The sequence below is a fragment of the Streptomyces sp. NPDC048565 genome (genome assembly GCF_040650935.1).
Taxonomy (GTDB): Bacteria; Actinomycetota; Actinomycetes; order Streptomycetales; family Streptomycetaceae; genus Streptomyces.
In genome coordinates, this window is sequence record NZ_JBEZIH010000003.1 from 114186 (window position 1) to 171856 (window position 57671).

Annotated in this window: 52 protein-coding genes (2 of these 52 cut by a window edge); 34 read left to right on the plus strand and 18 right to left on the minus strand. The window is 72.1% G+C overall.

Annotation, left to right across the window (positions count from 1 at the left end; genetic code table 11):
• The 3 genes in view from AB0C75_RS04900 to AB0C75_RS04910 are tightly spaced (at most 53 nt apart) and all read right to left on the minus strand, a layout consistent with a single transcriptional unit that may run on beyond the window.
• Nucleotides 1–523 carry the 5' portion of a thioredoxin domain-containing protein gene (locus AB0C75_RS04900; protein WP_362887130.1) on the minus strand. The gene continues 293 nt to the left of window position 1, outside the view, so only the first 523 of its 816 coding nucleotides appear in the window; it begins with the start codon at nt 521–523; its stop codon lies beyond the left edge, outside the window.
• A 53-nt stretch (nt 524–576) separates the two neighbouring features.
• Nucleotides 577–1302, minus strand: coding sequence for a hypothetical protein (locus AB0C75_RS04905; protein WP_362887132.1), 726 nt, complete (start codon nt 1300–1302; stop codon nt 577–579).
• Nucleotides 1303–1339: 37 nt separating this feature from the next.
• On the minus strand, nt 1340–2665 hold the full coding sequence (locus tag AB0C75_RS04910) for a DUF2252 domain-containing protein (protein ID WP_362887134.1): 1326 nt from the start codon (nt 2663–2665) through the stop codon (nt 1340–1342).
• Nucleotides 2666–2844: 179 nt separating this feature from the next.
• On the opposite strand from AB0C75_RS04910, the gene dnaE reads away from it, so the two are divergent.
• Nucleotides 2845–6390: a DNA polymerase III subunit alpha gene (gene dnaE, locus AB0C75_RS04915; protein ID WP_362887136.1), complete on the plus strand. Its 3546-nt coding sequence runs from the start codon at nt 2845–2847 to the stop codon at nt 6388–6390.
• Between the two features lie 75 nt (nt 6391–6465).
• Here the strand turns inward: dnaE and AB0C75_RS04920 are convergent, their stop codons facing one another.
• Entirely contained in the window at nt 6466–6645 is a 180-nt protein-coding gene (locus AB0C75_RS04920; protein ID WP_362887137.1) for a hypothetical protein, read from the minus strand.
• A 264-nt stretch (nt 6646–6909) separates the two neighbouring features.
• Here AB0C75_RS04920 and AB0C75_RS04925 point away from each other — a divergent pair, with 264 nt between their 5' ends.
• The 4 genes from AB0C75_RS04925 (at nt 6910) to AB0C75_RS04940 (ending at nt 11041) form a co-directional block, all read left to right on the plus strand.
• A complete protein-coding gene (locus AB0C75_RS04925; RefSeq protein WP_362887138.1) occupies nt 6910–8175 on the plus strand; it encodes an NYN domain-containing protein in 1266 nt (421 codons plus the stop codon).
• 118 nt (nt 8176–8293) lie between these two features.
• Complete coding sequence (locus tag AB0C75_RS04930) at nt 8294–9274, plus strand: ABC transporter ATP-binding protein (RefSeq protein WP_362887595.1); 981 nt, start codon at nt 8294–8296, stop codon at nt 9272–9274.
• Nucleotides 9275–9374: 100 nt separating this feature from the next.
• A complete protein-coding gene (locus AB0C75_RS04935; RefSeq protein WP_362887139.1) occupies nt 9375–10223 on the plus strand; it encodes an ABC transporter permease in 849 nt (282 codons plus the stop codon).
• Between the two features lie 47 nt (nt 10224–10270).
• Nucleotides 10271–11041, plus strand: coding sequence for an ABC transporter permease (locus tag AB0C75_RS04940; RefSeq protein WP_362887140.1), 771 nt, complete (start codon nt 10271–10273; stop codon nt 11039–11041).
• A gap of 151 nt (nt 11042–11192) precedes the next feature.
• Here the strand turns inward: AB0C75_RS04940 and ybaK are convergent, their stop codons facing one another.
• The 4 genes from ybaK to AB0C75_RS04960 form a co-directional block, all read right to left on the minus strand.
• On the minus strand, nt 11193–11693 hold the full coding sequence (gene ybaK / locus AB0C75_RS04945; RefSeq protein ID WP_362887141.1) for a Cys-tRNA(Pro) deacylase: 501 nt from the start codon (nt 11691–11693) through the stop codon (nt 11193–11195).
• Nucleotides 11694–11709: 16 nt separating this feature from the next.
• Nucleotides 11710–12486: an LON peptidase substrate-binding domain-containing protein gene (locus AB0C75_RS04950; protein ID WP_362887142.1), complete on the minus strand. Its 777-nt coding sequence runs from the start codon at nt 12484–12486 to the stop codon at nt 11710–11712.
• 11 nt (nt 12487–12497) lie between these two features.
• Complete coding sequence (locus tag AB0C75_RS04955; protein WP_362887144.1) at nt 12498–13535, minus strand: hypothetical protein; 1038 nt, start codon at nt 13533–13535, stop codon at nt 12498–12500.
• A gap of 222 nt (nt 13536–13757) precedes the next feature.
• Nucleotides 13758–15359, minus strand: coding sequence for an oxidoreductase (locus AB0C75_RS04960; RefSeq protein WP_362887146.1), 1602 nt, complete (start codon nt 15357–15359; stop codon nt 13758–13760).
• 160 nt (nt 15360–15519) lie between these two features.
• On the opposite strand from AB0C75_RS04960, the gene hisD reads away from it, so the two are divergent.
• The 12 genes from hisD to AB0C75_RS05020 all read left to right on the plus strand — a co-directional run bounded on the left by hisD (nt 15520) and on the right by AB0C75_RS05020 (nt 27453).
• Entirely contained in the window at nt 15520–16842 is a 1323-nt protein-coding gene (gene hisD / locus AB0C75_RS04965) for a histidinol dehydrogenase (protein ID WP_362887148.1), read from the plus strand.
• On the plus strand, nt 16839–17957 hold the full coding sequence (locus tag AB0C75_RS04970) for a histidinol-phosphate transaminase (RefSeq protein ID WP_362887150.1): 1119 nt from the start codon (nt 16839–16841) through the stop codon (nt 17955–17957). Before hisD ends, AB0C75_RS04970 begins: the two co-directional genes overlap by 4 nt.
• Nucleotides 17954–18547 carry an imidazoleglycerol-phosphate dehydratase HisB gene (hisB, locus tag AB0C75_RS04975; protein ID WP_073747726.1) on the plus strand — a complete coding sequence of 198 codons (594 nt, stop codon included), beginning with the start codon at nt 17954–17956 and terminating at the stop codon, nt 18545–18547. The genes AB0C75_RS04970 and hisB overlap by 4 nt, the downstream gene beginning before the upstream one ends.
• Nucleotides 18544–18711, plus strand: a complete 168-nt coding sequence (locus AB0C75_RS04980; protein WP_362887152.1) for a hypothetical protein — start codon at nt 18544–18546, stop codon at nt 18709–18711. The genes hisB and AB0C75_RS04980 overlap by 4 nt, the downstream gene beginning before the upstream one ends.
• Before the next feature lie 9 nt (nt 18712–18720).
• Nucleotides 18721–19362 carry an imidazole glycerol phosphate synthase subunit HisH gene (gene hisH / locus AB0C75_RS04985; RefSeq protein ID WP_362887154.1) on the plus strand — a complete coding sequence of 214 codons (642 nt, stop codon included), beginning with the start codon at nt 18721–18723 and terminating at the stop codon, nt 19360–19362.
• Complete coding sequence (gene priA / locus AB0C75_RS04990) at nt 19362–20087, plus strand: bifunctional 1-(5-phosphoribosyl)-5-((5-phosphoribosylamino)methylideneamino)imidazole-4-carboxamide isomerase/phosphoribosylanthranilate isomerase PriA (protein WP_362887156.1); 726 nt, start codon at nt 19362–19364, stop codon at nt 20085–20087. The genes hisH and priA overlap by 1 nt, the downstream gene beginning before the upstream one ends.
• The gene (locus AB0C75_RS04995) at nt 20084–20482 is read left to right on the plus strand and encodes a RidA family protein (RefSeq protein WP_362887158.1); all 399 of its coding nucleotides are present in this window, start codon (nt 20084–20086) and stop codon (nt 20480–20482) included. The genes priA and AB0C75_RS04995 overlap by 4 nt, the downstream gene beginning before the upstream one ends.
• The gene (gene hisF / locus AB0C75_RS05000; protein WP_362887160.1) at nt 20479–21234 is read left to right on the plus strand and encodes an imidazole glycerol phosphate synthase subunit HisF; all 756 of its coding nucleotides are present in this window, start codon (nt 20479–20481) and stop codon (nt 21232–21234) included. Before AB0C75_RS04995 ends, hisF begins: the two co-directional genes overlap by 4 nt.
• Nucleotides 21235–21470: 236 nt before the next feature.
• Entirely contained in the window at nt 21471–22355 is an 885-nt protein-coding gene (locus AB0C75_RS05005) for a dienelactone hydrolase family protein (protein ID WP_362887597.1), read from the plus strand.
• A gap of 190 nt (nt 22356–22545) precedes the next feature.
• Complete coding sequence (locus tag AB0C75_RS05010; RefSeq protein WP_362887162.1) at nt 22546–25311, plus strand: LuxR family transcriptional regulator; 2766 nt, start codon at nt 22546–22548, stop codon at nt 25309–25311.
• A gap of 151 nt (nt 25312–25462) precedes the next feature.
• Nucleotides 25463–26812: a helix-turn-helix domain-containing protein gene (locus AB0C75_RS05015; RefSeq protein WP_362887164.1), complete on the plus strand. Its 1350-nt coding sequence runs from the start codon at nt 25463–25465 to the stop codon at nt 26810–26812.
• A gap of 365 nt (nt 26813–27177) precedes the next feature.
• A complete protein-coding gene (locus AB0C75_RS05020; protein ID WP_362887166.1) occupies nt 27178–27453 on the plus strand; it encodes a hypothetical protein in 276 nt (91 codons plus the stop codon).
• Between the two features lie 38 nt (nt 27454–27491).
• Here the strand turns inward: AB0C75_RS05020 and AB0C75_RS05025 are convergent, their stop codons facing one another.
• Nucleotides 27492–28124, minus strand: coding sequence for a TIGR03085 family metal-binding protein (locus AB0C75_RS05025; RefSeq protein ID WP_362887168.1), 633 nt, complete (start codon nt 28122–28124; stop codon nt 27492–27494).
• Nucleotides 28125–28209: 85 nt separating this feature from the next.
• Between AB0C75_RS05025 and hisI the strand changes: the two genes are divergently transcribed.
• The 11 genes from hisI (at nt 28210) to lgt (ending at nt 37234) form a co-directional block, all read left to right on the plus strand.
• Entirely contained in the window at nt 28210–28590 is a 381-nt protein-coding gene (gene hisI, locus AB0C75_RS05030) for a phosphoribosyl-AMP cyclohydrolase (protein ID WP_362887170.1), read from the plus strand.
• 11 nt (nt 28591–28601) lie between these two features.
• Nucleotides 28602–30095, plus strand: coding sequence for an anthranilate synthase component I (locus AB0C75_RS05035; RefSeq protein ID WP_362887172.1), 1494 nt, complete (start codon nt 28602–28604; stop codon nt 30093–30095).
• A gap of 179 nt (nt 30096–30274) precedes the next feature.
• Nucleotides 30275–30934, plus strand: a complete 660-nt coding sequence (locus tag AB0C75_RS05040) for a TIGR02234 family membrane protein (RefSeq protein ID WP_362887174.1) — start codon at nt 30275–30277, stop codon at nt 30932–30934.
• A gap of 94 nt (nt 30935–31028) precedes the next feature.
• Nucleotides 31029–31280 carry an HGxxPAAW family protein gene (locus AB0C75_RS05045; protein ID WP_362887176.1) on the plus strand — a complete coding sequence of 84 codons (252 nt, stop codon included), beginning with the start codon at nt 31029–31031 and terminating at the stop codon, nt 31278–31280.
• A 111-nt stretch (nt 31281–31391) separates the two neighbouring features.
• Nucleotides 31392–31856: a DUF2752 domain-containing protein gene (locus tag AB0C75_RS05050; protein ID WP_362887178.1), complete on the plus strand. Its 465-nt coding sequence runs from the start codon at nt 31392–31394 to the stop codon at nt 31854–31856.
• 114 nt (nt 31857–31970) lie between these two features.
• Nucleotides 31971–32780 carry an indole-3-glycerol phosphate synthase TrpC gene (gene trpC, locus AB0C75_RS05055; protein WP_362887180.1) on the plus strand — a complete coding sequence of 270 codons (810 nt, stop codon included), beginning with the start codon at nt 31971–31973 and terminating at the stop codon, nt 32778–32780.
• Nucleotides 32781–32788: 8 nt separating this feature from the next.
• Complete coding sequence (locus AB0C75_RS05060; RefSeq protein ID WP_362887182.1) at nt 32789–33007, plus strand: tryptophan synthase subunit(beta); 219 nt, start codon at nt 32789–32791, stop codon at nt 33005–33007.
• A gap of 142 nt (nt 33008–33149) precedes the next feature.
• Entirely contained in the window at nt 33150–34430 is a 1281-nt protein-coding gene (trpB, locus tag AB0C75_RS05065) for a tryptophan synthase subunit beta (RefSeq protein ID WP_362887184.1), read from the plus strand.
• Nucleotides 34427–35239 carry a tryptophan synthase subunit alpha gene (trpA, locus tag AB0C75_RS05070; protein WP_362887186.1) on the plus strand — a complete coding sequence of 271 codons (813 nt, stop codon included), beginning with the start codon at nt 34427–34429 and terminating at the stop codon, nt 35237–35239. The genes trpB and trpA overlap by 4 nt, the downstream gene beginning before the upstream one ends.
• 75 nt (nt 35240–35314) lie before the next feature.
• Nucleotides 35315–36118 (plus strand): thioredoxin domain-containing protein, encoded by an 804-nt coding sequence (locus tag AB0C75_RS05075; RefSeq protein ID WP_362887188.1) that lies wholly within the window; start codon nt 35315–35317, stop codon nt 36116–36118.
• Between the two features lie 117 nt (nt 36119–36235).
• Nucleotides 36236–37234, plus strand: a complete 999-nt coding sequence (gene lgt, locus AB0C75_RS05080) for a prolipoprotein diacylglyceryl transferase (RefSeq protein WP_362887190.1) — start codon at nt 36236–36238, stop codon at nt 37232–37234.
• An 81-nt stretch (nt 37235–37315) separates the two neighbouring features.
• Here the strand turns inward: lgt and AB0C75_RS05085 are convergent, their stop codons facing one another.
• From AB0C75_RS05085 to AB0C75_RS05110, 6 genes are read right to left on the minus strand one after another with little or no spacing between them, the layout of a single operon-like run.
• Nucleotides 37316–38137, minus strand: a complete 822-nt coding sequence (locus AB0C75_RS05085; RefSeq protein WP_362887192.1) for a CoA ester lyase — start codon at nt 38135–38137, stop codon at nt 37316–37318.
• Nucleotides 38134–39318: a CoA transferase gene (locus AB0C75_RS05090; protein WP_362887194.1), complete on the minus strand. Its 1185-nt coding sequence runs from the start codon at nt 39316–39318 to the stop codon at nt 38134–38136. Before AB0C75_RS05090 ends, AB0C75_RS05085 begins: the two co-directional genes overlap by 4 nt.
• Nucleotides 39315–40691: an ADP-ribosylglycohydrolase family protein gene (locus AB0C75_RS05095; protein WP_362887196.1), complete on the minus strand. Its 1377-nt coding sequence runs from the start codon at nt 40689–40691 to the stop codon at nt 39315–39317. Before AB0C75_RS05095 ends, AB0C75_RS05090 begins: the two co-directional genes overlap by 4 nt.
• Complete coding sequence (locus AB0C75_RS05100; protein ID WP_362887197.1) at nt 40688–41884, minus strand: ADP-ribosylglycohydrolase family protein; 1197 nt, start codon at nt 41882–41884, stop codon at nt 40688–40690. The genes AB0C75_RS05095 and AB0C75_RS05100 overlap by 4 nt, the downstream gene beginning before the upstream one ends.
• Nucleotides 41820–43034 carry an ADP-ribosylglycohydrolase family protein gene (locus AB0C75_RS05105; protein ID WP_362887199.1) on the minus strand — a complete coding sequence of 405 codons (1215 nt, stop codon included), beginning with the start codon at nt 43032–43034 and terminating at the stop codon, nt 41820–41822. The genes AB0C75_RS05100 and AB0C75_RS05105 overlap by 65 nt, the downstream gene beginning before the upstream one ends.
• Nucleotides 43031–44170 carry an ADP-ribosylglycohydrolase family protein gene (locus tag AB0C75_RS05110; protein ID WP_362887201.1) on the minus strand — a complete coding sequence of 380 codons (1140 nt, stop codon included), beginning with the start codon at nt 44168–44170 and terminating at the stop codon, nt 43031–43033. Before AB0C75_RS05110 ends, AB0C75_RS05105 begins: the two co-directional genes overlap by 4 nt.
• A gap of 215 nt (nt 44171–44385) precedes the next feature.
• Here AB0C75_RS05110 and AB0C75_RS05115 point away from each other — a divergent pair, with 215 nt between their 5' ends.
• From AB0C75_RS05115 to AB0C75_RS05125, 3 genes are all read left to right on the plus strand, one after another.
• Entirely contained in the window at nt 44386–45117 is a 732-nt protein-coding gene (locus tag AB0C75_RS05115) for a VIT1/CCC1 transporter family protein (RefSeq protein ID WP_362887203.1), read from the plus strand.
• Nucleotides 45118–45514: 397 nt separating this feature from the next.
• A complete protein-coding gene (gltB, locus tag AB0C75_RS05120; protein ID WP_362887205.1) occupies nt 45515–50074 on the plus strand; it encodes a glutamate synthase large subunit in 4560 nt (1519 codons plus the stop codon).
• Nucleotides 50067–51527, plus strand: coding sequence for a glutamate synthase subunit beta (locus AB0C75_RS05125; protein ID WP_362887207.1), 1461 nt, complete (start codon nt 50067–50069; stop codon nt 51525–51527). Before gltB ends, AB0C75_RS05125 begins: the two co-directional genes overlap by 8 nt.
• 202 nt (nt 51528–51729) lie before the next feature.
• On the opposite strand, the gene AB0C75_RS05130 is transcribed toward AB0C75_RS05125, so the two are convergent.
• Both AB0C75_RS05130 and AB0C75_RS05135 read right to left on the minus strand, forming a co-directional pair.
• Complete coding sequence (locus AB0C75_RS05130; RefSeq protein ID WP_362887599.1) at nt 51730–52902, minus strand: SLC13 family permease; 1173 nt, start codon at nt 52900–52902, stop codon at nt 51730–51732.
• A 158-nt stretch (nt 52903–53060) separates the two neighbouring features.
• Nucleotides 53061–53975 carry a rhomboid family intramembrane serine protease gene (locus AB0C75_RS05135; RefSeq protein WP_362887209.1) on the minus strand — a complete coding sequence of 305 codons (915 nt, stop codon included), beginning with the start codon at nt 53973–53975 and terminating at the stop codon, nt 53061–53063.
• A gap of 160 nt (nt 53976–54135) precedes the next feature.
• On the opposite strand from AB0C75_RS05135, the gene AB0C75_RS05140 reads away from it, so the two are divergent.
• The 3 genes from AB0C75_RS05140 (at nt 54136) to AB0C75_RS05150 (ending at nt 57152) form a co-directional block, all read left to right on the plus strand.
• A complete protein-coding gene (locus tag AB0C75_RS05140) occupies nt 54136–54657 on the plus strand; it encodes a pyridoxamine 5'-phosphate oxidase family protein (protein ID WP_362887211.1) in 522 nt (173 codons plus the stop codon).
• Between the two features lie 393 nt (nt 54658–55050).
• Nucleotides 55051–55254, plus strand: coding sequence for a cold-shock protein (locus tag AB0C75_RS05145; RefSeq protein ID WP_015607926.1), 204 nt, complete (start codon nt 55051–55053; stop codon nt 55252–55254).
• Between the two features lie 215 nt (nt 55255–55469).
• Nucleotides 55470–57152 carry a DEAD/DEAH box helicase gene (locus tag AB0C75_RS05150; RefSeq protein ID WP_362887213.1) on the plus strand — a complete coding sequence of 561 codons (1683 nt, stop codon included), beginning with the start codon at nt 55470–55472 and terminating at the stop codon, nt 57150–57152.
• A 270-nt stretch (nt 57153–57422) separates the two neighbouring features.
• Here the strand turns inward: AB0C75_RS05150 and AB0C75_RS05155 are convergent, their stop codons facing one another.
• Nucleotides 57423–57671, minus strand: partial view of an ankyrin repeat domain-containing protein gene (locus tag AB0C75_RS05155; protein ID WP_362887215.1) — the 3' end only. It continues 843 nt past the right edge of the window; only the last 249 of its 1092 coding nucleotides appear in the window; the start codon falls outside the window, past its right edge — the gene reads right to left on this strand; its stop codon occupies nt 57423–57425.

A 57671-nucleotide genomic window follows, 5' to 3' on the forward strand; every position in this document is an offset into this window, starting at 1 on the left:
CGGAGTACAGCGCGCTCTTGTACTCCAGGAAGGCGTCCGGGCTCACGTCGAGCGCGGCGCCCAGCGCGCTCAGGGCGTTCTTCGAGCCCTCGCCGCTGTCCGCGTTGTCGATGAAGGTCGCACCGACGTACTTGATCTTGTACTTGCCGGCGTCGACGTCCTTGGCCACGGTCTCGCCGACCGTCTGCTCGAAGGTGGCGCAGATCGGGCAGCGCGAGTCCTCGTACAGCTCAAGGGTCTTCTTGGCGCTGGAGTCGCCGACCACGACGGTCGTGCCGTCGGTGCCCGAGGTGTTCTTGGGGGCGGTGACGTTCTTCGCGTCAGCGGCCTCCTCCCAGGCGGAGGGCTTGTTCAGCTGCATCACGCCGTAGCTCACGGCACCGGCGATCGCGAGGACGGCGACGACCGAGACGCCGACGATGATCTGCTTGCGCGCCTTGTCCTTCTTGGCCTGGCGCTCGCGCTCCGCGCGCAGCCGCTCGCGGGCGGCGGACTTGTTGGCCTGGTTGTTGCGCTTGCTCATGAGGGGTGCTCCGTAGAGGTGGGGGTGGCTCGGAAAGGGGTCCTGCCGCGTACTCAGACAGCGCTGAGCGCCGGAAGCGGCGGGCCTCTCCGTCCCACGGAGTGCACCAGGAAGCGGGCCTGGGCGAGCGGATGCGGGCGCCCGGGGCGCCGGCCGTCGGGCTGTGCGCGGCGCCGCGGTGTGCTCACCACGGCGACCGCGGTGAGCAGCGGCCGGAAGGCGACGGCGGCCGCCGCGCGCAGCAGTCCGGCGAGCGCCGACTCACCGCGCCGCAGCCAGGCGGCGGCCAGCAGGCCCACCGCCACATGCGCGACCAGCAGCAGCCACGGGACAGCGGGCCCCGGTGAGGCCAGCAGGGCGGCGGCGTGGTCGCCCTTGGCGGTCACCCCGGCCAGCGGGGTGCCGACCGAGGCGACACCGGAGAGTCCGTCGGCGCCGCGCCCGGCCTCGCCACCGCAGAGCACATTCACTCCCACGGAGCGCAGCGGGCCCGCGATCGGGCCGCCCGCCGCCCCGTAACAGAGGTGCTGGCCGGTGGTGAACACCGTGTCGGCGGCCAGCTCCAGCGGGACCAGCAGCCCGGCGATCGCTCCGAAGCCGCGCTCCCGGCCCGCCAGCGCGAACGCCACGGCGAAGACGGCCCCGGCCAGCAGCGCGACGGCGGTGATCGGCAGCGGGACCCGGGAGAGCAGCACATGGGACGCGGAGGAGAGCGTGACGACGAGCGCGGTGAACAGCGCCGCGCGTACCGCTCTGATCTGTGTCCCTGATACGTCCATCGCCGGAGAGTGTGTCATGCGTTCCTGTAGGCGAGCCCTAAAGGCCGGGGATACGGCCGTTACGGAAGAGGTCGACGAAGATCTGGTGGTCGGCGCGGGCCCGCGCGCCGTAGCTGTGGGCGAAGTCCACCAGCAGCTCCGCGAAGCCCTCCTCGTCGGCCGCGACGGCCGCGTCGATCGCGCGCTCCGTGGAGAACGGCACCAGCGAGCGCCCGCTCCCGTCGTCCGCCGCCGCGTGCATCGTCGCCGTGGCCCGGCCGAGATCGGCGACCACCGCCGCGATCTCCTCCGGCTCGTCGATGTCGGACCAGTCCAGATCGACCGCGTACGGGGAGATCTCGGCGACCAGCTGCCCGGCCCCGTCCAGCTCGGTCCAGCCGAGCCACGGGTCGGCGCGGGCCTGGAGCGCGCGCTGCGAGACCACCGTGCGGTGCCCCTCGTGCTGGAAGTGGTCCCGCACCGCCGTGTCCGTGACGTGCCGGGAGACGGCCGGGGTCCGCGCCTGCCTGAGGTAGATCACGACGTCGTTCTCCAGGGCGTCGCTGCCGCCCTCCAGAAGGATGTTGTACGAGGGCAGGCCGGCCGACCCGATGCCGATGCCCCGGCGGCCGACGACGTCCTTCACCCGGTAGGAATCGGGCCGGGTGAGGCTCGAGTCCGGCAGCGTCTCCAGATAGCCGTCGAACGCCGCGAGCACCTTGTACCGCGTCGCCGCGTCCAGGTCGACCGCGCCGCCGTCGGCGCTGAACCGGCGCTCGAAGTCCCGGATCTCCGTCAGCGAGTCCAGCATCCCGTGCCGGGTCAGCGCGCGGGCGCCGCGCAGCGCGCCGAGCAGCGGGCCCTCGGCGGTGTCCAGCGTGAAGGGCGGCACCTCGTCATTCTTGGCGCCCGTCGCCAGGGCGTGGATCCGCTCGCGGTAGGCGGTGGCGTACGCCCGGACGAGCTCGGTGATCTGGTCGTCGCCCAGCGCCTTGGCGTGACCGATCAGGGCGACGGAGGCGGCGAAGCGCTTGAGGTCCCAGGTGAAGGGACCCACATAGGCCTCGTCGAAGTCGTTGACGCTGAACACCAGGCGGCCGTCGGCGTCCATGTACGTGCCGAAATTCCCGGCGTGCAGATCGCCGTGGATCCACACCCGGCCGGTGCGCTCGTCCAGATATGCGCCGGTGTGCTGCTCACGGTCCAGGTCGGCGTAGAACAGGGCGGCCGACCCCTGGTAGAAGGCGAAGGCCGAGCCCGCCATCTTGCGGAAGCTGACCCGGCAGGCGGCCGGGTCGGCGGCCAGGAGCTGCCCGAACGCGGTGTCGAAAACTGCGAGAATCTGCTCCCCGCGCTGCTCAGCGCCGGTCTGCGGGTCCGACATCGCTGGGTGCCTCCTGGTGCGTCGCGTTCAGAACAGTTCAGAACAAAGGGGACTGGCGCCCCCGCTCCTCCAACGCGTGACCGTCCTGGGGAGTGCCCGCCATCCGGGACCTCGGAGACGTAGACTTCCACGCTGTCCCCCCAAGCCGTTCCAGCCAGTTTTCCCGGAGGCACAGCGCCGTGAGCAAGCCGCCTTTCACGCACCTGCACGTCCACACCCAGTACTCCCTGCTGGACGGTGCCGCGAGGCTCAAGGACATGTTCGAGGCGTGCAAGGACATGGGCATGTCGCACATCGCGATGACCGACCACGGCAACCTTCACGGGGCGTACGACTTCTTCCACTCGGCCGAGAAGGCCGGGGTGACGCCGATCATCGGGATCGAGGCCTACGTCGCCCCCGAGTCGCGCAAGCACAAGCGCAAGATCCAGTGGGGACAGCCGCACCAGAAGCGGGACGACGTCTCGGGTTCCGGTGGTTACACCCACAAGACGATCTGGGCGGCCAACAGCACCGGACTGCACAACCTCTTCAAGCTCTCGTCGGACGCGTACGCCGAGGGCTGGCTGCAGAAGTGGCCGCGTATGGACAAGGAGACCATCTCCCAGTGGTCCGAGGGCCTGATCGCCTCCACCGGCTGCCCCTCCGGTGAGCTGCAGACCCGTCTGCGCCTCGGCCAGTTCGACGAGGCCGTCAAGGCGGCGTCCGAGTACCAGGACATCTTCGGCAAGGACCGGTACTTCCTGGAACTGATGGACCACGGCATCGACATCGAGCGCCGGGTCCGCGACGACCTGCTGCGGGTCGGCAAGAAGCTCGGCATCCCGCCGCTCGTGACGAACGACTCGCACTACACCTACGCCAACGAGGCGACCGCGCACGACGCGCTGCTCTGCATCCAGACCGGCAAGAACCTCTCCGACCCCGACCGCTTCCGGTTCAACGGCACGGGCTACTACCTCAAGACGACCGACGAGATGTACGCCGTCGACTCCTCCGACGCCTGGCAGGAGGGCTGCGCCAACACCCTCCTGGTCGCGCAGCAGATCGACACCGCCGGCATGTTCGAGAAGCGCGACCTGATGCCGAAGTTCGACATCCCGGAGGGCTTCACCGAGGTCACCTGGTTCCAGGAGGAGGTCCGGGTCGGCATGGACCGCCGCTACCCGGGAGGTGTCCCCGACGACCGGCAGAAGCAGGCCGAGTACGAGATGGACATCATCATCCAGATGGGGTTCCCGGGGTACTTCCTCGTCGTCGCCGACTTCATCATGTGGGCCAAGAACAACGGCATCGCGGTCGGCCCCGGCCGTGGTTCCGCCGCCGGTTCGATCGTCGCGTACGCCATGGGCATCACCGACCTCGACCCGATCACCCACGGGCTGATCTTCGAGCGCTTCCTCAACCCCGAGCGCGTGTCCATGCCCGATGTCGACATCGACTTCGACGAGCGCAGGCGCGTCGAGGTCATCAGGTACGTGACCGAGAAGTACGGCGCCGACAAGGTCGCCATGATCGGCACCTACGGCAAGATCAAGGCCAAGAACGCCATCAAGGACTCCGCGCGCGTCCTCGGCTACCCGTACGCGATGGGCGACCGCCTCACCAAGGCCATGCCCGCCGACGTCCTCGGCAAGGGCATCGACCTCAGCGGCATCACCGACCCCAAGCACCCGCGCTACAGCGAGGCGGGCGAGATCCGGGGGATGTACGAGAACGAGCCGGACGTCCAGAAGGTCATCGACACCGCGAAGGGCGTCGAGGGCCTCGTCCGGCAGATGGGCGTGCACGCCGCCGGCGTGATCATGTCCAGCGAGCCCATCGTCGACCACGCCCCGCTCTGGACGCGGCACACCGACGGCGTCACCATCACACAGTGGGACTACCCGCAGTGCGAGTCGCTCGGCCTGCTGAAGATGGACTTCCTCGGCCTGCGCAACCTGACGATCATGGACGACGCCATCAAGATGGTGAAGGCCAACAAGGGCGTCGACCTGGAGATGCTCGCGCTCCCGCTGGACGACCCCAAGACGTACGAGCTGCTCTGCCGCGGTGACACGCTCGGGGTGTTCCAGTTCGACGGCGGCCCCATGCGCTCGCTGCTGCGCCAGATGCAGCCCGACAACTTCGAGGACATTTCCGCCGTCTCGGCCCTCTACCGGCCTGGCCCGATGGGAATGAACTCGCACACGAACTACGCCGAGCGCAAGAACGCCCGGCAGGAGATCACCCCGATTCACCCGGAGCTGGAGGAGCCCCTCAAGGAGGTCCTCGGGCTCACCTACGGCCTGATCGTCTATCAGGAGCAGGTGCAGAAGGCCGCCCAGATCGTCGCCGGCTACTCGCTCGGCGAGGCGGACATCCTGCGCCGCGTGATGGGTAAGAAGAAGGCCGACGAGCTGGCGAAGAACTTCGTCCTCTTCGAGGCCGGCGCCAAGAAGAACGGCTTCTCCGACGCGGCGATCAAGGCGCTCTGGGACGTCCTGGTCCCCTTCGCGGGATACGCCTTCAACAAGGCGCACTCCTCCGCGTACGGACTGGTCACCTACTGGACCGCCTACCTCAAGGCGAACTACCCCGCCGAGTACATGGCGGCCCTGCTGACCTCGGTCAAGGACGACAAGGACAAGTCCGCGGTCTACCTCAACGAGTGCCGGCGCATGGGCATCAAGGTGCTCCCGCCCAACGTCAACGAGTCCGAGTCGAACTTCGCCGCCCAGGGTGACGACGTGATCCTGTTCGGGCTGACCGCCGTCCGTAACGTCGGGCAGAACGTGGTCGACTCGATCATCAGGTGCCGCAAGGCGAAGGGGAAGTACTCCACGTTCCCCGACTTCCTGGACAAGGTCGAGGCGGTCGTCTGCAACAAGCGCACCGTCGAGTCGCTCATCAAGGCCGGCGCCTTCGACGAGATGGGGCACACCCGCAAGGGACTCGTCGCCCACCACGAGCCGATGATCGACAACGTGGTGCAGGTCAAGCGCAAGGAGGCCGAGGGGCAGTTCGACCTCTTCGGCGGCATGGGCGACGAGGCGGACGGCGACTCCGAGCCGGGCTTCGGTCTCGACGTGGAGTTCTCCGACATCGAGTGGGAGAAGTCCTACCTGCTCGCGCAGGAGCGCGAGATGCTCGGCCTCTACGTCTCCGACCACCCCCTCTTCGGCCTTGAGCACGTCCTGTCCGACAAGTCGGACGCGGCCATCTCGCAGCTCACCGGCGGTGAGCACTCCGACGGCGCGATCGTCACCGTGGGCGGCATCATCTCCGGCCTCCAGCGCAAGATGACCAAGCAGGGCAACGCCTGGGCCATCGCGACCGTGGAGGACCTCGCGGGATCCATCGAGTGCATGTTCTTCCCCGCGACCTACCAGCTGGTCTCCACCCAGCTCGTCGAGGACACCGTCGTCTTCGTCAAGGGACGCCTCGACAAGCGCGAGGACGTGCCGCGCCTGGTCGCCATGGAGATGCAGGTCCCCGACATCTCCAACGCCGGGACCAACGCACCCGTCGTCCTGACCATCCCCACGGTCCGGGTCACCCCGCCCATGGTCAGCCGGCTCGGCGAGGTCCTCGGCAACCACCGGGGCGACACCGAGGTGCGCATCAGGCTCCAGGGCCCCCGCAAGACCACCGTGCTCCGGCTCGACCGGCACCGCGTCAAGCCGGACCCCGCGCTCTTCGGCGATCTGAAGGTGCTGCTCGGCCCGTCCTGCCTGGCCGGCTGACGGCCACACCGCCGCCACCCGCGAGAGGGGCGCCCCGCCGGTGGCGGGGCGCCCCTCTCGTACGTGGTGGGCCCGTCAGTTGTGGCCGAACCGCTTCTGGTGCTTGCGAGCGACGTCGGCCGGGCTGCCCTGAGCCTGCGACTGAGACTGGGGCTGCGACTCGTACGCCGTCGACTTGGCCTCCTCCGACCCGCGCTCCGCGGCGGACGCGCGGTCGTGCTGGGCGGCCTGCTTGCGGTTCTTGTTCTTCGCCATCGTGATGCCTCCTGTGGGAGATCTGGGGGTCCAGAACCGCTGTCAGGCTCACATAGCACCGGAAAGGCCGCATGTTGGATCATTACCGAGCGTAGTTCGCGGGGTATCATGCGCGGTTTTCGGATCCGCCACGCCGATGATCGAGTTCCGGACCTTAACCCCCGTGCCGTCGGGCAGACTCGAAGGAAACCCTGAGTAAGCGAACCCCGGGCCGGCGGACCACCCCCATGTCGGGACCCCGGTCCGCTCCCGAACTGGAAGAGGGTGGAACGCGTGGACCGTTGCGTCGTCCTGGTTGACGCCGGCTACTTGCTGGGCGCAGCCGCGAGTCTGCTGGCCGGAGAGCCCGCCCGTTCCCGCATCACCGTCGACCACGCGGCCCTGATCCAGGGGCTGCGCGAACGGGCGGAGGCCGACACGGAACAGCCTCTGCTGCGCATCTACTGGTTCGACGGCGCCCCCGACCGGGTTCCGCAGCCCGAGCACCGCAGACTGCGGGTCATGCCGCGGGTGACCGTACGACTCGGGGCACTCACCCGCAGTGACGGGCGGTGGGCGCAGAAGGGCGTCGACGCGGCCATGCATGCCGAGCTCACCGAGCTGGCCAGAAACCGCGCCTGCTCCGACGTGGTGCTCGTGACGGGCGACGGCGATCTGCTGCCCGGGCTCATGTCGGCCAAGGAGCACGGCGTCGCCGTCCACCTCTGGGCCGTACAGGCCGCCGACGGCGACTACAACCAGTCCGAGGACCTGGTCGCCGAGGCCGACGAGCGACGCGTGCTCGACCGCGCCTGGATCACCAAGGCCGTGCGGGCCAAGGAGACCGGCGGCGTGTGCGCGCCCGCGCCCGTCCCGCGCCCCGAGATCGCCGCGATCCTGTCCGCGCCGCTGCCCGAGGCGGCCCTCGCCGCGTCCGCCGAGCGGGCGTCGGAGGCCCAGGCCGCCGCCGCCCGTCACGGCACCGGCACCGCGGAGACCGAGGCCGCCCCGCGCTCCGAGCCCGTGCCCGCCCCCGGACACAAGGGTGTCCCCACCCCCAAGGACCTGGCGAGCCTGCGCGCCCCCGCCACGCAGACGCCGCAGCACACCGCACAGCCCCCGGCCGGCAACGCGACTCTGCGCTGGTCGTCCGAGAAGGGCTGGGTCGAGCGCGGCGGGCCGCTCGGCGAGCCGCCCGAGACCGCGTCCCTGCCGACCCTGGCCCAGCTCACCAGCGCGGAACAGCGCTGGGCGGACCGGGAGGAGGACATCACCACCGTCGGCGGCGACCCCTTCGAGGTGGGCCAGGTCTTCGCCCGGCGCTGGATGGAACGGCTGCCGGTCCCCGTCCACCTGCAGAAGCTGTCCACGATGTATCCCCGTATCCCGCACCGCATCGACGGAGAGGTGCTGCGGTACGCCGCCCGCTTCGGGCTCCTCGCGCACAAGGACGACCAGATCGACGAGCACGACCGCTATGCGATCCGGGCGGGGTTCTGGCGCGAGATCGACGTACGGACCGCCACCGAACGGGCTCCCGCGGGGGAGTGAGCGGCGAGGCACTGCCCGGACCCGGACGCAATACGGGGCATCCGACCCCGTAGGCTCATGCCTCGTGAGTACGGGCACAGCACAGGCTGCGGACACAGCACGGGCACCGACCGGGACCGTGTGCGCGGTGCGCGACCTGGTCAAGACCTACCCCGCCGTCCGGGGCCGACGCGGCCGGGCCGCGACTCCCGAGGTGCGCGCCACCGACGGGGTGTGCCTCGATGTCCGGCGCGGCGAGATCTTCGGACTGCTCGGGCCCAACGGTGCGGGGAAGTCCACGCTCGTACGCCAGCTCACCGGGCTGATGCGGCCCGATTCCGGGAGCGTCGAGGTGCTGGGACACGACCTCGTGTGCCACCCGGAGCGTGCCTCGCGGCTCATCGGCTACCTGGGCCAGGAGTCCACCGCCCTCGACGAGCTGACCGTGTCGCTCGCCGCGGAGACCACCGGGCGGCTCAGGGGCCTGCCGATACGGGAAGCGCGCGCGGCGCGTGACGACGTACTGGAGGAACTCGGGCTCACCGCCCTCGCCGGGCGCCCCCTGAGGAAGCTGTCCGGCGGGCAGCGCAGGCTCGCCTGCTTCGCCGCGACCCTCGTCGGTGAGCGCCCCCTGCTGGTGCTGGACGAGCCGACGACCGGCATGGATCCCGTCGCCCGCCGCTCCGTCTGGTCCGCCGTCGACCGCCGCCGGGCCGAGCACGGGGCGACGGTGCTGCTGGTGACCCACAACGTCATCGAGGCGGAGACGGTCCTGGACCGGGTGGCCGTCATGGAGCGCGGCAAGGTCATCGCCTGCGACACTCCGGCCGGGCTCAAGGAGCGGGTGGCCGGCGAGGTGCGGGTCGAGTTGGTGTGGCGCGAGCGTGCGCCGCTGGACGTCCCCGAGGTGGCCGCGCTCCGCGGGTCGGCGCAGGAGTCGGGGCGCAAGTGGACGCTCCGGCTGGGGCCCGACGAGGCGCGGGCCGCGGTGGCGGCGGTGACCGGCGGGGCGGCTTTCTCCTCGCTCGACGACTTCACGCTGGCCACGCCCAGCCTGGAGGACGTGTATCTGGCGCTCGGTGGGGACGCCGCCAGGGCCGAGGGGCTGGTGAAGGCGTGATCAAACCGTTGAAGTCGAAGAAGTCGAAGAAGTCGAAGAAGTCGAACGTGCCGCTGCATGTGCGTGTACGTGTGCGGGACTCGAAGGGGAGCACTGCCAGGTGACGAGCATGGTTCCGACGGAGCCCGCGAAGGTGGCCGGTCCGAGGGTACGGACCTCCGCCGTGCGGACCGGCCCGCCCACCCGTACCGCCCCCGCCGCGCTCGCACCGCGGGCCCGGCTGCTCCCTTCGCTGGCCGCCGTGTACCGGGCGCAGCTGTCGCGGGCGCGGGTCGCGCGGATTCCGCTGCTGTTCGTCGCTACCTTCCAGTCCATCGGGATCATGGTGCTGATGCGGGGAGTCGTCGACGGGGGCGCGGAGGCGCGGGCCGTCGTCGCCGGGTCCGCCGTGCTGGTGGTGGCCTTCGTCGCGCTCAATCTGCTCGCCCAGTACTTCGGCCAGCTCAGGGCCGGTGGCGGGCTCGACCACTACGCGACGCTGCCGGTGCCGCCGGCCGCGGTGGTGCTGGGCGCGGCGGGGGCGTACGCCTCGTTCACCGTGCCGGGCACGATCGTCACGGCGGTGGCGGGCAGCGCGCTGTTCGGCCTTCCGATGACGCATCTGTGGGTGCTCGTCGCCGTCATCCCGCTCTCCGGGGCCGCGCTCTCCGGTCTCGGCGCGGCGCTCGGACTGCTGGCGCCGCGGCAGGAGGTGGCGACGCTGCTCGGGCAGCTGGGCATGTCGGCCGCGCTGCTGCTGGGTGTGCTGCCGGCCGAGCGGCTGCCGGGGCCGGTCGGGTGGGCCCGTGATCTGCTTCCCTCGACGTACGGCGTCGAGGCGCTGTCCCGGTCCTTCGACGCCCATCCCGACTGGGCGGTCGTCGCTCTCGACCTCGCGGTGTGCGCGGCGGTCGGTGTGCTCTCGCTGGCCGTGGCCACGTGGGCGTACCGGCGGGCGGCCGTCCGGTGAGGCGGTCCGGTGAGGCGGCACGTGGGGCGGGCTGGCACGATGGCAGCGTGACCGCACCGTTGACGCCGCCGCCGCATGAGCCCGAGTCCGAGTCTGAGTCCCAGCCTGAGCCCCCGTCCGGGTCCCAGCCGTACGACCCGTGGCAGGCCCCGGCCTCCGGGTCCCATGCCCTGCCCGGCGAGCAGCCGGGGCCGCAGGAGCGGCGGGCGGAGCTGCGGCAGGCGGGGGTCATCGCCGGGGTGCTGACGGTCGCGGGTGTCCTGCTCGGGCTGCTCTGGCTGTGGCTCGCGCCGCGGGTACCGCTCGTCTCCGACGACACCGCCGTGTTCCTCAAGAACAGCGAGGGCGAGGAGGCCATCGGGGCCGACGGCACGTTCGTGCTGCTGGCGCTGGCCTTCGGCCTGGTCTCGGCGGCCGCCGTGTTCCTCTTCCGCCGGCGCGGGGGTATCCCGCTGGTGGTGGGCCTCGCCCTGGGCGGGCTGCTGGGTTCGCTGCTGGCGTGGGGGGTCGGCACGTGGTTCGGGCCGACGTCCGATGTGGTGGCCCATGCCAAGGAGGTCGGCAAGGGGGTCACCTTCGACGCGCCGCTGGAGCTGCACGCGGTGGGGGCGGCGATGCTCGCCTGGCCCATCGCGGCGATGATCGTCCACCTGGGGCTCACGGCGTTGTTCGGGCCGCGGGATCCTGAGCCGCCGGAGTGGGGTGGTTCGTACGCGTCGCCGTACGCGGCCGTGGCGGAGCCGTCCGGGGCTGAGGCCGGGGCCGAGAGTGGGGACGGCGGCGGCAAGGTTGCGGGGGAGTGGCCGGAGCGGTCGTAGCGGCGGGTGGGGTGGGGTCGCCTGCGGCGGGCCTGTTCCCCTACCCGCCCCTTCCCGAAACCGGGGCTCCGCCCCGGACCCCGGTCCTCAAACGCCGGACGGGCTGGAGGGGTGCGCCGGACGGGCTGGAGGGGTGCGCCGGACGGGCTGGTCAGGGGCGGGCGATTGCTGACACCGTTGCCTGGGTCAGGGTTGTCAGGTCCTCGGGGGTGAGTTCCACCTCCAGGCCGCGGCGGCCGGCCGAGACGCAGATCGTGGGGTGGGAGCCGGCCGACGCGTCCAGGACCGTACGTAGCTTTCTGCGCTGGCCCAGGGGGGAGATGCCGCCCCTCACGTAGCCCGTGGTGCGTTCCGCAGCCGAGGGGTCCGCCATCGCCGCCCGCTTGCCGCCCACCGCTGATGCCAGGGCCTTGAGGTCCAGGGATCCCGCCACCGGGACCACGGCGACGACCAGTTCGCCGTCGACGTCAGCGACCAGCGTCTTGAACACCCGGTCGGCCGGGACCCCGAGCGCTTCGGCCGCTTCCTCGCCGTACGAGGGGGAGGCCGGATCGTGGTCGTAGGAGTGGACCGTGAAAGCGGTGCCGGCCGCTGTCAGAGCGACCGTGGCCGGGGTGGAGCCTGACTGCTGTTTTCTGGACTTCTTCGCCACCGGGCCGGTCCTCGGGTCAGTTGGGGTGCGTGGGGTCGCGGGTCAGGTCGGTCGCCGGCAGTGACGGCAGATGACGGATGACGGCCGTCTCCTTACGCAGGAGCGACAGCTCCTCGCGCAGCCGGGTCGCGGTGTCCGGGGCCTGGAGCAGCCGCTGCTTCGACGGGATGTCGAGCACGGCGGCGGCGGCCACCAGATACGACACGACCGACGGGTCGTCGGGCAGGTCCGCGCCGGTCGTCAGGGAACGTTCGCTCGCTCCGGCCAGCCGCTTCTGGTAGCTGCGGAACGCGCGCAGGACGCCCTCCGCGAGGGCGCCCGCCTCGTCCGTGGGGGAGTCCTCGCCCTCGGTGGCGCCCGGGTCCTCGGGCAGTTCCTCCACCTCGGCCGTCAGGAACGGGCCGCTCGCGTCGACGGAGAGCAGCCGGACCCGTGCGGTGCCGGTCGCCAGGACCTCGTAGCTGCCGTCGGCGCGCTCACGGATCTTCGCCGCGTCCGCGACGCAGCCGACCCGGTGGAAGGTCTGGAGGGGGTCGGGGCCGAAGCCGTCGCCCGGGGCACGCTCGGTGGGAGGCGCGGCGGCGACCGTGTCCGGCATTCCGGTGGCCGTCGGCGCGGTCTCGCGGCCGTCGCGGATCGCGACCACCACGAAGCGGCGCGGTTCCTCCTCGTCGGTCTCGAGCAGCTCGCGCATCATGGCGCGATAACGCTCCTCGAAGACGTTGAGGGGCAGCACGAGGCCGGGGAACAGCACCGCGTTCAGCGGGAAGAGAGGCAGTCGAGCGGTGGTCACAGCGGCCAAGCCTAATGGCCACGGGCCGCGACGTGTTCCGGCCGCCCGCACCGGCGCGTGGAAGAGGCCGCCCGGAGCTGGACATCCGCCCGTGTGTCGAGGAATCCCCCGAGCGCCTCCCCGGCCACGCACGCCCATGGGAAGGAGGTGGCGTACGGCCCGATCAGCCGGAACTGCTCCAGTGCCTCCGCCGCGCGGCCCCGTGCGGCCAGGACGTAGGCGAGGAGGTTACGGACCTCCGCCGGCAGGGGATCGCCGACGGGGAATCCGGCCGAGAAGCTGATCGCGAGGTCGGCCGCGGCATCGATCCGGTCCTCCCGCACGGAGACCGCCCGGGTGGCCGCCTCCTCGTCCCGCAGCAGGGCGAAGGCCGCCCGTACGGGGAGCGCCTGCACCAGGGAGTCGGTCGCGGCGTCATCGGCGGCCCGCTCGGCGAAGTCGAAGCACTCACGGTGGGAGCCGTACCACCGGGCCGAGAGGTAGCGGAGCGCGGCGACATGGCTGCCGTAGTGGTGCGGGGAGCGGCGCACGGCCTGCTCCCACAGCGACTCGAAGGCCGTGTGCGGGGCGTGCGTGCCCCGGGCGTGGTCGAGCGCGAGCCGCCAGGGCACCGGGTCCTGGAGACCGGCCTCGGCCGCCGCCGCGATCAGCGGGCCCACCTCGCGCAGCTCCTCGGCGTGGGCCGGGGACTCCCACGCGCGCCGCACCGCGAGCGCGGCCTTGACGAGCAGGGCGTCCGGATCGCCAGGGGCGGCGGACAGCCAGCCGGTGAGCCAGTCGTCGCGACCGCGCGCGAAGGCGACCAGCCGGGCCAGGGTGCGGTCGCGGATCTCCCAGTCGGCGGCGTCCCTGGTGGTGGCGAGGAGCTTGGCCGCGGGTTCGAAGTCCCCCAGGGCCGCCGCCACCAGGGCGGGCGAGAGCCGCTCGTCGGGGGCGTCGAGCAGCACCGCGTCGTCCGCGGGCAGCCCGGCCGACGACGGCACGGGGCCGTGCCGGAACGTGCGCGCGGGGCTCAGCAGTGCGCGGAGGAGAGACATGGTGCAGACCATTGAAAAGCCCTGGTGGGGGCGGCGCCAGAGGGCCTCTGTGAAGCTTCTGTGGCGAGTGGAAGGGTTGTACCGAATGCGGTCAAGAAAGGGCAAAGGAAGTGCTCGTGGCTGGCTTGATTCCGACCTTCCGGCCGACGGTGACCGGTTGTGCTTCCGGGCCTCGTCCGGCCTTTCGATCCCTGTGACGGCAGGGATCCGGCCGGACGGCCCGTCGCCTCCCCCTCAGCCGCGCCGCAGCAGCCGGGACGCGCCCGCCGCCACCGTCGTGGCCAGTATCCACCCGAGCAGCACGAGCGCGGCCGCCGTCCACTGCCAGCCGCCCTCCAGCAGCCAGTAGCCGTCCTGTCCGAGATTGATCACCGGCACCAGCAGATCCAGCGCGTACAGCGCGGGATTCCACTGCGGGTGCTCACCCCCCTTGATCGATTCGGGGCGGTACTGCGAGAACGCCACCGCCCCCGCCGCCCACAGCACCGTCATCCAGACCAGGGCGCGCCCCGGCCGGTAGCCGTACGCCACCGTCCAGTCCTGCAGATAGCCCCAGATCCGCCCAGCGGGCGGCAGTGTCTCGCGCCGGCGCCGCTGTTTGGCGAGCAGCACCTCGCGGGCGTCCGCGTCCTCCCCGCAGCTGCGGAGCACCGACGCGAGGCGCTCGTACGGCTCGGGTACGTACTCCGGGGTCGCGGCCAGCACCCACTCCAGGCGCCTGGAGAGCGGGAAATGGCCGTAAGGGACGAGGTTCTCGTACACGAAGCCGCCCATCGCGAGGCCGCCAGGACCCGGCCAGCTGGTCGACACGTCGATCAGCGTGACCACCTTCGCGCCGTTCAGCACGACCCGGCCCTCTCTCGGGCGCTCCGCGTTGAAGCGCAGCTCCGGCGTGACGATCCGGCGCAGCGACAGCTCCTCGCGGTCGGCGAGTACGAAGCGGGCCTTGTGCAGGTCCACCGCGTCCCCGAACCGCCCGTCGTCGAGCCGCACCGCGCCCCGGCACTCGAAGACCTGCGCGCGTGTCCCGCGCGCGGGACCGCCGCCGCGCGCGATACCGAACGGGGGAGTGGTGCCCTGGTTCCCCGTGTCGATACTGACCCAGGCCTCCGTCATGTACAGCGTGCGCTCCACGCTCAGCTGCGGGGCGTTCAGCGCCCGCCGCCCGTCCGTGGCCCGCAGCCGGCTGCCGCGCAGGCTCAGCGAACCGCCGACCTTCGCCCCGCGCAGGCTCAGCTCGCCGCGGGTCTCGATCATCTCGGCCTGAAGGTCCTGCGCCACCGACATCCCGTCACCCACGAAGGCACGCCCCCGCCGGTCGGGGCCGATGCCGATCTGGTTGATCAGCAGGTCCGTGCCGATCCGGGCGTCGGTCAGCCGGACACCGCGCTCGATCCGGCAGCGCGGCAGATGCAGATCGCCCTCCGTGTGCAGCCGGGCCGCGTCCAGCCTCGGCACCGCGCAGCCCACCATCCGCAGCGTGGTGAAGTGGCACTCGGGCAGGACGACCTCCTGCTCGAACCGGCAGCCCGTGAGCTCGACGTACGGGGACACCCTGCCGCCGGCCAGGTCCAACTTCCCGGTGATCCGCACCCCCCGCATCTTCAGCGCGGACACCCGCCCCGGCCGCGCGGGCGGCCCGTCCAGCAGCAGGCGCGCCACCGTGCGCGCGCCGACACTGCGCTCGGGACCCCAGGTGTGCGGGGCGAACGGGTCGTCGCGCACCGGATCGTGCGACCGCAGATCGTAGGTCGTGCCGTTGCGGAAGGACTGCCACATACCCAGCTCCGCGGCGCTGAGCCCGTCCGGGATCGCGCCGTCCTGCGGTTCGGTCACTGCCTCACCTCCGCTCGCGCGGTTTGTCCCGCGCTTCGTACAGTCGTTCTTCCCTCTCTGTGACGACGTGAACGCTAATGGTCAGCAGTGACAGCCGGGACATGTATCAGCCAGTGATACGGGCGACCGGACGGATGAACCGGTCTGAGAGAATTGCGATGTGATCTCTCGAATCGATCTGCGCGGCACCGCCCTCCCCGAGGGCGGCGACCTGCGCGACCTGCTGCCCCGTGCCGAGTTCGACGTGGAAGCCGCCCTGGAGACGGTGCGTCCCATCTGCGAGGACGTACGCCATCGAGGCTCGACGGCAGTGATCGAGTGGGGAGAGAAGTTCGACGGCGTACGCCTCGACGCGATCCGGGTGCCCGCCGAGGCGATCGCCGCCGCGCTCCAGGACCTCGACCCCGACGTGCGCGCGGCGCTCGACGAATCCGTCCGCCGCGCCCGCCTCGTCCACCGCGAGCAGCGCCGCACCACGCACACCACCCAGGTCGTCCCCGGCGGCACGGTCACCGAGAAGTGGGTGCCCGTCGAGCGCGTCGGGCTCTACGTCCCCGGCGGACGCTCGGTCTACCCCTCGTCCGTCGTCATGAACGTCGTCCCGGCCCAGGAGGCCGGCGTCGAGGGCATCGCCGTCGCGTCCCCGCCCCAGAAGGAGTTCGGCGGACTGCCGCACCCCACGATCCTCGCCGCCTGCGCCCTCCTCGGCGTCGACGAGGTGTACGCCGCCGGCGGCGCCCAGGCCGTCGCGATGTTCGCCTACGGCACCGAGGACTGCCCGCCGGTCAACCTCGTCACCGGGCCGGGCAACATCTACGTCGCCGCCGCCAAGCGCCTCCTCAAGGGCCGTATCGGCATCGACGCCGAGGCCGGCCCCACCGAGATCGCGATCCTCGCCGACGCGAGCGCCGACCCGGTGCACGTCGCGGCCGACCTGGTCAGCCAGGCCGAGCACGACCCGATGGCCGCCGCCGTGCTCGTCACCGATTCCGAGGAGCTCGCCGCCGCCACCGAGGCCGAGCTGAAGCCCCAGGTCGCCGCGACCAAGCACGTCACCGACCGGATCGAGCCCGCGCTGGCAGGCCGCCAGTCCGCGATCGTCCTGGTCTCCTCGATCGAGGACGGCCTCAAGGTCGTCGACGCGTACGCCGCCGAGCACCTGGAGATCCAGACGGAGAACGCCGCGGCCGTCGCCGCCCGGGTCCGTAACGCCGGAGCGGTCTTCGTCGGCCCCTGGTCGCCCGTCTCCCTCGGCGACTACTGCGCCGGCTCCAACCACGTCCTGCCCACCGGCGGCTGCGCCTGCCACTCCTCGGGCCTGTCCGTGCAGTCCTTCCTGCGCGGCATCCACATCGTCGACTACAGCCGCGACGCCCTCGCCGACGTCACCCACCACGTGGTGACCCTCGCCGAGGCGGAGGACCTCCCCGCCCACGGCGCCGCGCTCAAGGCCAGGTTCGGCTGGAAGGTTCCGCAAGCGTGACGAACGACAGCAATGCCTGGGACGCGCTCCCGATCCGCGACGAACTGCGCGGCCAGTCCCCGTACGGGGCGCCCCAGCTCGACGTGCCGGTCCGGCTCAACACCAACGAGAACCCCTACCCGCTGCCCGACGCGCTCGTCGACCGCATCGCCGAGCGGGTCCGCGAGGCCGCCCGCGACCTCAACCGTTACCCCGACCGGGACGCCGTCGAGCTCCGCACCGAGCTCGCCCGCTACCTCACCCGCACCGCGGGCCACGAGGTCGCCGCGGCGAACGTCTGGGCGGCCAACGGCTCCAACGAGGTCCTCCAGCAGCTGCTGCAGACCTTCGGCGGCCCCGGGCGCACCGCGATCGGCTTCGAGCCCTCGTACTCCATGCACGCCCTCATCGCCCGTGGCACCGGCACCGGCTGGATCTCCGGACCGCGCAATGAAGACTTCACCATCGACGTGGAGGCCGCGAAGAAGGCCATCGCCGAGCACCGGCCCGAGGTCGTCTTCATCACCTCGCCCAACAACCCCACCGGCACCGCGGTGGACGCCGACACCGTCGTCGCCCTGTACGACGCGGCCCAGGCCGCCAGGCCCTCGATGGTCGTCGTCGACGAGGCGTACGGCGAGTTCAGCCACCACCCCTCGCTGCTCCCGCTGATCGAGGGCCGCCCGCACCTGGTGCTCTCGCGCACCATGTCCAAGGCGTTCGGCGCCGCGGGCCTGCGCCTCGGCTACCTCGCGGCGGACCCGGCCGTCGTCGACGCGGTCCAGCTGGTGCGGCTGCCCTATCACCTGTCCTCCATCACCCAGGCCACCGCGCTCGCCGCCCTGGAGCACACGGATACCCTGCTCGGGTACGTCGCGCAGCTCAAGAGCGAGCGCGACCGGCTGGTAGACGGACTGCGGGAGCTCGGCTTCGCCGTCACCGACTCGGACGCCAACTTCGTCCAGTTCGGCCGCTTCGCCGACAGCCACGTGGCCTGGCGGGAGATCCTCGACCGGGGTGTCCTGGTCAGGGACAACGGCGTACCGGGATGGCTGCGGGTCTCCGCGGGAACCCCGGCAGAGAACGACGCGTTCCTCGATGCGGTGCGCGAACTGAAGAAGGAGCACGACGCATGAGCCGCGTAGGCAGGGTGGAACGGACCACCAAGGAGACCTCCGTACTCGTCGAGATCGACCTCGACGGCACCGGCAAGGTCGATGTCGCGACCGGTGTCGGCTTCTACGACCACATGCTCGACCAGCTGGGCCGGCACGGGCTCTTCGACCTCACGGTCAAGACCGAGGGCGACCTGCACATCGACTCGCACCACACCATCGAGGACACCGCCCTCGCGCTCGGTGCCGCCTTCAAGCAGGCTCTCGGCGACAAGGTCGGCATCTACCGCTTCGGCAACTGCACCGTCCCGCTGGACGAGTCGCTCGCCCAGGTCACCGTCGACCTCTCCGGCCGTCCCTACCTGGTGCACACCGAGCCGGAGAAGATGGCGCCGATGATCGGCGAGTACGACACGACGATGACCCGGCACATCCTGGAGTCCTTCGTCGCCCAGGCGCAGATCGCCCTGCACGTCCACGTCCCGTACGGCCGCAACGCCCACCACATCGTGGAGTGCCAGTTCAAGGCGCTGGCCCGCGCCCTGCGCTACGCCAGCGAGCACGACCCGCGCGCAGCCGGAATCCTTCCGTCCACGAAGGGCGCACTGTGACCGGCCTCAACACCATTCTGATCCTCGTCGGCCTCTTCCTGGCCGGCGGCGTGTACTCCTTCTGGAAGCAGGGCCTGCCCAAGGGCGTCGTCGTGCTCCTCGGGATCGGCTCCGTGATGTGCCTGGTGGCGGGCATCATGCGGATCCAGGGACTCTGGGACTGAGGTAGGACTGTGAGCGACAAGAAGAAGGTCGTCGTCTTCGACTACGGCTTCGGCAACGTCCGTTCCGCCGAGCGGGCCCTCGCCCACGTCGGCGGGGACGTGGAGATCACCCGCGACTTCGACACCGCGATGAACGCCGACGGGCTGCTCGTCCCCGGCGTCGGTGCCTTCTCCGCCTGCATGGCGGGCCTGAAGAAGGCACGCGGCGAATGGATCATCGGCCGCAGGCTGGCCGGCGGCCGTCCCGTCATGGGCATCTGCGTCGGCATGCAGATCCTCTTCGAGCGCGGCATCGAGCACGGCGTCGAGACGGAGGGCCTGGACGAGTGGCCCGGCACCGTCGGACCGCTGAAGGCCGACGTCGTGCCGCACATGGGCTGGAACACCGTCGAATCCCCCGAGGGGTCCCAGCTCTTCGCCGGTCTGGACCGTGAGGCGCGCTACTACTTCGTGCACTCCTACGCGGCGCACGACTGGTCCCTCGAAGTGACCAACGCCAAGATCCGCTCTCCCGAGGTCACTTGGGCCACACACGGAGAGCGGTTCGTGGCCGCCGTCGAGAACGGCGCGCTGTGGGCCACCCAGTTCCACCCCGAGAAGTCCGGCGATGCCGGCGCCCAGCTGCTGACCAACTGGATCGAGACGCTGTAATGCCGAAGCTTGAACTGCTCCCCGCCGTAGACGTCCGCGACGGACAGGCCGTCCGCCTCGTGCACGGCGAATCCGGCTCCGAGACCTCCTACGGCTCCCCGCTGGAGGCGGCCCTCGCCTGGCAGAGCTCCGGCGCCGAGTGGCTGCACCTCGTCGACCTGGACGCCGCCTTCGGCACCGGCGACAACCGTGCGCTGATCGCCGAGGTGGCCGGCGCCATGGACATCAAGGTCGAGCTCTCCGGCGGCATCCGCGACGACGCCTCGCTCACCGCCGCCCTCGCCACCGGCTGCCGCCGCGTCAACCTCGGCACCGCCGCCCTGGAGAGCCCCGAGTGGGTCGCCAAGGTCATCGCCGAGCACGGCGACAAGATCGCGGTCGGCCTCGACGTCCGGGGGACGACCCTGCGCGGCCGGGGCTGGACCCGCGACGGCGGTGACCTCTACGAGACGCTCGCCCGCCTCGACTCCGAGGGCTGCGCCCGCTACGTGGTGACCGACATCGCCAAGGACGGCACGCTCCAGGGCCCCAACCTGGCCCTCCTGCGGGACGTCTGCGCCGCCACCGACAAGCCCGTCGTCGCCTCGGGCGGCGTCTCCTCGCTCGCCGACCTCCGCGCGATCTCCCTGCTCGTCCCGGAAGGCGTCGAGGGAGCCATCGTCGGCAAGGCGCTGTACGCCAAGGCGTTCACGCTGGAGGAGGCACTGAAGGCGGTCTCCGCATGACGGACTCCGTACGCCGTATCTCCTCCGACGCCCCGTGGGAGGAGAAGTTCGGCTACTCCAGGGCGGTGGAGCTGCCGAACGGGCTCGTCCTGGTCTCCGGCTGCACCTCGGTGGTCGACGGCCGGATCGACGCGGGCGGCCCGTACGACCAGGCCGTCGCCTCCTTCCGGGTCGCCATCGACGCCCTGGAGCAGGCCGGACTCGGTCGCGGCGACGTCGTCCGCACCCGGATGTACGTCACGCACGCCAGGGACGTCGACGAGGTGGGCCGCGCACACAAGGAGCTCTTCGACGATGTGCGCCCCGCCGCTTCCATGATCATCGTCTCCGGATTCGTCGACCCCTCGCTGGTCGTCGAGGTCGAGGTCGAGGCCTTCCGGGCGGGTGAGCGATGACTCTCGCCGTACGGGTCATCCCGTGTCTGGACGTCGACAACGGCCGTGTCGTCAAGGGCGTCAACTTCAAGAATCTGCGCGACGCAGGCGATCCCGTCGAGATGGCCAAGCTGTACGACGCCGAGGGCGCCGACGAGCTCACCTTCCTCGACATCACCGCATCCAGCGGTAACCGCGAGACGACGTACGACGTGGTGCGCCGCACCGCCGAGCAGGTCTTCATCCCGCTCACCGTCGGCGGCGGGGTCCGCACCCCCGACGACGTCGACAGGCTGCTGCGCGCCGGGGCCGACAAGGTCGGGGTCAACACCGCCGCCATCGCCCGCCCCGACCTCATCCGGGAGATCGCCGAACGCTTCGGGCGCCAGGTGCTCGTGCTGTCCGTCGACGCCCGCCGCACGACCGACGGCACCTTCGAGGTGACGACCCACGGGGGCCGCAGGGGCACCGGCGTCGACGCCGTCGAGTGGGCGCACCGCGCGGCCGAGCTCGGTGCGGGCGAGATCCTGCTCAACTCGATGGACGCCGACGGCACGAAGGACGGCTACGACACCGAGATGATCAAGGCGGTGCGCGCCCATGTCGCCGTCCCCGTCATCGCCTCGGGCGGCGCGGGCCGGCTCGCGGACTTCCCGCCGGCCGTGGGCGCGGGCGCCGACGCGGTCCTCGCCGCGTCCGTCTTCCACTTCGGTGACCTGCGGATCTCCGAGGTCAAGGGTGCGCTGCGCGAGGCAGGACACCCCGTTCGCTGACCCGGTCCGGGAGATCGCCGGTCGCCAGGACCGGCGATCTCGCCGATGTCCGCCAGGAGGGCACGCCGCCAGAGTGGCGCCGTCAACGAACTGACGGCGCCACCCACGCGTAGCTCCCCGAAGGCCCCCGGACGACGGGGCCGCCGGCTGCCGCGGTGTGGTGCGCCCCCACCGAGAGGACCCCCCTCGTGCAGCAGCACCTCCCCTCAGCCGACATCTCCCCACGCCGCCACCGGATGTCGAAGAAGCGCTCCCGCACCCTCACGCTCGGCCTCGCCACCGCGGCCGCCACAGCGGGCCTGGTCACCGCCCTGATGCCGGGCGCGCAGGCCGCCGACAACCCCTACGAGCGCGGCCCCGAGCCCACTGTCGCCAGCATCGAGGCCAGCCGGGGCTCGTACGCGACCTCGCAGACGACCGTCTCCTCCCTGAGCGTCAGGGGCTTCGGCGGCGGCACGATCTACTACCCGACGTCCACGTCCGACGGGACGTTCGGCGCGGTCGTCATCGCACCCGGCTTCACCGCCTACCAGTCGAGCATCGCCTGGCTGGGGCCGCGTCTCGCCTCGCAGGGCTTCGTGGTGTTCACCATCGACACCAACACCACGGCGGACCAGCCCGCGAGCCGGGGCGACCAGTTGCTCGCCGCGCTGGACTACCTCACAGGAGAGAGCTCCGCGGCCTCCCGGATCGACTCCTCCCGGCTGGGCGTGATGGGCCACTCCATGGGCGGCGGCGGCACCCTGGAGGCCGCGAAGGACCGTCCTTCGCTGAAGGCGGCGATCCCGCTGACCGGCTGGAACACGGACAAGACCTGGCCCGAGCTGGAGACCCCGACCCTGGTCGTCGGCGCGGACGGCGACACCGTCGCCCCCGTCGCCACGCACTCGGAGCCGTTCTACGAATCGCTGCCCGGCTCGTTGGACAAGGCGTATCTGGAGCTTCGGGGCGCCACCCACTTCACGCCGAACACGTCCAACACGACGATCGCGAAGTACAGCATCTCGTGGCTGAAGCGCTTCATCGACGAGGACACCCGCTACGAGCAGTTCCTCTGCCCGCTGCCCGCGGCCGGCACGACGATCGCCGAGTACCGGGGCAACTGCCCGCACACCTCCTGACCGACCCGGGAGCCGGGGCCGGACCGCGCGTACCGGGGTCCGGCCCTTCCCTGTGAACGGCCCAGGAACTTGTGCCCCCGCACAGCCGGGTCCCCGTTCCGTTGGGAGCCCGCACCGCTCCGGGGCGACCGGGAACCGGGAGCGGACGCGAGCCTTCCGACGCTGTTTACGCGGCAGTAACGTCAACGGCGTGACCCCATCGACGACCGTGCACAGTCCGCTCCGGCTGTACGGCCGCAGCGGCGAACTGGCCATCCTGGAAACCCTGTCGGAGCGGCTGTGGGCAGGGGACGGCGGAGCGCTCGTGCTGACGTCGCCGCCCGGACTCGGCCGCACAGCCCTGCTCGGTCAGGCCGCGGCCCACCACATCGGACGGTACGGCGGCCCCGTGCTCCGCGCCGCGGCGGCCCCTACCGAACAACGACTGCCCTACAGCGGGCTGCACGCCCTGCTCTGCTCCGCCCCGGGCCCGCTGCCCCTGGCGCCCGACTCGGTTCTGGTCGGCGGGATCACCCCGGGCCGTCTGCTCGGCCTGCTGCGGGGCCTCGGCGCGGAACAGCCCCTGCTGGTCTGCGTGGACGACGCGCACGCCTGGGACCCCGACTCCCGCGCCGCACTCGGCTTCGCAGCCCGCAGGCTCGGCGCGGGCAGCCGGGTCGCGGTCGTGCTCGGCGCGGCCGACGAGAGAGCCTTCGCCGGACTGCCCGCGCTGCGCCTCGGCCCGCTCGACGAGGAGGCGGCCACCGCACTGCTGGACCGGCTGACCGAAGGCACGGCCGCTCTCGACCCCGTCGTACGCGGCGAACTGCTGCGTGAGGGGGCTGGCAACCCGCGTCTCCTGGTCGGGCTGACGAGCCGCCTGACCGCGGGTCAGCTGGCGGGGCGGACCGCGCTGCCCTATCCGCTCCCCGGGGCCGAAGGCATCCTGGACGCCCACGCCGAGCACCTGGACGGGCTGTCCCCCGACACCCGCACCCTGCTTCTGCTGGCCGCCGCCGCCGAGGAGCACGAGCCGGACGGAGCGGGTGCCGACGCGGCCCTGCTCCTACGGGCCGGCACCCGCGCCGGGCTGACCACCGCGCACCTCGACCGGGTGCTCCTCGCGCCCGCCGGAACCGCCGGGGCACTCCAACGGGCGGGCAGCCGCGTGCACTTCAGCCATCCGCTGCTGCGTCGCGCGGTCCTGCACCGGGCGCGGCCCGGCCACCGCAGGGCCGCGCACCAACTGCTCGCCGCCCTGCTCACCGGGCCAGGACCCGCCCCGCTGTCCGCACTCGTCCAGCGGGCCTGCGCCGCGCCCGGCCCCGACGCCGCCCTCGCCGGGCAGCTGGAGGCGGCCGCCGTCGCCCCGTGCCCGCACGGCGAACGGTCGGCCGCGCTGGCCCGCGCCGCGGCGCTCTGTGCCGACGAGACCCTGCGCGCCGCACGGTTCACCGCCGCCGCCGAGCAGGCCCGGCTGGCCGGTGACACCGGCCGGGCCCGCGCCATGCTGGCCAGGGTGGGCTCCCACATCGCCGGAGGCGCCGCACCCTACGTACGCGGCATGCTCGCCCTGCGCGACGGACCGGCCGCCGACGCCCGCGAGGCACTCCTGACCGCGGCGGAGCTGCTGGCCCCGCACGACCCACGCCGCACCCTGGACGCCCTGTTCGGCGCGGCGGAGGCGGCCTGGGCCATGGGGGACGCCATCGCGTATCTGGACGCGATGAACCGCGTCCCCGTCGCAGCGGCCGACCGGTCCATGGCGCAGTACCGCGCCGGAATGTGCGCCGTGCTCGCGGGACACCCCGACCGGGGCCACGCCCTACTGCGGTGCTGCCTCGACGCGGCGGACCGTGCCGAGGACGCCGGGGAACTCCTGCGGGCGGGGGCCTCGGCCCTGGTGCTCGGCGAGGTGGACGCCGCCTGCCGCGCGGGGGCCCGCGCACTCGCCGCCGTACGCACCCGGGGGCCGGATGCGCTGCTGCCGTACGCCCTGGAACAGCTCGCCTACGCCGAACTGCGCGCCGGGCAGCACGCCAGGGCCCGGGCCCACGCACTGGAAGGGCTGCACGCGGCCCGCAGGACCGGGCAGCCGAACTCCGCCGCCCATCTGCACGCCGTGCTCGCGCTCGCCGCCTCGGTGGAGGGGCCCGCCGAGGCCTGCGCCGCCCATGCCGACGCGGCACTGGCCGGGGCGGGGCCGCACGGTCTGGCCCAGGCGGCCATGCTCGCCACCTGGGCGGTCGCCCGCGCGGACCTGGCGGCAGGCCGGCCCGCCGAGGCGGCGGCCCGGCTCGGTCCGCTGGTCAGACCCGGCCCCGGGACCGGGCACTTCGCCACCCGGATGCTCGCAGTGCCCTGCTACGTCGAGGCGATGGCGCTCTCGGGCCGCACGGAGGAGGGGGCGGGTGAACTCGCCACGGCAGTGGAGGAGTTCGCGCTGTGGACCGCCCGGACCACGGACCCTCAGGTCCCCGCCCAGCTGGCCCGCTGCCGCGCCCTGCTGGCGCCGCCCGACGAGGCCGCCACCCGGTACGAGGAGGCGCTGGCCCACCACGACCGCGCAGGCGGCGACTTCGAGCGCGCCCGTACCCAGCTGCTCCACGGCCAGCTGCTGCGCCGACTGCGCCGTACCCGCGAGGCCCGCGGGCCGCTGCGCGACGCACTGGTCGCCTTCGAACGCTGCTCGGCCCGGGTCTGGGGCGAACGGGCGGGCGGGGAGCTGCGGGCCGCCGGGGAAGCGGTGGACGCGCCGGACCGGAGCGGCCCGGGACCGCTGGCCGGACTGACCCCGCAGCAGCAGCGGATCGCCCGCTGTGTCGCGGAGGGTTCCACCAACCGGGAGGTGGCGGTGCGCCTTTCGGTGAGTCCGCGGACCGTCGACCATCATCTGCGTAACGTCTTCGCCGCGCTCGGGGTCAGGTCCAGGACCGAGCTCGCGAGGCTGCTGGACCGCGGGGTTGCAGGACCGTGATGAGAAGAACCGCGCAGACCTCTAGGTACCGACCGGGCGGTATGCCATTCTGCGGTCGTCAGGATCGATCGGTGCGCGCCCGCCCAGTGCCGGGCGGGCGCGCACCGGGGCCGGCCCCACCGCAGCCGGCCGATTCCCGGTGGAGGCCGCCATGCCGCAGGTCGTACGTTCACGGGTCAGGGCCCTGCACGGGCCGCCTTCCGTAGCACCGATGCCGCACCGCGTCCGCTCCCTGGCCGACCGCGAGGCCGTCGCCGTGCTCCACCGGGCGGCCCGGGTGCTGCTGGACGCGCTGCCGGAGCTCACCGACCGGCTGGTCGAGGCGCTGCGGGAGCAGGAGCCCGCCTACCGCGCCGCGTCGGAGACCGAGTCCGCCCAGATCTGGCAGGAGGTCCACCACTCACTGCGGCACAACGTCGCCTCCCTCATCCAGCCCCGCGAATTCCGCGAGGCCGCGCACCGCACCTCCCGGTGGATCGGTGAGACCCGGGCCGAGCAGGGCGTACCGCTCGACGCGGTCATGCACGCCTTCCGGATGGGCGGGGCGATGGTCTGGCAGGGCCTGGTCGACGACACCGCCCGCCGTCACCCCGAGGACACCCGGCTGCTGGTCCATGTGGCCGCGGACGTCTGGAACTTCGTCGACGAGCACTGCGGCGTGGTGGCCGACGCGTACCGGCAGGCCGAACGGCGGCTCTCCTGGCGCCGCGAGAACCAGCAGCGCCTGATGACGGCGGCCCTGCTGGACGGCACCGCCCGGATCGCGGACCTGCCCGACGCCGCGGCGATGCTGGACCTCCCGGTGCAGGGGCGGTACGCGGTGCTCGCGGTCGCCGGAGCACGCCGCACCCCGCACGGCACCGGGTGCCCGCCGCCGGTCCTCCCCGATGCGACCCCCGCTCTCTGGCACGCGGCGGGGGAGCTGGAGCTGGCGATCCTGCCGCTGGGGGCCGCCCCGGTGGCGGTCGAGCCCGAGACGCGGTGCGACGAAGGCGCCGGGGCCCCGCCCGCCGCTGCCGACTCGGCCTCGGGCGATGAACTCGCCGAGCTCGCCGGTAACCTGACGATGCCTCCGGGCGCCCGTGCGGGCATCGGCTCGGTGGTCGACGGGCTCGCCCGGGTCGGTGACGCGCGGCGCCTCGCCGAGACGGCGCTGCGCGCCTGCCCTGCGTCCGGCGGCACCGTCCTGCTCGACGAGCACCTGCCCGCCGCACTCGTGGTGTCATCGCCCGGCCTCGGAACGGCGCTGGCCGACCGGGTCCTCGGGCCGCTGGACCGGCTCGACCCGGCGGACCGGGACGTGCTCATCGAGACGCTGACCGCCTGGCTCGACTCCGACGGCTCGGCGCAGCGGGCGGGGGCGAGGCTCTACTGCCACCGCAACACGGTGCTGAACAGGCTGCGGCGGTTCGAGCAGCTGACGGGACGCTGCCTGACCAGGCCCTCGGACGCCGTCGAGGTGTCCCTGGCGCTGGCGGCGCGACGGCTGCTGACGGACTGAAGGATGCCCTCGAAAGGGCCTGCCGCCGGCGTAAATTAGGGTCCCCAGCTCGCCCTGGACGGGGTGGGACGAGGGAGGCGGGCCGCCCATGGCGCCGACCGCCGGATCGCCGCGACGGCCCAGCGGGCGCGCCGGATCTTCCTGCCGGAGGCCTTGCCCTTGCCGTGCGCGCCCGACTTCACGGTGAAGTCGCGGGCCAGTGACGAGGCCGCGGCCAGGGTGGACGCTCGCCGTCCTCCTCCCGGCGTGCACCCATGACCGCAAACCCCAGGTGCTGCTCTCCCTGTCGTTCGCCGCGGCCGCGTCGGTCCTGCCGCCCGTCCCTGCTGTACGCCCTGTTCCGGCCGCGCTTCGACGCCCGCGGGGTGCGGTGGACCGTGTACGGGACGTACGGGACGCTTCGGCTGATCGGCGTCCTGATGGTCCTGTCCCCGGCGTTCTCCGGCACACCCGTCGCGCTCTTCCCCGAATGGGACTTCGACGTGTTCCCGTTCCGGACCCCGGGCATCGTCACGATCCCGGCGGGATTCCTCCTCGGGACGCCGGGCCGAGGGCGGCGCCCCGGGCCTGACACCGCACCCGGGGAACCGCACCACCACCGGGCCCGCCAGGCACCCGTGCGCGCCCGCGACGGTGCCTGAGCGGGCCGGGGCTGCCCGGTCTGCCCGGGCTGTCGGGTCTACAGGCCGAGCTCGGCCGTGTGCAGCCGGGCCAGCGCGTCCTTGTCGCCCTCCAGCTCCACCCGCGCCGCGTCCTGGCGCCCCGCCGCGAACAGCAGCAGCTCACCCGGCTCCCCGGTGACCGTCACCACCGGGGTGCCCTTGTGGGCTACGGCCGTCTGGCCGTCCGGGCGGCGCAGCACCAGACCCACCGGCGCCCGTCGGCCCAGCATCCGGGCCGTCTTCTCGGTGCGCGCCCACAGCACATCGGCGAAGACCGGATCGAGGTCCCGCTGCGACCAGTCGGGCTGGGCCCGGCGCACATCCTCCGTGTGGATGAAGAACTCGACGGTGTTCGCCGCCTCGTCCAGCTGCTTCAGCCCGAAGGGCGACATCCGCGGCGGGCCCGTACGGATGAGCTGGATCAGCTCCTCGTACGGCTTGGCGGCGAACTCGGACTGGACCCGCTCCAGCCGGTTCTTCAGGGCACCCACCAGAATCCCGCCCGCGGCGTCCGCACGGCGCTCCCGCACCACGACATGGGCCGCCAGGTCACGGGTCTTCCAGCCGCCGCACAGGGTCTGGGCTTCGGGACCCGCCGCTTCCAACAGGTCGGCGAGCAGAAGACGTTCACGCTTCGCATGGGTCGACATGCCCGCCAGCGTACGACCGTCGCCCGCGGTCCGCCCAGTGGACGCACGGCCGGACGGCCCCGGCCGGCGCGGCACAATGGGGCGCATGACCAGCACGCCCGGCGCCACACCCGCCAGTAATCTCGACCCGGCCGTCGCCGCCCGCCTCAAGCGCGGCCCCGACGGACTGTTCCCGGCCATCGCCCAGCAGTACGACACGGGCGAGGTGCTCATGCTCGGCTGGATGGACGACGAGGCGCTGCACCGCACCCTCACCACGGGCCGCTGCACCTACTGGTCCCGCAGCCGGGGCGAGTACTGGGCGAAGGGGGACACCTCAGGACACATCCAGCAGGTCAAGTCGGTCGCGCTGGACTGCGACGCCGACACCGTCCTGGTGAAGGTCGACCAGACGGGTGCCGCCTGCCACACCGGCGACCGCACCTGCTTCGACACGGACGTCCTCCCGCTCACCGCGCCCCGATAAGGTCAGCCGCCATGGATCTCGACACGTTCCGCAAGCTCGCCGTCGACCGTCGTGTCATCCCCGTCAGCCGCCGGCTCCTCGCGGACGGTGACACCCCGGTCGGGCTCTACCGCAAGCTGGCCGCCGAACGCACCGGCACCTTCCTCCTCGAATCCGCCGAGAACGGCCGCACCTGGTCCCGCTACTCCTTCATCGGGGTACGCAGCGCCGCCACCCTGACCTCCCTCGACAACGAGGCCCACTGGACCGGCACCCCACCCGTCGGCGTCCCCGTCGACGGGGACCCGCTACAGGCGCTCCGGGCGACAGTCGAGACCCTGCACACCCCTCGTGACCTGGTCGGCGGCGAGGGCCTGCCGCCGTTCACCGGTGGCATGGTCGGCTACCTCGGCTACGACGTCGTACGCCGGCTCGAGCGGATCACCGAGCACGGCGACGACGATCTGAAGCTCCCCGAGCTCACCATGCTGCTCACCTCGGACCTCGCCGTCCTCGACCACCAGGACGGCTCCGTCCTGCTGATCGCCAACGCGATCAACCACAACGACCTGGACACCGGGGTCGACGAGGCCCACCAGGACGCGGTGGACCGGCTCGACGCCATGGAGCGCGACCTGTCCAGGCCCGTGGAGAACGCCCCCGCCGCCCTGCCGCCGTCCGAGCTCCCGCCCTACACCGAGCTGTGGGGCGGGAGCGCGTTCATGGACGCCGTCGAGGAGGTCAAGGAGCGCATCAGGGCAGGCGAGGCCTTCCAGGTCGTCCCCTCCCAGCGCTTCGAGACGCCCTGCACGGCGAGCGCGCTGGACGTCTACCGGGTGCTGCGCGCCACCAACCCGTCGCCGTACATGTACCTCTTCCGCTTCGACGGCTTCGACGTCGTCGGCTCCAGCCCCGAGGCGCTCGTCAAGGTCGAGGACGGCCGGGCGATGGTTCACCCGATCGCCGGAACCCGGCACCGCGGCGCCACACCGCAGGAGGACCAGGCGCTCGCCGACGAGCTCCTCGCCGACCCGAAGGAACGTGCCGAGCACCTGATGCTCGTGGACCTCGGCCGCAACGACCTGGGGCGGGTCTGCGCGCCCGGCAGCGTCGAGGTCGTGGACTTCATGTCGGTCGAGCGCTACTCACATGTGATGCACATCGTGTCCACCGTCACCGGACGCGTCGCCGAGGGCCGCAGCGCCTTCGACGTCCTCACCGCCTGCTTCCCCGCGGGCACCCTCTCCGGCGCGCCCAAGCCCCGGGCCCTGCAGATCATCGAGGAGCTCGAACCCAGCCGCCGTGGGCTCTACGGTGGCTGCGTCGGATACCTCGACTTCGCCGGGGACTCCGACACCGCCATCGCCATCAGGACCGCCCTGCTCCGTGACGGCACCGCGTACGTCCAGGCCGGCGCGGGCATCGTCGCGGACTCCGACCCGGTCGCAGAGGACACGGAGTGCCGGAACAAGGCCGCCGCGGTCCTGCGGGCCGTGCATACGGCGAACCGGCTCCCGTCCTCCTGAGAGCCTGTCGGGCGACCTCTGATCGGGCGGCCACGCCCTGGCACGCACGCTTCCCGCGTTGCCGAAATGCCCAAGTAGCTCCGCTACAAGGGTATTTCAGCGCCTTGGAATCGCACGCACCAGACCGCGTCCGCTCTCCGATCGAGGCCGCCCGACAGGCTCTGAGCCAGTAGTGGATAGTGGGGTATGTGAGTGCTGTCCCCGTACCCCAGCCCCGTGCCCGAGCCGCCGCCGCGCCCGACAGCGCAGGCAGCCGCCGAAGCCTGGCCGCCGGCCTGCTCCTCGGGGCGGCCGGCGCCACCGTCGTCCTTCTCGCCTCAGGCCAGACCTGGGCCGAGGGTGACGCGGCCGTCGGCGGCGGCACCCTTCCGCTCAGCGCCGACGGCCAGGACGTCACGGGCCTGCCCGCGGCCCTGGCCGTCGTGGCCCTGGCCGCCCTCGTCGCCGTCTTCGCCGTACGCGGCGGCGGCCGGTTGGTCGTCGCCGCGCTGCTCGCGCTCAGCGGCCTCGGCGCCGCGCTGAGCGCCTACGCCGGCGCCTCGGACAGCGCGGCCCTGAACGAACAGGCCGCGCAGACCACGGGCAACACCTCGGCCACCGTCGACGCCCTCAGCCACACCGCCTGGCCCTATGTGACCGCCGTCGGCGGACTGCTCATCCTGCTCGCCGGACTGCTCGCCCTGCGCTTCGGCAGCCGCTGGCCGGCCATGTCGGGCCGGTACGAACGCGACGGCACCCCCCGCCCCCGCAAGGCCGCCCGCACCGCCCCGGACCCCGACCGGCCCGAGGAACTGTGGAAGGCCCTGGACCGCGGCGAGGACCCGACGCGCGAGGCATGACCCCCAGCCTCACGTCCACCGGCACGTACGGGACAATGGCACCGAGCTTTTCCAGCAGCGATACCTTCAGCGCAACACCAACTAGGAGCAACTCATGGCGGGCAGCAGCCACGGACACACCCCGGCCGCCTGGACCGGTGTCATCATCTCCTTCATCGGCTTCTGCATCGCGGGCCTCTTCATGGTCGCGGCGAACGCGCTCGGCTTCTGGGTCGGTATCGGTGTGACCCTCCTCGGCGGGGTCGTCGGTCTCGCCATGAAGGCGGCCGGCCTCGGCATGCCGAAGGAGTCCGCCGAGCTGGCGGCCGCCAGGGCACGCGCCGGCCAGGCCCAGACCACGGCCTGAGCTCAGATCAGGGCCTGGACGGATCAGACGGATCACGTCCTGAACCGACACGACGCGAGGCGCAGCCCGGACCGGGCTGCGCCTTTCCTCATGAGCGGGGACAATCGGCGCGTGGACGCCTCAGCCTCTCCCGCAGCCCCCGCCCCGGACCCGGCCCGCGCGCCGGCCCCCGCACCCGTTTCCCGGCTCCGCCGGCTCGCCACCCCCGTCGGGGCGATGGCGGCCGTCGTCGGGGCCTTCGGATACGTCGCCACGGTCGACCCCAACGAGCCCGGCCACTACCCGGTCTGCCCCATGCTCCGGTTCACCGGACTGCTCTGCCCCGGCTGCGGAGGGCTGCGCAGCGCCCACGCGTTCGCCCACGGAGACCTGGCCACCGCCCTCGGCGCCAACGCCGTGGCCGTCATCGGCTACGGCGTACTCGCCGCTGTCTGGCTGCTCTGGATGGTCCGCGCGAGCCGGGGCCGCCCCCTGCGGATCGCCGTCGCGCCCGGCTACCTGTGGGGCATCGGCGTAGTGCTGCTGGTGTTCTCCGTCATCAGGAATCTGCCCGTCGGCTCGGCGCTGGCGCCATGAATGCCCAGGTGGTGGGACGTAAGCCTGCCGGATGCGAGGCATAGGCCCTCCTGCGGATACCATCGAGATGGCTGATCCTGTACCTAGTCATCGCTTCGGAAGGGGGCCGCTCGCGTGAGTGTGCTCGACGAGATCATCGACGGCGTTCGCGCCGACCTCGCGGAGCGGCAGGCGCGTGTCAGCCTCGACGAGCTCAAGGAACGCGCCGCGCGCGCTCCCCAGGCCAAGGACGGAGTCGCCGCCCTGCGCGGTGAGGGTGTGACCGTCATCTGCGAGGTCAAGCGCTCCAGTCCCTCCAAGGGGGCCCTTGCCGCCATCGCCGACCCGGCCGCGCTCGCCGCGGACTACGAGGCCGGCGGAGCATCCGTCATCTCGGTCCTCACCGAGGAGCGCCGCTTCGGCGGCTCGCTCGGCGACCTGGAGGCCGTCCGCGCCAAGGTCGACATCCCGGTCCTGCGCAAGGACTTCATCGTCACCTCGTACCAGCTGTGGGAGGCGCGGGCGCACGGCGCCGACCTCGCCCTGCTGATCGTCGCCGCCCTCGACCAGGAGGCCCTGGTCTCGCTCATCGAGCGCGCCGAGTCGATCGGTCTGACGCCGCTCGTCGAGGCCCACGACGAGGAGGAGGCGGAGCGCGCCGTGGACGCCGGAGCGAAGATCATCGGTGTCAACGCGCGCAACCTCAAGGACCTCAAGGTCGACCGCTCCACCTTCGAGCGCGTCGCCCCCGAGATCCCCGACCACATCGTCAAGATCGCCGAGTCCGGTGTCCGCGGCCCGCACGACCTCATCGCCTACGCCAACGCCGGCGCGGACGCGGTGCTCGTCGGCGAGTCCCTCGTCACCGGGCGCGACCCCCGGGCCGCCGTCGCCGACCTGGTCGCCGCAGGCGCCCACCCCGCGCTCCGGCACGGACGGGGCTGACCCCACCCGTGACCGCCGACCGTCGTCCCGCCGCCCTCGTCCGGCCGGGCCCGCGCCCCGCCGGGGCGAGCACCCGGGACCCGCACGCGCCCCTGGCGCGCGGCTGCCGGCCCCGCGGCTGCCGCGCCCCCGCACGGCGTGTGCACGGCCGGCGTGTGCGGTACGTGATCGGCGACGAGCCAGGACAGGTCAACGGCATGCGATGGCGCACGGGGTCCGCGCCGTAGCGAGCCCCGGCCGTCGCCCGTCCCTCTGTCTGTACAGGGGAACCCGCACGCCCCACCGCACCGACCGTCGACCGGTCGGTGCGGCGCTCCGCTCATGGCGCATACGGTGACAACACCCGTTGCGATTCGAGGAGCACGTCGCATGTCGTCCGACTTCTTCATCCCGGACCCCGAGGGTCTGATCCCCAGCGCCGAGGGCTATTTCGGCGCGTTCGGTGGCAAGTTCATCCCGGAGGCGCTGGTCGCCGCCGTCGACGAGGTGGCCGTCGAATACGACAAGGCCAAGGCCGACCCGGCCTTCGCGACCGAGCTCAACGCGCTCATGGTCGACTACACCGGCCGGCCCAGTGCGCTGACCGAGGTCGCGCGCTTCGCCGAGCACGCCGGAGGCGCCCGCGTCTTCCTCAAGCGCGAGGACCTCAACCACACCGGCTCGCACAAGATCAACAATGTGCTCGGCCAGGCCCTGCTCACCAAGCGCATGGGCAAGACCCGCATCATCGCGGAGACCGGGGCGGGCCAGCACGGCGTCGCCACCGCGACCGCCTGCGCCCTCTTCGGCCTCGAATGCACCATCTACATGGGCGAGATCGACACCGAGCGGCAGGCGCTGAACGTGGCGCGGATGCGAATGCTCGGCGCCGAGGTCATCGCCGTGAAGTCCGGATCGAGGACCCTCAAGGACGCCATCAACGAGGCGTTCCGCGACTGGGTCGCCAACGTGGACCGCACCCACTACCTGTTCGGCACGGTCGCGGGGCCGCACCCCTTCCCCGCGATGGTCCGCGACTTCCACCGGGTGATCGGCGTCGAGGCCCGCCGCCAGATCCTGGAGCGTGCCGGCCGGCTGCCGGACGCCGCGGTCGCCTGCGTCGGCGGCGGCTCCAACGCGATCGGTCTCTTCCACGCCTTCATCCCCGACGCGGACGTCAGGCTGATCGGCTGCGAACCCGCCGGACACGGTGTGGAAACCGGCGAGCACGCGGCGACGCTGACCGCGGGCGAGCCCGGAATCCTGCACGGCTCACGCAGTTACGTCCTCCAGGACGAGGAGGGCCAGATCACCGAGCCCTACTCGATCTCCGCGGGGCTCGACTACCCGGGCATCGGCCCGGAGCACGCCTACCTCAAGGACGTCGGCCGCGGCGAGTACCGCGCCGTCACCGACGACGCCGCCATGCAGGCGCTGCGCCTCCTCTCCCGCACCGAGGGGATCATCCCGGCCATCGAGAGCGCGCACGCGCTGGCCGGGGCCCTGGAGGTCGGACGGGAGCTCGGCCCGGACGGGCTGATCCTGATCAACCTGTCCGGCCGCGGCGACAAGGACATGGACACGGCGGCGCGGTACTTCGGTCTGTACGACGGCGCCGACGCCGTCGTCGAGGCAGATGTGGCCGACGGAGAGGAAGAGGTCACCAAGTGAGCGGCAACCGAGAGCTTCTCGAAGCGACGCTGGCCAGGACGGCTTCCGAGGACCGGGCGGCGCTCATCGCCTACCTGCCCGGCGGCTTCCCGACCGTCGACGGCGGTATCGCGGCGGTCAGGGCGGCCGTCGACGGCGGCGCCGACGTCATCGAGGTGGGACTCCCACACAGCGACCCGGTGCTCGACGGGCCGGTCATCCAGACCGCCGACGACATCGCGCTGCGCGGCGGGGTGAAGATCGCCGACATCATGCGCACCGTGCGTGAGGCGCACGAGGCGACGGGCGCGCCGATCCTCGTCATGACGTACTGGAACCCGATCGACCGGTACGGCGTGGAACGCTTCACCGCCGAGCTCGCCGAGGCCGGAGGCGCCGGGTGCATCCTGCCGGACCTGCCGGTCCAGGAGTCCGCTCTGTGGAGGGAGCACGCCGAGAAGCACGCTCTCGCCACCGTCTTCGTCGTCGCCCCGAGCAGCAAGGACGAGCGCCTGGCCACCATCACGGCGGCGGGCTCCGGATTCGTGTACGCCTCCTCGCTCATGGGCGTCACCGGCACCCGCGAATCGGTCGGCGAGCAGGCCCAGGACCTGGTGCGGCGCACCCGCGCCACCACGGACCTGCCGGTCTGCGTGGGCATCGGCGTGTCCACCGCCGAGCACGCCCGGCAGGTCGCCGGCTTCGCCGACGGGGTGATCGTCGGCTCGGCCTTCGTCAAGCGGATGCTGGACGCCCCCGACGAGGCCGCCGGTCTCGCCGCAGTCCGCGCGCTCGCGGCCGAACTGGCCGAAGGCGTTCGAAAGCGCTGACAGCGGGAGTCATCCGTACGGGTGGACCTGGGACCGGGGAGGCGCTGACGTGCCTCCCCGGTTCGTTTGCGCGGTGTGAGCGAGAAGAACCAAGACCGCAGAAGAGCCGCACGTGACCGGCTCGTCCAGCAGCGTGAGCAGGACCGGGCGCGGGACCGCCGCCGGCGCACGCTGATCGTCTCGACCGCCGTCGTGGGGGTGCTGGCGCTGGCAGCCGTGATCGGCGTCATCGCGGCCAATGCCGGAAAGAGCGACAAGGACAGCACGGCGGGGCCCGCCGTCACGCCGTCCGGGGCGATGGGGAAGGACGGTCTAGCCCTCCGGGTCGGGGCCGACGACGCGCCGTCCACGCTCACGATCTGGGAGGACTTCCGCTGTCCGGTCTGCGCCCAGTTCGAGAACGCCTTCCGCGACACGGTCACGGAGCTCACCGACAGCGGACAGCTCAAGGTGGAGTACCACCTGGCCACGATCATCGACGGCAACGTCGGAGGCAGCGGCTCGCTGCGCGCGGCCAACGCGGCCGCCTGCGCCCAGGACGCCGGCAAGTTCGCCGCGTACCACGACGTCCTCTACCGCGACCAGCCCGCGGAGACCGACGACGCCTTCGGCAAGAACAGCAAGCTGATCGAGCTGGCCGGCAAGGTGGACGGCCTTGACACGCCCGAATTCCGCAGCTGTGTGGAGGACGGCACCCACGACAGCTGGGTCGAGAAGTCCAACAAGGCCTTCACCGATGGCGGGTTCGAAGGCACGCCGACGGCGCTGCTCAACGGCGATTCGGTGTTCCCGAAGAAGGGGGACGAGCAGATCTCCGAGGCCAACCTCAAGAAGTGGGTCGCGGACGCGAACAAGGGCAAGAAGCCGGGCACTCCCTAGGGACAGCCCTCAGGGGCGAGGGCGGGCTCCGGCGGGCGCTCCGCCGGGGCCCGTTACCCAGAAGTTGCCGGACGGCTTGCCGTACGTCCCGTCCGGCAAGGTAGCGTCGACCCCGCCATGAAACTTGCCTACATTCCCAGCCCGTCGACCGGCGTGATCGAGCTCGGCCCGATCCCGCTCCGCGGCTACGCGTTCTGCATCATCATCGGTGTCTTCGTCGCCGTCTGGTTCGGCAACAAGCGCTGGGTCGCCAGAGGCGGCAAAGCCGGCACCGTCGCCGACATCGCCGTCTGGGCCGTGCCCTTCGGCCTGGTCGGCGGCAGGCTCTACCACGTCATCACCGACTACCAGCTGTATTTCAGCGACGGTCAGAACTGGGTGGACGCCTTCAAGATCTGGGAGGGCGGCCTCGGCATCTGGGGAGCGGTCGCGCTCGGCGCGGTCGGTGCCTGGATCGGCTGCCGCCGGCGGGGGATCCCGCTCCCGGCCTGGGCCGACGCGCTCGCCCCCGGTCTCGCCTTCGCCCAGGCGATCGGCCGCTGGGGCAACTGGTTCAACCAGGAGCTCTACGGCAAGCCGACGGACGTGCCCTGGGCGCTGAAGATCAGCGAGGGCACGAACAGGGTCGCGGGCACCTACCACCCGACGTTCCTGTACGAGTCCCTGTGGTGCGTCGGTGTCGCGCTCCTGGTCATCTGGGCGGACCGCCGCTTCAAGCTCGGACACGGCAGGGCCTTCGCGCTGTACGTCGCCGCGTACTGCGCGGGCCGCGGCTGGATCGAGTACATGCGTGTCGACGAGGCGCACCACGTGCTCGGCCTCCGGCTCAACGTGTGGACCGCGATCATCGTGTTCGTGCTCGCCGTGACGTACATCGTGATCTCGGCGAAGGTGCGCCCCGGCCGCGAGGAGATCGTCGAGCCCGCCGGAGTGGAGCTGACCAAGGACGGCGAGGAGGCCCCGGAGGCCGGCACGGACGCCGACGGGAAAGCCGCGGACGCCGGCACGGACGCCGACGGGAAAGCCGCGGACGCCCCCGGGGACTCCGATGCCACCGGGCCGTCCGATGCCGCCGAGGACGCCGACGGGAGTCCGCAGAAGGCCGACAGGAGCTGACGCTCCCGCCCCGCATCTGCTGAGCGAAGGGGCCGCCGACCACGATCACGGTCCGGCGGCCCCTTCGCCCTGTGCAGGGCCTCATCGCCGCGAGCGCGCCAGCGCCAGCGTGCGTTCCGCGGTCGCCACCACCGCCGCGTCGACGAACCTCCCGTCGGGCAGGGCCTGTGCCCCGGCCTCGGCCAGGGACGCCTCCAGGACCTGCTCCGCCGACTCGACCTCCTGTGCCGTCGGCAGGAACGCCCGCTCGATGACCGGCAACTGCCGTGGGTGGATGGCCGTCCGGCCGAGCAGACCGAGATCCCGGCCGTGCGCACAGGACGCCCCAAGCCCGGCCAGGTCCCGGACATCGGGGTAGACCGACATCACCGGAGGGTCGAGCCCGGCCGCCCGGGCCGCCGTCACCACACGGCTGCGCGGCCAGTCGAGACCGGCGTCGCCCCGCACCCCCAGATCCGCCCGCAGGTCCGCCTCGCCTAGCGCGATACCCCGTACGGCGTGATGCGCCCCGGCGATCGAGTACGCGTGCTCGATCGCCAGCGCCGACTCCAGCAGTGGATACAGCGCCGTGCCCGGTGCCAGCGCCTCGACATGGTGCACGGACGCCGCGTGGGTGACCTTGGGGAGCCGCATCCCGGACAGCCCGGGCAGCCCCGCGAGTGCCCGCACGTCGTCCTCGCCGTGGACCCGGACATGGACCGGCACCGCCATCGGGTCCGCGGTGACCGGGTCCGAGAGCAGCTCAGCCGTCGCCGAGCGCGCGTACTCCTTGCGGTCCGGAGCGACCGCGTCCTCCAGGTCGATGATCACCACGTCCGCGCCGGAGCCGAGCGCCTTGCGGACCACCTCGGGCCGGTCCCCGGGCACGTACAGCCAGGTCAGCGCCACCGCCGGTCCGCTCACAGCGCCCCCTCCTCCCGCAGGGCGGCTACCGCGGGCGCGGAGAGACCGAGCTCGGCCAGGATCTCGTCCGTGTCCGCTCCGTGCGGCCGGCCCGCCCAGCGGATCGCCCCCGGGGTCTCGGAGAGCCGGAACAGCACGTTCTGCATCCGCAGCGGTCCCAGCTCGGGGTCGTCGACCTCGGTGATCGTGCCGAGCGCCCGGTACTGCGGGTTCTCCATCACATCCCGTACGTCATGGACCGGCGCGATAGCCGCCTCGGCCTTCTCGAAGGCGTCCACCGCCTCCTGCCGGGTGCGCCGGGCGATCCAGTGGCCCACCGCCTCGTCGAGTTCGTCGGCGTGCTCGGCGCGGGTGCTCCCGGCACGGAACCACGGCTCCTCGATCAGCTCAGGGCGCCCCACCAGGCGCATCACCCGTTCCGCGACCGACTGGGCGGACGTGGAGACGGCGACCCAGTGGCCGTCGGCGGTGCGGTAGGTGTTGCGCGGGGCGTTGTTGCGGGAGCGGTTCCCGGTCCGCGGCTGGACGTACCCGAGCTGGTCGTACCAGAGCGGCTGCGGTCCCAGCACGGTCAGGATCGGCTCGATGATCGCCATGTCGACCACCTGCCCGCCCCCGGTGCGGTCACGGCCGGCCAGGGCCGTCATCACCGCGTACGCCGTGGCGAGCGCCGCGATCGAATCGGCGAGCCCGAACGGCGGCAGGGTCGGCGGCCCGTCCGGCTCCCCGGTGACGGCGGCGAAGCCGCTCATGGCCTCCGCGAGCGTGCCGAAGCCGGGCCGGTGCGCGTACGGGCCCTTCTGCCCGAAGCCCGTGACCCTGGCCAGCACCAGCCGGGGGTTGACGGCGCGCAGCTCATCCCAGCCGAGACCCCAGCGCTCCAGGGTCCCGGGCCGGAAGTTCTCGATGATCACATCGGTGTCCTCGGCCAGCCGCAGCAGCACGTCCCGGCCGCCGGGGGCGGACAGGTCGAGGGTCAGGGTGCGCTTGTTGCGGCCGAGCATCTTCCACCACAGGCCGATGCCGTCCTTCGCGGGGCCGTGCCCGCGCGAGGGGTCGGGCTTGCGCGGGTGTTCGACCTTGATGACCTCGGCGCCGAAGTCGCCGAGCATGGTGGCGGCGAGCGGTCCGGCGAACAGGGTCGCGAGGTCCAGGACCCGCAGGCCGGCGAGAGGAGTCATGAGCGGCGTACCTCCTGATGGGTCAGTTCCGCGAGGGTGTCGAAGCCGATGGAGCCGATACCGGCCACGGATGTGGCGAGGCGGTTCTTGAGCGGGGATGTCCACCCGTCGGGCAGCGCGGCGGGCCTTCCGGCCAGCAGGCCCGCGAGCGAGCCGGCCGTCGCGCCGTTCGAGTCGGTGTCCCAGCCGCCGGACACCGCACAGCCGATGGAGCGGCCGAAGTCGCCGTCCGCGTGGGTGAGGGCGGCGGCGAGCAGCGCCGCGTTGGGCAGGACGTGCACCCAGTGGTGGCCGGCCCCGTAGGTCTCGTGGAGCCGGTCCACGACCGTGTCGAAGTCCGCTTCGGCGCGGGCCGTCCGGATGCCGAGGCGTACGGCGTGCGCGTACCGGGAGCGGGGCGGCACCACCCGAAGACCGGCCGCCAGACAGCCGTGCACATCGCTCTCGCCGCCGGCAGCCTGGGCGAGAGCGGCGGCGGTGAACATCGCGCCGTACACCCCGTTGGCCGTGTGGGTGAGGACCGCGTCCCGATGGGCCTGTTCCGCGGCGGCTCCGGGGTCGCCCGGGTGCGTCCAGCCGTGGACGTCGGCCCGGATCTGGGCGCCGATCCACTCCCGGAACGGGTTGCGGTGGCGGGCGGTGTCCGGTGGCTCGACGCCGTCGAGCAGATTGCGGTACGCGATGCGCTCGGCGGTGAAGACGCGGCCGGCCGGGAGCTCGTCGAGCCAGAGCCCGGCCAGGTCGCAGGTGCTGAACCCCCTGCCGTGCCGCTGGAGCAGAAGCACGGTCAGCAGGGGGTAGTTGAGGTCGTCGTCCTCCGGCATCCCGTCGATGTTCTCGGCCAGCGAGGTGGGCGCCGAGCGACGGTTCCAGGGGTACTCCGCGGCCAGTTCCGCCGGGACTCCCCGGGCGGTGAACCAGGTGGTGAGCGGCCAGTTGCCGGTGGCGCGGGCCAGGGCGCGGACGCCGGCCAGCGGCAGCTTCTCGACCGGCTTGCCCAGCAGGCATCCTGCGGCCCTCCCCAGCCACGCCGCGTGCAGCCGCTCGGGCCCGACGGACACCTGGTGGCCGGGCGGGGCGGGCCAGCGCGGGCAGGCGGCCCTGATCCCGGGCAGGTCGCTCGGCTCGTCATCGGCCAGCGGGCTCTTCAGCAGGGCGAGTTCGTCCAGCAGCTGCCCGGCGAGCGCGCGCAGCCGACGCGAGGCGGAGGGCTCCGATGGCTCCGACGCCCCCGCCCGCTCAGGGGCCGGGGCGCCGCCGGCCGCGTACCAGCGCCGGGCGATGTCCGTGGCGTCCCGGCCGTCCTGCTCGGCCTGCCGCAGCTCATGGCCCACCAGGTCCTCGGTCTTGACCCACGTCAGGCGTACGGTCACCTGCCGTCGCCCGCCAGCGCGGCGAACGCCGCCTCGTGCGCCCGGCGCCGTGCCGTGTCCCGTACGAAGACCTCGCGGGCCACCTCGGCGAGCACCCGCGCCGGGGCGTGCAGATCGAGGTGGCTGGCCTCGGCGACCGTCTTCACCCAGGCCTCGGGGATCGCCTGTTCGCCGTGGAGGGCGCCGGCGAGCGCTGCGCTCATCGTGGCGATCGAGTCGCAGTCACGGCCGTAGTTGACCGAGCCGAGCACCGTGTGCCGGAAGTCGCCGCCGCCCACGAGCAGCATGCCGAGCGCGATGGGCAGTTCCTCGATGGAGTGCAGCCGCGAGGGCCGTCGGGCGCCGAGCGAGGGATCCCGGTAGTGCGGTCCCACCGTGTCGAAGGGGGCGACCGCGGCGCGCAGCGGCGCCAGCGCGGACTCGAAGTCCGTGTAGCCGGAGGCCACTTCGCACACCGCCTCGATCGCCGAGCGGGTGCCGTCCTTGGCCAGGGCGAGCGCGGCCTCGACGACGGAGACGGGGGTCGCGCCCGGTGCGCACGCGGCGGCGACCGAGGCGGCCAGGACCCCGGCCGCCTCCCGCCCGTAGGAGGACTGGTGGGCGCCCGCGACATCCAGCGCCTCCGCGTACGCGGCCTCCGGGTGGGCGGCGTTGACCAGGCCGACCGGGGCCATGTACATCGCCGCCCCGCAGTTGACGATGTTGCCCGAACCCGCCTCGCGGGGATCGGCGTGCCCGTAGTGCAGCCGTGTGACGATCCACTTCTCGGCGAGGAAGATCCGCTGGAGGGGGAGCGCCTCGGCCTCCAGCTCCGGGATCCAGCGGGGCCGTGACATCAGGTCGGGCACCAGGTGGTCGGCGACGGCGTAGGCGTCGAGATGCCCGCGCACCGCCTCGTACACCCGGACCAGCGCGTGAGTCATCAGGGTGTCGTCGGTGACGTGCCCGTCGCCCTTGTGGTACGGGGCGATGGGGCGTGCGGTGCGCCAGTCGTCGCCGTACCAGGGCCCGACGACGCCGGTCACCCGGCCGCCGTGACGCTCGACGATCTGCTCGGGTGTCCAGCCCTCGACGGGACCGCCGAGCGCGTCGCCGACGGCCGCGCTGACAAGGGCTCCGGTGATGCGTTCATCCAGGGTGAGCGTCGTGGTGGACGTGCCGGCCGCGAACGACTCGGGTGTTTTGTGTGCCATGCCGGGATTGTCCACCCGGGGTGGCCGGTTCCGTGGCTGCCAACAGCCCGGCGAGTTCGATGAGGTCCGTGCCGGCGAGCAGGGGCAGCGCGCACCCGGCGAGCGTCCGGCAGGCCTCCCGCCAGCCCGCCGGCACGCTCGCCGCTCCGCCCAGCGCCCCGGTCAGGGCCCCGGCGAGCGCGGGCGCCGAATCCGCGACCCGGGACAGACAGGCCGCGGCGGGGACGGCCTGGGCGAGCTCGCCCCTGGCGGCGGTCGTCAGGGCGAGGGCGACCGGCACGGTCTCGGCGGCGGCGATCCCGTAGCTGTAGACGTGATCCACGATCTGGTGCTCCAGCACGGGGACGAGCGCGAAGGCGCCCGCCGCCTCGTCGGCGAACTCCCTGGCCAGCCGCACCGCGTGGACCGCGTTACGCGCGATCTCGGTGCCCTCGGGGAGCCGCCCGAGTGCCGCGTTCACCACCGTGTCCACGTCCGCCCCGGCGAGGGCCTCGGCGATCGCGGCCGCGATGGCTCGCGCGCCGTGCACCCCGTCACCGTCCTGGGTGTACCGGGCGTCGAACTCGGCGAGCCCGGCCGCGGCCGCCGGGTCACCCGGGTGCATGACGGCGAGCACCGCGGCCCGCACACAGGCCGCGTCGTCGAAGTAGTGCGGATTGTCGTGACCGGTGGCGGGCGGGCGCAGCCCGGCGGCCAGATTGCCGAGCCCGGCCCGTACGGAGATCCGGGCCCGCAGCGGCAGGACGGCCGACTCGACCTCGGGCGCCCTGGCGCTCGCCGCGGCCACCTTCGCCGCCAGCGCGTTCCACGACCGGTCGACCGCGTCCCGCATCCGATGGCCGGGGGAGAGGCCCGGTGCGTGGTCGGCCGCGGCGGCCAGCACGGTCCTGGCGGTGAACGCGGCCCACTCGGCGTCGTCGGACGGACCGAGCCGCAGCGGTTCGGGCGGCTGGTTCAGGGCGATGGGCACGGGGAGCGTCGTCGTCGCGTTCTGCTCGGCGAAGGTGTCCAGCTCCCGGGTGAGCCGCCTCGTCCACTCCGGCATCCGCGCCGCCCGGTGCCGCGCGGCCGGCCACCCGGCGGCGTCACCCGCGGCCAGCCCGAGCAGCAGCCCCTCGATCCTGGCCCGCCGGTCCGGTGCGCCGGTCATCGGGCGTCCTGCCGGACAGCGGAGGCGGGCCCGCGCGGGGCGGTGCGTACCGGTGTGTGCCAGGCGGGGAAGGGCACGGGCTCCCCGCCTGGCACGGGCTCCCCGCCTGCGGCGGGCCGCGCCGTCACCGGCTGCTCCACGTCGTCCGGGGTCAGCAGATCCGCGATGTCCAGGACATGATGGCCCCGCATCGACGGCAGACAGCTGCCCCGCACCGGCCCGATCGCCGCCGCCCAGTCCCCGGGGATCGCCGTCACCCCGTGCAGGGCGCCGGCCAGCGCCCCCGCCACGGCGGCCGTGGTGTCGGCGTCCCGGCCCATGTTCACCGCCGTGAGCACCGCGTCACGGAAATCACCGCGCGCCGCCGTGAGGGCGCCGAAGGCGAGCCCCACCGCTTCCGGCGCCAGATCCGTCCACGGGTAGCCGCCGATCACCACCGCCGAGCGCACCGCCCGTTCCCCGGTCAGCCGGTCCGGGTAGGAGCGCTGCGCCGCCGTGACCGCGCGGCGCAGCGAGCGCGCCGTCCAGGAGTCCATCGGGACGACCGAGAGCGCGGCGGCGATCACGGAGGCGAGTCCCGCGCCCACCATCGCGGCCGCCACCCCCGCCGCGACCGCCTGACCGCCGTAGATGCCCTCCCCGTCGTGGCTGACCCGCCCGTCCACCGCCACCAGACGGGCGGCCTCGGCGGGGCGGCCCGCCGCGAACACCCCGAACGGCGCCGCCCGCATCGCGAGACCGTCGCTCCAGGCATGCCGGTGCTGGGCGGAGATCGGGGCGGCCAGACCGCGCCGCAGATTCTCCAGCGTGCCCCGCTCGCTGAATCCGGCGCCCCGGAATGGGCCCTCGTCCAGATCGGCGATCCAGTGGTGCCAGGCCCGTTCGACATGCGAGACGGTGAGCGCGGAACCGTGCCTGGCCAGCAGCAGCCCGGAGAAGATCGCGTACTCCGTGTCGTCGGTCCCCGCCGGATCGTCACTGACGAACCCCTCGATACGGCCCCAGCGATGGCGGATCTCGGACGGGCGCATGTTCTCCGCGGGCGCACCGAGCGCGTCCCCCACCGCGAGCCCCAGCAACGCCCCCCGTGCCCGGTCTCCCGTGCCGACCGCCGCACCCTCCGTCATGAGCTCCATCGTGCCGACCCTTCACTCACACCCGGAACAACCGGATATGTGAGGTTGCCCGATCGCACGGAAGAAAAGGCTTATTTTCTTACATATCGTCCGCCCGGGTGACGCTCCTCAGGCAGGTAAGTTCGGCCTTCCTTGCTGGCGAGAGGCCTTTTTCGTGCGTACTTTCGACGGTGCGGAGCGGGGGACATGGAGTCCGCTCCCGGAAGGGGAGAGCTGTGTCCATCATCGAGACCGACGCCGTACTGCACGAGGCGCACCGGGACAACCACACCCACCGTGACGTCAACGGCGGCTGGCTGCGGCCCGCCGTGTTCGGCGCCATGGACGGTCTCGTCTCCAACCTGGCCCTGATGACGGGCGTCGCCGGAGGTGCGCTCTCCCAGCAGACCATCGTCATCACCGGTTTGGCGGGGCTCGCCGCAGGAGCGTTCTCGATGGCCGCGGGGGAGTACACCTCCGTCGCGTCGCAACGCGAACTCGTCGAGGCCGAGCTCGCTGTCGAGCGGCGTGAGCTGCGCAAACACCCCAAGGACGAGATGCGGGAGCTGGCCGCGCTCTACGAGTCCCGGGGGGTGGAGCCGGCGCTCGCCCGTGAGGTGGCGCGGCAGCTGTCCAGGGACCCGGAGCAGGCCCTCGAAATACACGCGCGCGAGGAGCTGGGCATCGACCCGGGTGACCTCCCGTCGCCGCTCGTCGCGGCCGTGTCCTCCTTCGGCGCCTTCGCGCTGGGCGCCCTGCTGCCCGTACTGCCCTACCTGCTCGGCGCCGACCGGATGTGGCCCGCCGTGCTGCTCGCCCTGGCCGGACTGTTCGGCTGCGGTGCGGTGGTGGCCAGGGTGACGGCACGCACCTGGTGGTTCAGCGGACTGCGCCAGCTGGTGCTCGGCGGGGCGGCCGCCGCGATCACCTACGGCCTTGGCGCGCTGTTCGGTGTGGCCGTCGGCTGAGGCCCGGATTCCGTGGGGCCTCGGCGGTGTCGCACCGGTGTGACGTACGTCTTGACGCACGTCACTGGGCCTACGGGGTGCGCCCGCCTTAAAATGAGACGCTATGCAGTGCTACACATAAGTAGCCGTTACCCGGCGGTTTCGATTCCATGACCACGGGGCAAGAGCCGTAGACACTCGCGGGCAACGACGCCCGCTCTCTGCGGTCTCCCCGGTCGGTGATCCACGAGGATCCGTCGGATCAGGACCCACCCGCACCACGCTCGTGGTGTCCGCATGTTGGAACGGGCTATCCGCTTTTTGAGAAGCGTTCCATCATGTAACCTGCAAAAAATTTCGCAGAGGGCCAACGTCGTCCCTCGGCACAGCACATGCCACGACGACGACGGGAGAGCCAATGCGTTCCGACGCCTGGTCGCCCATGGACGGTCGCCCTGTCCAGCAGGGGATGTACGACCCCCGTAACGAGCACGACGCCTGTGGCGTCGGGTTCGTGGCCACTCTGACCGGTGTGGCCAGCCATGAGCTGGTCGAGCAGGCGCTGACCGTACTGCGCAACCTCGAACACCGCGGCGCCACAGGATCCGAGCCCGACTCGGGCGACGGCGCCGGCATTCTCCTTCAGGTCCCGGACGCCTTCCTCCGCGAAGAGGCCGGATTCGAACTCCCCGAGGCCGGCTCCTACGCCGTCGGTATCGCCTTCCTGCCCGCGGACGACTCCACCGACGCCGTGAAGCAGATCGAGAAGATCGCCGCCGAAGAGGGCCTCGACGTCCTCGGCTGGCGCCAGGTCCCCGTCACACCGGACCTCCTGGGCAAGGGCGCCCGCGCCACGATGCCCGAGTTCCGCCAGCTGATCGTGGCCGACGGCGAGAACACCGGCATCGCCCTGGACCGCAAGGCATTCGTCCTGCGCAAGCGTGCCGAGCGTGAGGCCGGGGTGTACTTCCCCTCGCTCTCCGCACGCACGATCGTCTACAAGGGGATGCTGACCACCGGGCAGCTGGAGCCGTTCTTCCCCGACCTCTCCGACCGCCGCTTCGCCACCGCGGTCGCCCTGGTCCACTCACGCTTCTCCACCAACACCTTCCCGAGCTGGCCGCTCGCCCACCCGTACCGCTTCGTTGCGCACAACGGCGAGATCAACACGGTCAAGGGCAACCGCAACTGGATGAAGGCCCGCGAGTCCCAGCTCGCCTCCGGCCTCTTCGGTGAGGCGCAGCTCGACCGGATCTTCCCCGTCTGCACCCCGGACGCCTCCGACTCCGCCTCCTTCGACGAGGTCCTGGAGCTGCTCCACCTCGGCGGCCGCTCCCTGCCGCACTCGGTGCTGATGATGGTCCCCGAGGCATGGGAGAACCACGCCTCCATGGACCCGGCACGCCGCGCCTTCTACCAGTACCACTCCACGATGATGGAGCCCTGGGACGGCCCGGCCTGTGTCACCTTCACCGACGGCGTCCAGGTCGGCGCGGTCCTCGACCGCAACGGCCTGCGCCCCGGCCGCTACTGGGTCACCGACGACGGCCTCGTCGTCCTCTCCTCCGAGGTCGGCGTCCTGGACATCGACCCCGCCAAGGTCGTCCGCAAGGGCCGCCTCCAGCCCGGCCGGATGTTCCTCGTCGACACCGCCGAGCACCGCATCATCGAGGACGACGAGATCAAGGCCTCCCTGGCCGCCGAGAAGCCGTACGAGGAATGGCTGGAAACCGGCGAGATCGCACTCGAGGACCTCCCCGAGCGCGAGCACATCGTCCACACCCACGCCTCGGTCACCCGCCGCCAGCAGACCTTCGGCTACACCGAGGAAGAGCTCCGCGTCCTCGTCGCCCCGATGGCCCGCACCGCAGGTGAACCCCTCGGCTCCATGGGCACCGACTCGCCGATCGCCGCGCTCTCCGAGCGCCCCCGGCTGCTCTTCGACTACTTCACCCAGCTGTTCGCCCAGGTCACCAACCCGCCGCTGGACGCCATCCGCGAGGAGCTCGTCACCTCGCTGCGCTCCACCCTCGGCCCCGCCGGCAACATCCTGGAGCCGACCGCCGCCGCGTGCCGCAGCGTCGCGCTGCCCTTCCCGGTGATCGACAACGACGAGCTGGCCAAGCTCATACACATCAACGCCGACGGCGACATGCCGGGCATGAAGGCCGCGACCCTGTCCGGCCTCTACCGCGTCAGCGGCGGCGGCGAGTCGCTCTCCGACCGGATCGAACAGATCACCACCGAGGTCGACACCGCCATCGAGGACGGCGCCCGCCTCATCGTCCTGTCCGACCGGCACTCCGACGCCGAGCACGCGCCGATCCCCTCGCTGCTGCTCACCTCGGCCGTCCACCACCACCTCATCCGCACCAAGCAGCGCACCCAGGTGGGCCTGCTGGTCGAGGCCGGCGACGTCCGCGAGGTCCACCACGTCGCGCTGCTCATCGGTTACGGCGCCGCCGCCGTCAACCCCTACCTCGCGATGGAGTCCGTCGAGGACCTCGTCCGCGCCGGTACGTTCATCGAGGGCATCGAGCCCGAGCTGGCCATCCGCAACCTGATCTACGCCCTCGGCAAGGGCGTCCTGAAGGTCATGTCCAAGATGGGCATCTCGACCGTCGCCTCCTACCGCGGCGCCCAGGTCTTCGAGGCCGTCGGCCTCGACGAGGCCTTCGTCGCCCAGTACTTCAACGGCACCGCCACCAAGATCGGCGGCGCCGGACTCGACGTCGTCGCCAAGGAGGTCGCCGCCCGGCACACCAAGGCGTACCCCGCATCCGGCATCTCCGCGTCGCACCGCGCCCTGGAGATCGGCGGCGAGTACCAGTGGCGCCGCGAGGGCGAACCGCACCTGTTCGACCCGGACACGGTCTTCCGCCTCCAGCACGCCACCCGCAACCGCCGGTACGACATCTTCAAGAAGTACACCGGCCGGGTCAACGAGCAGTCCGAGCGCCTCATGACGCTCCGCGGACTCTTCAACTTCAAGGACGGCCGCGAGCCGATCTCCATCGACGAGGTCGAGTCCACCTCCGAGATCGTCAAGCGCTTCTCCACCGGCGCCATGTCGTACGGCTCCATCTCCCAGGAGGCGCACGAGACACTCGCCGTCGCCATGAACCAGCTGGGCGGCAAGTCCAACACCGGCGAGGGCGGCGAGGACTCCGAGCGCCTCTACGACCCGGCACGCCGCTCGTCCATCAAGCAGGTCGCCTCCGGCCGCTTCGGTGTCACCAGCGAGTACCTGGTCAACGCGGACGACATCCAGATCAAGATGGCGCAGGGCGCCAAGCCCGGCGAGGGCGGCCAGCTGCCCGGCCACAAGGTCTACCCGTGGGTCGCCAGGACCCGGCACTCCACCCCGGGCGTCGGCCTGATCTCGCCCCCGCCGCACCACGACATCTACTCCATCGAGGACCTGGCTCAGCTGATCCACGACCTCAAGAACGCCAACCCGGCGGCCCGCGTCCATGTGAAGCTGGTCTCCGAGGTCGGCGTCGGAACGGTCGCCGCGGGTGTCTCCAAGGCCCACGCGGACGTCGTCCTCATCTCAGGACACGACGGCGGCACCGGCGCCTCACCGCTCACCTCGCTCAAGCACGCGGGCGGCCCCTGGGAGCTCGGCCTCGCCGAGACCCAGCAGACCCTGCTGCTCAACGGCCTGCGCGACCGCATCGTCGTCCAGACCGACGGCCAGCTCAAGACCGGCCGCGACGTCGTCATCGCCGCCCTGCTGGGTGCCGAGGAGTTCGGTTTCGCGACCGCGCCGCTCGTCGTCTCCGGCTGCGTCATGATGCGGGTCTGTCACCTCGACACCTGCCCGGTCGGCATCGCCACCCAGAACCCCGTCCTGCGGAGCAGGTTCTCCGGCAAGGCCGAGTACATCGTCAACTTCTTCGAGTTCATCGCCGAGGAGGTCCGCGAGATCCTCGCCGAGCTCGGCTTCCGCACCATCGAGGAGGCCGTCGGCCACGCCGAACTCCTCGACACCGAGCGGGCCGTCACCCACTGGAAGGCCCAGGGACTCGACCTCGACCCCCTCTTCCACGTGCCCGAGCTCCCCGAGAACGCGGCGCGCCACCGCACAAGCGAGCAGGACCACGGCCTGGCCAAGGCCCTCGACAAGCAGCTGATCAAGCTCGCAGCCGACGCCCTGGGCGCCGACAGCGCCGAGGCCGCCCAGCCCGTACGGGCGCAGGTCGCGATCCGCAACATCAACCGGACCGTCGGCACCATGCTCGGCCACGAGGTGACCAAGAAGTTCGGCGGTGCGGGCCTGCCCGACGACACCATCGACATCACCTTCACCGGATCCGCCGGCCAGTCCTTCGGCGCGTTCGTCCCGCGCGGTGTGACGCTGCGCCTGGAGGGCGACGCCAACGACTACGTCGGCAAGGGCCTCTCCGGCGGCCGCGTCATCGTCCGCCCCGACCGCGGCGCCGACCACCTCGCCGAGTACTCCACCATCGCCGGCAACACCATCGGCTACGGAGCCACCGGCGGCGAGCTGTTCCTCCGTGGCAGGACCGGCGAGCGCTTCTGCGTCCGTAACTCCGGCGCCACGGTCGTCTCGGAAGGCGTGGGCGACCACGGCTGCGAATACATGACCGGTGGCCACGCGGTCGTCCTCGGTGAGACGGGACGCAACTTCGCCGCGGGCATGTCCGGCGGTATCGCGTACGTCATCGACCTCGACCTCGACAACGTCAACACCGGCAACATCGGCGCCGTCGAGCTCCTCGACGACACCGACAGGCAGTGGCTGCACGACGTCGTGCGCCGCCACCAGGAGGAGACCGGATCCACGGTCGCCGAGAAGCTGCTGGCCGACTGGGACACCGCGGTCACCCGCTTCAGCAAGATCATCCCGTCCACCTACAAGGCAGTGCTCGCCGCCAAGGACGCCGCTGAGCTCGCCGGTCTCTCCGAGCAGGAGACCACCGAGAAGATGATGGAGGCGGCGACCAATGGCTGACCCCAAGGGCTTCCTGACCACCGGACGCGAGGTCGCCAGGACCCGCCCCGTCGGCGAGCGCGTCAAGGACTGGAACGAGGTCTACGTTCCGGGATCGCTGCTCCCGATCATCAGCAAGCAGGCCGGACGCTGCATGGACTGCGGCATCCCGTTCTGCCACAACGGCTGTCCGCTCGGAAACCTCATCCCCGAGTGGAACGACTACGCCTACCGCGAGGACTGGTCGGCGGCGTCCGAGCGCCTGCACGCCACGAACAACTTCCCGGAGTTCACGGGCCGCCTGTGCCCCGCCCCGTGCGAGTCGGCGTGCGTCCTCGGCATCAACCAGCCGGCCGTCACCATCAAGAACGTCGAAGTCTCCATCATCGACAAGGCCTGGGACAGCGGCGACGTCACCCCGCAGCCGCCCGAGCGCCTCTCCGGCAAGACCGTCGCCGTCGTCGGCTCGGGTCCGGCCGGTCTCGCCGCCGCCCAGCAGCTGACCCGCGCCGGCCACACCGTCGCCGTCTTCGAGCGCGCGGACCGCATCGGGGGACTCCTGCGCTACGGCATCCCCGAGTTCAAGATGGAGAAGTCGCACATCAACCGCCGCATCGAGCAGATGCGCGCGGAAGGCACCAAGTTCCGTACGGAGGTGGAGATCGGCAAGGACATCGACGCCGCGAAGCTCCGCCGCCGCTACGACGCGGTCGTCATCGCCGCCGGTGCCACCGTCTCGCGCGACCTGCCCGTCCCTGGCCGTGAGCTGAACGGCGTGCACTTCGCGATGGAGTACCTCCCGCTCGCCAACAAGGTGCAGGAGGGCGACCTGACGGTCTCCCCGATCACCGCCGAGGGCAAGCACGTCGTCGTCATCGGCGGCGGCGACACCGGCGCCGACTGCGTCGGCACCGCCCACCGGCAGGGCGCCGCCTCCGTCACCCAGCTGGAGATCATGCCGCAGCCGGGCGAGGAGCGTAACGCCAACCAGCCCTGGCCGACCTTCCCGATGCTCTACAAGGTCACCTCCGCGCACGAGGAGGGCGGCGAGCGGATCTACTCCGTCTCCACCACCCACTTCGAGGGCGATGAGGACGGCAACGTCCAGTCGCTCCACCTCATCGAGGTGGAGTTCAAGGACGGCAAGCTGGAGCAGAAGCCCGGCACCGAGCGCGTCATCCCGGCCCAGCTCGTCACCCTGGCCATGGGCTTCACCGGCACCGACCAGGCCAACGGCCTCGTCCAGCAGTTCGGCCTCGACCTCGACGCCCGCGGCAACATCGCGCGCGACGAGGACTACGCCACCAACGTCGAGGGCGTCTACGTCGCCGGAGACGCGGGCCGCGGCCAGTCCCTCATCGTCTGGGCCATCGCCGAGGGCCGCTCAGCGGCGCGCGGCGTGGACCGCTACCTGACCGGGGCCAGTGCCCTGCACGCCCCGATCCGCCCGACGGACCGTTCACTGACGGTCTGACCACGGCACACAGACGTCCCGTACAACGGCGTACGGAACTGAACGCGGCGCCCGCCCCCGTCCCCGACCGGACATGGGCGGGCGCCGCGACGCGTTCCCCCGGTGCCGCGACGGGTTCCCCGGGGCCGCCACGCGTTCCCGCGCGCCGCGACGGGCCCCCGGAGGCCGCCACGCGTTCCCGCGCGCACCGGCCGGGGACGGATCAGCCGGTCAGCGCCAGCGCGGACACGGCGGCCAGGGTGCCTGTCACCGACAGCACGAGACCGGTCCCCAGGAAGCGCCCCAGGGCGATCCGCGTCCCGTGCAAGCGGCACCGCTCGAACCACAGCAGCGTCGCCAGGGACGCCCACGGAGCCACGAGCGGCCCCACATTGACGCCGATCAGCAGCGCCAGCAACTGCTGGTGATTGCCCACGGGGACGACCTCCTCACCCGCCAGATAGGCCGGCAGGTTGTTCAGGACGTTCGCGAGACCCGCACCCACCCCCGCCGACCGCAGCATCCCCGAGAAACCGTTGTCGGAGCCCAGCGCGGACTCCAGCAGCCGGTGCAGCCCGTGCGCGCCGATCGTCTGCACCACCAGGAACATCCCCGGGACCAGCACCAGCAGCCGCCACGGCACCAGCGAAAGCCGCAGCTCCTGCCTGCGCCGTACGGCGAACGCCACCACGACCACCACCATCGCGGTCAGCGACGCCGACCAGAGCGGCACGTCCGCCACCAGGATCGCCACCAGGAAGCCCGCACAGGCCACCGCGCAGATCCGCAGCAGAACCGGATCCCGGGCCACCGTCGCGCCCGGCGGCGTGTACCGGTCCGCGCCGCGCCGGCCACGCCGCCAGTAGAAGACCCACAGACACGCCGCCGTCACGGCGATCGAGGCGAGCTGCGGCAGCCACATCACCGCGGCGAGACCGGACGGCGAGAGCGCCACCCGCTCCGCCGCCAGCAGATTCGTCAGATTCGAGACCGGCAGCAGCAGACTCGCCGTGTTGGCGAGCCACACCGTCGTCATCGCCAGCGGCACCGGCGCGATCCCCACCCGGGTGGCCAGCGACAGCATGACCGGGGTGAGCAGCACCGCCGTGGTGTCCAGATTCAGCGTGACCGTGGTGAGCGAGGCGAACAGCACGCACAGCCCGAACAGCAGCGGATAACGCCCCCGCCCCGCATGCGCCATCCAGGCCGCCACCACATCGAAGACCTGCGCCCGGCCAGTCAGCTCGGCCATCACGATCACGGTGCCCAGGAACACCACCAGCGGCCCCACCCGCCGCATCTCATCGGCGGCGGGCCCCGAGGGCAGCAGCCCCGTCACCACCGCGAGCAGCCCCAGGAGCAGCAGACCGCCCGCCAGCCAGTCGAGCGGGTGCAGCCGGCGGAGCAGCAGCCGGACACGCCCGCCGGGCTCCTGGCCCTGCCCCGAGAGATCTCTCGCCACGGGATGATGATCTCAGAAAGTGGACGCAGCTCAGGGACCGGCGAGTTCGGCGGTCCGGCCGCCGGCGACGTCCCGCGGGCCTCCCTCCGCGGTCAGGCCGACCCCGTCAGCACGGCCGTCCGCACGACGACCACCACCGCCAGCAGCACGACCAGGATCACCCCGCCGGCCAGCTGCGCCGCGGACGTCCGCAGCCTCGCCGGCGCGTACGCAAGACCGTAGGTCACCAGGCCACCGGTCAGCAGCCCGCCCAGATGCCCCTCCCACGAGGTGAACGCCGCGGAGATGACCATCCAGAGCAGGAACCCCGCCATGAAGCGGTTCACCGCCCGCATGTCACGGCCCAGCCGCCGGCTGATGACGTAGAAGGACGCCGCCAGACCGAAGATCGCCCCCGACGCGCCGACCGCCGTCGTCTCCGGCGAGATCAGGTACACCAGCACCGAGCCGCCCACCGCGGACAGCAGATACAGCGCCAGATACCGCGCCCGGCCGAGCTGCCCCTCCACGACCCTGCCGAGATTCCACAGCGCGAGCATGTTGAAGACCAGGTGCATCACACCGAACGACGCGTCGGGCGGCAGATGCAGGAAGGCGCCCGTCAGCAGCCGGTACCACTCCCCGTCGGCCACCCCGTCGAGCTCGAAGCCGGGATAGGTCTCCCCCTTGTAGTAGTACTGCCCGCCCGACGGATCGACCAGCACCGCGCCCAGCATCCCGAACCGGTCCACCACCCCGTCCCGGACCACCTCGACGACGTACGCCACGATGTTCAGCGCCATCAGCACATACGTCACGAGCGGCCGCGCGGCCCTCGGCACCGCACCGCCGAACAGCGAGCGGGCCTGACGGACCGAGCGCTGCCCCTGCGCCACGCACTCCACGCAGTGGTGCCCGACCGACGCCTCACGCATGCAGTCGGGGCAGATGTACCGGTCGCAGCGCGTGCAGCGCACATACGTCTCGTACGACGGGTGGCGGTAACACGTGGTGGCGGCGGCCTCCATGGCCGGCTCCTTCATTCGTGGACGGGGGCGCGTGGACGGGGCGAGGAGCGCCGCCGGGGCGGCGGCGCTCAAGATAGCGAACGCCGGTGAGGCGCGGCACACGTGGGTTGCGGCGACCCGCGGCGCATCCTGACAGAAGGTGTCCGGATTACGGGGTTCGATGGGACCCATGACAGCGAACGAGACACCCGGGTCATGGCAGGACTTCCGCACCGCGGAACCGGCCTTCGCCGACACCGTGCGCAAGAGGTTCCAGCAGTACAAGCACCACGTCCTCGCGACCCTGCGCGCGGACGGCTCGCCCCGGGTCACCGGCCTGGAGGCGGACTTCCGCACGGACGCCCTGTGGCTCGGCATGATGCCCGGCTCCCGCAAGGCGCTGGACCTGCGGCGCGACCCACGCTTCGCCCTCCACGCCAATCCGGGCCCTGACGCGGAGATGGCCGACGGGGACGTCCGCGTCTCCGGGCAGGCCGTGGAGATCACCGACCCCGCCGCGCTGGCACGCTACGTCGATGAGGCGGCTCCGCCGGAGCCCTTCCTCCTCTTCCGCGCCGACCCCGCCGAGGTGGTCCGCACCGGGATCGACGGCGGCGACATCGTCGTACAGGTCTGGCGCCCCGGCCACCCGCTGCGCACCCTGCGCAGGAGCTCCGACGACAGCCCCGTCCGCGAATCGTGACCTCCGGGCCCCAGCGCCCTGCCGCGGCCAGGGCCCCTGCCCCGCCCCTTGCCGCGGCCACCCGCGCGGCGTAACCCCAGCCGCGGATCCGGCCGCACGGCGTTGCGCGGGCCCCGGCGCGCCGGTACGTCCTTCAGGTGAACCGCCCACCCGCGCAGGGCGCCACCAGCGGGCTTCCGGCGCGCCGGGGCGGAGTGATCTGCCGCCCGCCGACAGAACGTGCTACGGTTGCCGAGTTGCAGTTTTGGTACCCATGAACTTTATGTGCGCCTGACGGGAACCCTCCTCAGGCGCTTTATTGTTTTCCGGCTTTCTCCGGATGGGGCTCAATGCGGCGACTTGGAATTCGTAAAGTGCGGATTTCCGGCACTGCACCTCTTTTAGGAGAATGACATGGCTACTGGAACCGTGAAGTGGTTCAACTCGGAAAAGGGCTTCGGCTTCATCGAGCAGGACGGCGGCGGCGCCGACGTCTTCGCCCACTACTCCAACATCGCCACCCAGGGCTTCCGTGAGCTCCAGGAGGGCCAGAAGGTCTCCTTCGACGTCACGCAGGGCCAGAAGGGCCCGCAGGCGGAGAACATCGTCCCGGCCTAATTGCCGGACGCGTACCTCGCAACCGGGGCCCGCACCGTGAAGGTGCGGGCCCCGGTTTGTGCTGTTTTCGAGTTTGTACTGTTTCCGACTCGTCCATTGCCCGGTTCGGCTCCGCCACCGGGACACCTGCTCTGTGCTTGCATCCTGGGGCGCACAAGAAGCAGTCCGCAGCAGTCGGCAGTAACCCCAGGAATCCCCCAGGAGGGCAATTCCGTATGACCCGCTCCGAACGCCAGGACCGACCGACCCGCAACCGCCCGATAAGGGGCCGCGGCACGGACCGGGCACAGGCGAACACCCGAGGATCCGGCAAGGCACCGGCCCGACGCAGGCCCGCACCCGCCCAGGGGGGAGAGTTCGCCCTGCCGGAGACCCTGACCCCCGCACTGCCCGCCGTCGACGCGTTCGCCGAGCTGGACATGCCCGCCGCGCTGCTGAAGACCCTCGCCGCACAGGGCATGACCGACCCCTTCCCCATCCAGGGCGCCACCCTGCCGAACTCACTGGCGGGCCGGGACATCCTCGGCCGTGGCCGCACCGGCTCCGGCAAGACCCTCGCCTTCGGCCTGGCGCTGCTCGCCCGCACCGCCGGACGCCGCTCCGAGCCGCACGCCCCGCTGGCGCTCGTCCTCGTCCCCACCCGCGAGCTCGCCCAGCAGGTCACCGACGCGCTGACCCCGTACGCGACCTCCGTGAACCTGCGCGTCGCCACCGTCGTCGGCGGCATGTCGATCAGCAGGCAGTCCGGCGCGCTGCGCCGGGGCGCCGAGGTGCTCGTCGCCACGCCCGGCCGGCTCAAGGACCTCATCGAGCGCGGTGACTGCCGACTCGACCAGGTCGCGATCACCGTCCTGGACGAGGCCGACCAGATGGCCGACATGGGCTTCATGCCGCAGGTCGTCGCGCTGCTCAAGCAGGTCGAGCCGGACGGACAGCGGATGCTGTTCTCCGCGACCCTCGACAAGAACATCGACCGGCTGGTCAAGATGTTCCTCACCGACCCGGTCGTGCACTCCGTCGACCCGTCCGCCGGTGCGGTCACCACGATGGAGCACCATGTGCTCCACGTCCTGGACGAGACGGACAAGAAGGCCGTCGCCACGAAGATCGCCGCCCGCGAGGGCCGGGTGATCATGTTCGTCGACACCAAGCGGGCCGCCGACCGCTTCGCCAAGCGGCTCCTCGCCAGCGGTGTACGGGCCGCGGCCCTGCACGGCGGCCGGTCCCAGCCGCAGCGCAACCGGACACTGGACCAGTTCAAGAACGGCCAGGTCACCGCGCTCGTCGCGACGAACGTGGCGGCCCGCGGCATCCACATCGACGACCTCGACCTGGTCGTCAACGTGGACCCGCCGACCGACCACAAGGACTACCTCCACCGTGGTGGGCGCACCGCCCGCGCCGGGGAGTCCGGCAGCGTCGTCACGCTCGTGCTGCCGGAGGAGAAGCGCGAGATGACCCGGCTGATGCAGGACGCGGGCATCGCGCCGCGCACCACCCGGATCAGGTCGAGCGACGAGGAACTCAGCAGGATCACGGGGGCCCGTGAGCCGTCCGGCGTCGCGATCGTCATCGAGGTGCCGCAGCCGACGCAGCCCAAGCCGCGTACGCGTGGCGGGAGCCAGGGCTCAGGCACGGCGGCCGGCGGTTCCTTCCGCTCGGGCAGCCGGGGCCGTGGCCGGCGCGGTGGTGCGGGCGCGGCTTCCGGTGCCGCGCAGGGCGGTGCCGGTGGCGCGGCCCGCGGTGGTGCGGGCGGTGGCGCGCGTGCCGGCTCCGGTGGCGGTGCGGCTCGCGGCGGAGCCGGTGGCGCGGGCGGATCGGCCCGCACCGCCGGGGCCGGCAGGGCCGGTGGCACAGGGCGCGGCAGCGCGCCCGGCCGCGGCCGCCGGGCAGCGTAGACGCGGGGTGCGGTGAGCGGTCCCGCCGGTCACCGCACCCGTCGTCGCCGGGGCTCAGCTCCTGGGTTCAGCTCCGGCGTTCCCGCTCGTTCCGTGCCCCGGCTCGCCCTCGGGACCCGCTTCCCGGTCACCCTCGGCCGGGGGTTCACGTCCCTGGGCGGGGGGTCACGCCGCTCGGCTCACTCTCGCGGCCCGGGGTTCACCCTCGCCCGCTCGGCTCACCCCGGCCCGCCGGCCCGCCCTCGGCCCTCGTTCGCCTCGGCCCCGGTCTCACTCCCGGTCCCGCTCACCTTCGTACGCGGTGAGCGCCCGCGCGGCCGCTTCGGCCGGTGCCGGGTCCGCGGTGCGGGCCAGTTCCCGCAACAGCGGAACCGCCCGGTCGGCGAACGGCTCGTCGCCGGTACGGAATCCGAGCCCCGCCGGGCCCGTCAGCCCCGCCAGCACCTCCGCGCCGAGCGTCTGCCGCAGCGGATCCTCGCTCGCCGTCCACGCGGCCGCCGCCTGGAACGTCTCCTCGTC

Bases quoted from the DNA above. Each gene is read 5' to 3' on its own strand.
- AB0C75_RS04905 (WP_362887132.1), bottom strand. From the start codon at position 1,302: ATGGACGTATCAGGGACACAGATCAGAGCGGTACGCGCGGCGCTGTTC.
- AB0C75_RS04910 (WP_362887134.1), bottom strand. From the start codon at position 2,665: ATGTCGGACCCGCAGACCGGCGCTGAGCAGCGCGGGGAGCAGATTCTC.
- AB0C75_RS04920 (WP_362887137.1), bottom strand. From the start codon at position 6,645: ATGGCGAAGAACAAGAACCGCAAGCAGGCCGCCCAGCACGACCGCGCG.
- AB0C75_RS04955 (WP_362887144.1), bottom strand. From the start codon at position 13,535: ATGGTCTGCACCATGTCTCTCCTCCGCGCACTGCTGAGCCCCGCGCGC.
- hisB (WP_073747726.1), top strand. From the start codon at position 17,954: ATGAGCCGCGTAGGCAGGGTGGAACGGACCACCAAGGAGACCTCCGTA.
- priA (WP_362887156.1), top strand. From the start codon at position 19,362: ATGCCGAAGCTTGAACTGCTCCCCGCCGTAGACGTCCGCGACGGACAG.
- AB0C75_RS04995 (WP_362887158.1), top strand. From the start codon at position 20,084: ATGACGGACTCCGTACGCCGTATCTCCTCCGACGCCCCGTGGGAGGAG.
- hisF (WP_362887160.1), top strand. From the start codon at position 20,479: ATGACTCTCGCCGTACGGGTCATCCCGTGTCTGGACGTCGACAACGGC.
- AB0C75_RS05005 (WP_362887597.1), top strand. From the start codon at position 21,471: ATGTCGAAGAAGCGCTCCCGCACCCTCACGCTCGGCCTCGCCACCGCG.
- AB0C75_RS05015 (WP_362887164.1), top strand. From the start codon at position 25,463: ATGCCGCAGGTCGTACGTTCACGGGTCAGGGCCCTGCACGGGCCGCCT.
- AB0C75_RS05025 (WP_362887168.1), bottom strand. From the start codon at position 28,124: ATGTCGACCCATGCGAAGCGTGAACGTCTTCTGCTCGCCGACCTGTTG.
- hisI (WP_362887170.1), top strand. From the start codon at position 28,210: ATGACCAGCACGCCCGGCGCCACACCCGCCAGTAATCTCGACCCGGCC.
- AB0C75_RS05035 (WP_362887172.1), top strand. From the start codon at position 28,602: ATGGATCTCGACACGTTCCGCAAGCTCGCCGTCGACCGTCGTGTCATC.
- AB0C75_RS05045 (WP_362887176.1), top strand. From the start codon at position 31,029: ATGGCGGGCAGCAGCCACGGACACACCCCGGCCGCCTGGACCGGTGTC.
- trpB (WP_362887184.1), top strand. From the start codon at position 33,150: ATGTCGTCCGACTTCTTCATCCCGGACCCCGAGGGTCTGATCCCCAGC.
- lgt (WP_362887190.1), top strand. From the start codon at position 36,236: ATGAAACTTGCCTACATTCCCAGCCCGTCGACCGGCGTGATCGAGCTC.
- AB0C75_RS05090 (WP_362887194.1), bottom strand. From the start codon at position 39,318: ATGACTCCTCTCGCCGGCCTGCGGGTCCTGGACCTCGCGACCCTGTTC.
- AB0C75_RS05100 (WP_362887197.1), bottom strand. From the start codon at position 41,884: ATGGCACACAAAACACCCGAGTCGTTCGCGGCCGGCACGTCCACCACG.
- AB0C75_RS05105 (WP_362887199.1), bottom strand. From the start codon at position 43,034: ATGACCGGCGCACCGGACCGGCGGGCCAGGATCGAGGGGCTGCTGCTC.
- AB0C75_RS05110 (WP_362887201.1), bottom strand. From the start codon at position 44,170: ATGGAGCTCATGACGGAGGGTGCGGCGGTCGGCACGGGAGACCGGGCA.
- gltB (WP_362887205.1), top strand. From the start codon at position 45,515: ATGCGTTCCGACGCCTGGTCGCCCATGGACGGTCGCCCTGTCCAGCAG.
- AB0C75_RS05125 (WP_362887207.1), top strand. From the start codon at position 50,067: ATGGCTGACCCCAAGGGCTTCCTGACCACCGGACGCGAGGTCGCCAGG.
- AB0C75_RS05135 (WP_362887209.1), bottom strand. From the start codon at position 53,975: ATGGAGGCCGCCGCCACCACGTGTTACCGCCACCCGTCGTACGAGACG.
- AB0C75_RS05140 (WP_362887211.1), top strand. From the start codon at position 54,136: ATGGGACCCATGACAGCGAACGAGACACCCGGGTCATGGCAGGACTTC.
- AB0C75_RS05145 (WP_015607926.1), top strand. From the start codon at position 55,051: ATGGCTACTGGAACCGTGAAGTGGTTCAACTCGGAAAAGGGCTTCGGC.
- AB0C75_RS05150 (WP_362887213.1), top strand. From the start codon at position 55,470: ATGACCCGCTCCGAACGCCAGGACCGACCGACCCGCAACCGCCCGATA.